Origin of the sequence: Catenovulum sp. SX2 (genome assembly GCF_052056295.1) — a bacterium.
Taxonomy (GTDB): domain Bacteria; phylum Pseudomonadota; class Gammaproteobacteria; order Enterobacterales; family Alteromonadaceae; genus Catenovulum.
Genome location: NZ_CP182493.1, coordinates 980,418 through 1,038,088, shown reverse-complemented (window position 1 = coordinate 1,038,088; position 57,671 = coordinate 980,418). Strand labels below are relative to the sequence as shown.

Annotated in this window: 42 protein-coding genes, 1 other RNA gene and 1 pseudogene (2 of these 44 cut by a window edge); 30 read left to right on the top strand and 14 right to left on the bottom strand. The window is 40.5% G+C overall.

Going from position 1 to position 57,671, the window contains the following annotated elements:
- Together ACMZOO_RS04285 and ACMZOO_RS04280 are read left to right on the top strand one after the other, a co-directional pair.
- On the top strand, positions 1-62 hold the 3' portion of the coding sequence (locus ACMZOO_RS04285; protein ID WP_440905549.1) for an ABC transporter ATP-binding protein. 1,072 nt of this gene lie to the left of the window's left edge; the window shows 62 of its 1,134 coding nt (coding positions 1,073-1,134); its start codon lies off the left edge, out of view; it ends in the stop codon at positions 60-62.
- A gap of 91 nt (positions 63-153) precedes the next feature.
- On the top strand, positions 154-1,557 hold the full coding sequence (locus tag ACMZOO_RS04280; protein WP_440905548.1) for a sugar porter family MFS transporter: 1,404 nt from the start codon (positions 154-156) through the stop codon (positions 1,555-1,557).
- Positions 1,558-1,567: 10 nt separating this feature from the next.
- On the opposite strand, the gene trmB is transcribed toward ACMZOO_RS04280, so the two are convergent.
- Complete coding sequence (gene trmB / locus ACMZOO_RS04275; protein WP_440905547.1) at positions 1,568-2,290, bottom strand: tRNA (guanosine(46)-N7)-methyltransferase TrmB; 723 nt, start codon at positions 2,288-2,290, stop codon at positions 1,568-1,570.
- Between the two features lie 192 nt (positions 2,291-2,482).
- Here trmB and ACMZOO_RS04270 point away from each other — a divergent pair, with 192 nt between their 5' ends.
- The 4 genes from ACMZOO_RS04270 (at position 2,483) to ACMZOO_RS04255 (ending at position 7,436) form a co-directional block, all read left to right on the top strand.
- A complete protein-coding gene (locus ACMZOO_RS04270) occupies positions 2,483-3,103 on the top strand; it encodes a MarC family protein (RefSeq protein ID WP_440905546.1) in 621 nt (206 codons plus the stop codon).
- An 8-nt stretch (positions 3,104-3,111) separates the two neighbouring features.
- Positions 3,112-4,815 carry a protein adenylyltransferase SelO gene (locus ACMZOO_RS04265; protein WP_440905545.1) on the top strand — a complete coding sequence of 568 codons (1,704 nt, stop codon included), beginning with the start codon at positions 3,112-3,114 and terminating at the stop codon, positions 4,813-4,815.
- A 108-nt stretch (positions 4,816-4,923) separates the two neighbouring features.
- Positions 4,924-6,399, top strand: coding sequence for a glutamate-cysteine ligase family protein (locus ACMZOO_RS04260; protein WP_440905544.1), 1,476 nt, complete (start codon positions 4,924-4,926; stop codon positions 6,397-6,399).
- Positions 6,390-7,436 carry a hypothetical protein gene (locus ACMZOO_RS04255; RefSeq protein ID WP_440905543.1) on the top strand — a complete coding sequence of 349 codons (1,047 nt, stop codon included), beginning with the start codon at positions 6,390-6,392 and terminating at the stop codon, positions 7,434-7,436. Before ACMZOO_RS04260 ends, ACMZOO_RS04255 begins: the two co-directional genes overlap by 10 nt.
- Here the strand turns inward: ACMZOO_RS04255 and ACMZOO_RS04250 are convergent.
- Genes ACMZOO_RS04250 through ACMZOO_RS04240 form a run of 3 tightly spaced genes read right to left on the bottom strand, consistent with a single transcriptional unit; the run spans position 7,407 to position 9,980 of the window.
- Complete coding sequence (locus ACMZOO_RS04250; RefSeq protein ID WP_440905542.1) at positions 7,407-7,835, bottom strand: hypothetical protein; 429 nt, start codon at positions 7,833-7,835, stop codon at positions 7,407-7,409. The genes ACMZOO_RS04255 and ACMZOO_RS04250 overlap by 30 nt on opposite strands.
- Complete coding sequence (locus ACMZOO_RS04245) at positions 7,832-8,611, bottom strand: hypothetical protein (protein WP_440905541.1); 780 nt, start codon at positions 8,609-8,611, stop codon at positions 7,832-7,834. The genes ACMZOO_RS04250 and ACMZOO_RS04245 overlap by 4 nt, the downstream gene beginning before the upstream one ends.
- Entirely contained in the window at positions 8,604-9,980 is a 1,377-nt protein-coding gene (locus tag ACMZOO_RS04240) for a deoxyguanosinetriphosphate triphosphohydrolase family protein (RefSeq protein ID WP_440905540.1), read from the bottom strand. The genes ACMZOO_RS04245 and ACMZOO_RS04240 overlap by 8 nt, the downstream gene beginning before the upstream one ends.
- 147 nt (positions 9,981-10,127) lie before the next feature.
- Between ACMZOO_RS04240 and ACMZOO_RS04235 the strand changes: the two genes are divergently transcribed.
- Positions 10,128-10,658, top strand: coding sequence for a hypothetical protein (locus ACMZOO_RS04235; protein ID WP_440905539.1), 531 nt, complete (start codon positions 10,128-10,130; stop codon positions 10,656-10,658).
- A 61-nt stretch (positions 10,659-10,719) separates the two neighbouring features.
- On the opposite strand, the gene ACMZOO_RS04230 is transcribed toward ACMZOO_RS04235, so the two are convergent.
- Together ACMZOO_RS04230 and fdhD are read right to left on the bottom strand one after the other, a co-directional pair.
- Complete coding sequence (locus ACMZOO_RS04230; protein ID WP_440905538.1) at positions 10,720-13,014, bottom strand: FdhF/YdeP family oxidoreductase; 2,295 nt, start codon at positions 13,012-13,014, stop codon at positions 10,720-10,722.
- Entirely contained in the window at positions 13,004-13,771 is a 768-nt protein-coding gene (gene fdhD, locus ACMZOO_RS04225; RefSeq protein WP_440905537.1) for a formate dehydrogenase accessory sulfurtransferase FdhD, read from the bottom strand. The genes ACMZOO_RS04230 and fdhD overlap by 11 nt, the downstream gene beginning before the upstream one ends.
- Before the next feature lie 158 nt (positions 13,772-13,929).
- On the opposite strand from fdhD, the gene ACMZOO_RS04220 reads away from it, so the two are divergent.
- Positions 13,930-14,808: a LysR substrate-binding domain-containing protein gene (locus ACMZOO_RS04220; RefSeq protein ID WP_440905536.1), complete on the top strand. Its 879-nt coding sequence runs from the start codon at positions 13,930-13,932 to the stop codon at positions 14,806-14,808.
- A gap of 68 nt (positions 14,809-14,876) precedes the next feature.
- Positions 14,877-15,719 (top strand): 5-dehydro-4-deoxy-D-glucuronate isomerase, encoded by an 843-nt coding sequence (gene kduI, locus ACMZOO_RS04215; protein ID WP_440905535.1) that lies wholly within the window; start codon positions 14,877-14,879, stop codon positions 15,717-15,719.
- 73 nt (positions 15,720-15,792) lie between these two features.
- Here the strand turns inward: kduI and ffs are convergent.
- Positions 15,793-15,889, bottom strand: an RNA gene (gene ffs, locus ACMZOO_RS04210) — signal recognition particle sRNA small type.
- 202 nt (positions 15,890-16,091) lie between these two features.
- On the opposite strand from ffs, the gene aroA reads away from it, so the two are divergent.
- Positions 16,092-17,378: a 3-phosphoshikimate 1-carboxyvinyltransferase gene (gene aroA / locus ACMZOO_RS04205; protein ID WP_440905534.1), complete on the top strand. Its 1,287-nt coding sequence runs from the start codon at positions 16,092-16,094 to the stop codon at positions 17,376-17,378.
- Between the two features lie 841 nt (positions 17,379-18,219).
- On the opposite strand, the gene ACMZOO_RS04200 is transcribed toward aroA, so the two are convergent.
- Together ACMZOO_RS04200 and ACMZOO_RS04195 are read right to left on the bottom strand one after the other, a co-directional pair.
- On the bottom strand, positions 18,220-20,376 hold the full coding sequence (locus ACMZOO_RS04200) for a di-heme-cytochrome C peroxidase (RefSeq protein ID WP_440905533.1): 2,157 nt from the start codon (positions 20,374-20,376) through the stop codon (positions 18,220-18,222).
- Positions 20,377-20,487: 111 nt separating this feature from the next.
- Entirely contained in the window at positions 20,488-21,093 is a 606-nt protein-coding gene (locus tag ACMZOO_RS04195) for an ANTAR domain-containing response regulator (RefSeq protein ID WP_440905532.1), read from the bottom strand.
- A gap of 332 nt (positions 21,094-21,425) precedes the next feature.
- On the opposite strand from ACMZOO_RS04195, the gene ACMZOO_RS04190 reads away from it, so the two are divergent.
- From ACMZOO_RS04190 to ACMZOO_RS04165, 6 genes are all read left to right on the top strand, one after another.
- Positions 21,426-21,578: a periplasmic nitrate reductase, NapE protein gene (locus ACMZOO_RS04190; protein ID WP_440905531.1), complete on the top strand. Its 153-nt coding sequence runs from the start codon at positions 21,426-21,428 to the stop codon at positions 21,576-21,578.
- A gap of 9 nt (positions 21,579-21,587) precedes the next feature.
- Positions 21,588-21,851: a chaperone NapD gene (locus ACMZOO_RS04185; protein WP_440905530.1), complete on the top strand. Its 264-nt coding sequence runs from the start codon at positions 21,588-21,590 to the stop codon at positions 21,849-21,851.
- Between the two features lie 10 nt (positions 21,852-21,861).
- Positions 21,862-24,357, top strand: coding sequence for a nitrate reductase catalytic subunit NapA (napA, locus tag ACMZOO_RS04180; RefSeq protein ID WP_440905529.1), 2,496 nt, complete (start codon positions 21,862-21,864; stop codon positions 24,355-24,357).
- Positions 24,358-24,367: 10 nt separating this feature from the next.
- Positions 24,368-24,829, top strand: coding sequence for a nitrate reductase cytochrome c-type subunit (locus tag ACMZOO_RS04175; protein ID WP_440905528.1), 462 nt, complete (start codon positions 24,368-24,370; stop codon positions 24,827-24,829).
- Between the two features lie 11 nt (positions 24,830-24,840).
- Positions 24,841-25,425 (top strand): cytochrome c3 family protein, encoded by a 585-nt coding sequence (locus ACMZOO_RS04170; RefSeq protein ID WP_440905527.1) that lies wholly within the window; start codon positions 24,841-24,843, stop codon positions 25,423-25,425.
- A 193-nt stretch (positions 25,426-25,618) separates the two neighbouring features.
- Positions 25,619-26,818, top strand: coding sequence for a GGDEF domain-containing protein (locus ACMZOO_RS04165; RefSeq protein WP_440905526.1), 1,200 nt, complete (start codon positions 25,619-25,621; stop codon positions 26,816-26,818).
- Between the two features lie 10 nt (positions 26,819-26,828).
- Here ACMZOO_RS04165 and ACMZOO_RS04160 read toward each other — a convergent pair whose 3' ends face one another.
- The 4 genes from ACMZOO_RS04160 to ACMZOO_RS04145 all read right to left on the bottom strand — a co-directional run bounded on the left by ACMZOO_RS04160 (position 26,829) and on the right by ACMZOO_RS04145 (position 32,685).
- Positions 26,829-27,704 carry a DUF481 domain-containing protein gene (locus ACMZOO_RS04160; protein WP_440905525.1) on the bottom strand — a complete coding sequence of 292 codons (876 nt, stop codon included), beginning with the start codon at positions 27,702-27,704 and terminating at the stop codon, positions 26,829-26,831.
- Between the two features lie 99 nt (positions 27,705-27,803).
- Complete coding sequence (locus ACMZOO_RS04155; RefSeq protein WP_440905524.1) at positions 27,804-28,811, bottom strand: NAD-dependent epimerase; 1,008 nt, start codon at positions 28,809-28,811, stop codon at positions 27,804-27,806.
- A gap of 30 nt (positions 28,812-28,841) precedes the next feature.
- On the bottom strand, positions 28,842-29,867 hold the full coding sequence (galE, locus tag ACMZOO_RS04150; RefSeq protein ID WP_440905523.1) for a UDP-glucose 4-epimerase GalE: 1,026 nt from the start codon (positions 29,865-29,867) through the stop codon (positions 28,842-28,844).
- Positions 29,868-30,492: 625 nt separating this feature from the next.
- Positions 30,493-32,685 (bottom strand): YHYH protein, encoded by a 2,193-nt coding sequence (locus ACMZOO_RS04145; RefSeq protein WP_440905522.1) that lies wholly within the window; start codon positions 32,683-32,685, stop codon positions 30,493-30,495.
- Between the two features lie 452 nt (positions 32,686-33,137).
- On the opposite strand from ACMZOO_RS04145, the gene ACMZOO_RS04140 reads away from it, so the two are divergent.
- The 13 genes and pseudogenes from ACMZOO_RS04140 to ACMZOO_RS04080 all read left to right on the top strand — a co-directional run bounded on the left by ACMZOO_RS04140 (position 33,138) and on the right by ACMZOO_RS04080 (position 53,515).
- Positions 33,138-34,526 carry a CmpA/NrtA family ABC transporter substrate-binding protein gene (locus tag ACMZOO_RS04140; protein WP_016955428.1) on the top strand — a complete coding sequence of 463 codons (1,389 nt, stop codon included), beginning with the start codon at positions 33,138-33,140 and terminating at the stop codon, positions 34,524-34,526.
- 159 nt (positions 34,527-34,685) lie between these two features.
- On the top strand, positions 34,686-35,597 hold the full coding sequence (locus ACMZOO_RS04135; RefSeq protein ID WP_440906334.1) for an ABC transporter permease: 912 nt from the start codon (positions 34,686-34,688) through the stop codon (positions 35,595-35,597).
- Between the two features lie 80 nt (positions 35,598-35,677).
- Complete coding sequence (locus ACMZOO_RS04130) at positions 35,678-36,529, top strand: ABC transporter ATP-binding protein (protein WP_440905521.1); 852 nt, start codon at positions 35,678-35,680, stop codon at positions 36,527-36,529.
- Positions 36,530-36,619: 90 nt separating this feature from the next.
- Positions 36,620-38,065 (top strand): annotated as a pseudogene (locus ACMZOO_RS04125) (FAD-dependent oxidoreductase); the annotation flags it as partial.
- 329 nt (positions 38,066-38,394) lie between these two features.
- Positions 38,395-41,052: a nitrate reductase gene (locus tag ACMZOO_RS04120; RefSeq protein ID WP_440905520.1), complete on the top strand. Its 2,658-nt coding sequence runs from the start codon at positions 38,395-38,397 to the stop codon at positions 41,050-41,052.
- Positions 41,053-42,005: 953 nt separating this feature from the next.
- Positions 42,006-42,995 carry a glycosyl transferase family protein gene (locus ACMZOO_RS04115; RefSeq protein WP_440905519.1) on the top strand — a complete coding sequence of 330 codons (990 nt, stop codon included), beginning with the start codon at positions 42,006-42,008 and terminating at the stop codon, positions 42,993-42,995.
- A 209-nt stretch (positions 42,996-43,204) separates the two neighbouring features.
- A complete protein-coding gene (locus tag ACMZOO_RS04110) occupies positions 43,205-44,401 on the top strand; it encodes an alginate export family protein (RefSeq protein WP_440905518.1) in 1,197 nt (398 codons plus the stop codon).
- A gap of 358 nt (positions 44,402-44,759) precedes the next feature.
- Positions 44,760-45,563 (top strand): uroporphyrinogen-III C-methyltransferase, encoded by an 804-nt coding sequence (gene cobA / locus ACMZOO_RS04105; RefSeq protein WP_440905517.1) that lies wholly within the window; start codon positions 44,760-44,762, stop codon positions 45,561-45,563.
- A gap of 13 nt (positions 45,564-45,576) precedes the next feature.
- Entirely contained in the window at positions 45,577-48,135 is a 2,559-nt protein-coding gene (gene nirB, locus ACMZOO_RS04100) for a nitrite reductase large subunit NirB (RefSeq protein WP_440905516.1), read from the top strand.
- A gap of 10 nt (positions 48,136-48,145) precedes the next feature.
- Positions 48,146-48,472 (top strand): nitrite reductase small subunit NirD, encoded by a 327-nt coding sequence (gene nirD, locus ACMZOO_RS04095; RefSeq protein WP_440905515.1) that lies wholly within the window; start codon positions 48,146-48,148, stop codon positions 48,470-48,472.
- Positions 48,473-48,613: 141 nt separating this feature from the next.
- Entirely contained in the window at positions 48,614-50,125 is a 1,512-nt protein-coding gene (locus ACMZOO_RS04090; RefSeq protein ID WP_440905514.1) for an MFS transporter, read from the top strand.
- Between the two features lie 42 nt (positions 50,126-50,167).
- The gene (locus tag ACMZOO_RS04085) at positions 50,168-51,637 is read left to right on the top strand and encodes a NarK family nitrate/nitrite MFS transporter (protein ID WP_440905513.1); all 1,470 of its coding nucleotides are present in this window, start codon (positions 50,168-50,170) and stop codon (positions 51,635-51,637) included.
- Positions 51,638-51,802: 165 nt separating this feature from the next.
- A complete protein-coding gene (locus tag ACMZOO_RS04080) occupies positions 51,803-53,515 on the top strand; it encodes a protein kinase domain-containing protein (RefSeq protein ID WP_440905512.1) in 1,713 nt (570 codons plus the stop codon).
- Between the two features lie 59 nt (positions 53,516-53,574).
- On the opposite strand, the gene ACMZOO_RS04075 is transcribed toward ACMZOO_RS04080, so the two are convergent.
- Positions 53,575-56,082, bottom strand: a complete 2,508-nt coding sequence (locus tag ACMZOO_RS04075) for a GGDEF/EAL domain-containing response regulator (RefSeq protein ID WP_440905511.1) — start codon at positions 56,080-56,082, stop codon at positions 53,575-53,577.
- A 411-nt stretch (positions 56,083-56,493) separates the two neighbouring features.
- Here ACMZOO_RS04075 and ACMZOO_RS04070 point away from each other — a divergent pair, with 411 nt between their 5' ends.
- Positions 56,494-57,671 carry the 5' portion of an Lcl domain-containing protein gene (locus ACMZOO_RS04070; RefSeq protein WP_440905510.1) on the top strand. It continues 592 nt past the right edge of the window, so the window shows 1,178 of its 1,770 coding nt (coding positions 1-1,178); the start codon lies at positions 56,494-56,496; its stop codon lies off the right edge, out of view.

The following is a 57,671-nucleotide window of genomic DNA, read 5'->3' as shown; positions in this document are numbered from 1 at the left end:
ATGTAGAAACTAAATATTGTCATGTGTTTGATAAGGTGACTGGGGCTAGGGTCTCACTTTAAGTTATCATTAGTTTAATTTTAAATATCTAACTTGTTAAATAAGACAACGTTGTTATAATGATTCGAGTATTAACAAATTGAGAGTATATGTATGCCAAAATTACTACTTTGGTCAATTACCGTAGCTGTAGCCGGATTTTTATTTGGTTTTGACACTGCGGTTATTTCTGGTGCCGAACAGAAGATTCAAATTTTATGGGATTTATCACCTATGGAGCATGGGTTGCTGATTGTTTCTTCGGCGCTCTGGGGTACCGTTATTGGTGCCTTATCTGGCAGTTATCCTTGTGATAAATTTGGTCGTAAACCAACACTGATATTTATCGGTATTTTGTACGCCTTGTCTGCTTTTGGCTCGGCAATCGCCCAAGACCCTTACACCTTTGCAATTTTACGTTTTATCGGTGGTATTGGAGTGGGTATTTCTTCTGTTGCTGTGCCTGCATATATTTCTGAAGTTGCACCGGCTAAACGACGTGGTCAGTTAGTTGCTTTGTATCAATTCCAAATTGTTTTCGGCATTTTGGTGGCTATGTTATCGAATTACTTTATCTCGGGTTTAGCTGACTGGGATTGGCGTTTAATGTTGGGTATCGAAACCTTACCAGCTTTGTTATACCTAATGTTTGTCAGTCGAGTACCAGAAAGCCCTCGTTGGTTGGCAATTCATCGTGACGATATTAGTCAATGCCGCAAAATTCTCAATGAAATAGGTGAAGAGAATGTTGAGCAGATCATCAGCGAGATAGAAGCATCAAAATCTACTAAAGCCGATTTAGCTAAAGCAAAAAGTGCGTTAACTGAGTTAGAGCAGCACAATGTTGAGCAGGAAGTTGAAGACATAGTTGAAGAAAAACAATCTGAGCCTAAAAAATTATTTAGCTCTGTCTATCAATTACCCATTTTGTTGGCGTTTTTAATTGCCTTTTTTAATCAATTATCTGGCATTAACTTTATTCTGTATTACGCGCCGCGCGTGTTTTCTATGGCGGGGTTAGACTCTAGCAGTGCGTTGCTTTCATCTGCTGGTATTGGTTTAGTTAATCTCATATTTACTATGGCGGGTTTATGGATAATTGATAGAGCAGGGCGTAAAAGCTTAATGTATATAGGCTCAGTTGGTTACATTATTTCGTTAGCTGTGGTGGCTTGGGCATTTGCCAACAACATAGGCGGCGCGGTTGTAGTATTTTTTGTCTTTATGTTTATTGCGTCGCACGCTATTGGTCAAGGTGCGGTTATTTGGGTGTTTATTTCAGAAATATTCCCGAATGCGGTACGGGCAAAAGGGCAGGCGCTTGGTTCAGGTACTCATTGGGTATTTGCTGCATTAATTAGTTTATTAATGCCAACAGCTCTGGCTGCATTTGAAGCTTCTACTGTGTTCTACTTCTTTGCATTTATGATGTTACTACAGCTAGTGTGGGTGAAATTTATGATGCCTGAAACTAAAGGTAAGTCGTTAGAAGATTTAGCGCTTGAGTTAAAGCGCTAAATCGATTCGATTAAATTTTCTCAAACATTAAGTCCCATACGCCATGTCCAAGTCTATGACCGCGCTGTTCAAATTTAGTTAGCGGTCTATGCTCTGGGCGTGGCATATAATCTCCAGTTGGTGATTGGTTTTTGTAGTTTGCTTGTGCCGACATCACTTCCAACATATGTTCTGCGTAATTTTCCCAGTCGGTCGCCATATGGAAAACTCCGCCCGTTGTCAGTTTTTGCGCTAACAGTTGGGCAAATTCTGTTTGAACTATACGGCGTTTGTGGTGGCGTTTTTTATGCCAAGGATCAGGGAAGAATAATTGCACACAGGCTAGTGAAGCATCGCTAATACAGTCTTTTAAAATTGCGACTGCATCATGGTTGATTAAACGCAAGTTTTTTACACCTTCTGTTGTGGCGTCTTTTAAACAGGCGCCAACACCTGGCAAGTGCACTTCAATACCAACAAAGTTTTTTTCAGGGGCATTTTTAGCCATTTCAACCAATGATGCACCCATACCAAAACCAATTTCTAAAACAACAGGGTTGTTATTGCCAAATATTACTTGCCAGTCAAACACACCTTGTTCGTGAGTTAAACCGTATTGATCCCAATATTCGTCTATTGCCGCTTGTTGGCCTTTGGTTAAACGCCCTTGGCGGGTTACAAAACTTTTAACTTCACGAATAAAACGGCCTTTTTCTTTGGCTTGTTCGAGTCTGTCTTGCGGCTGGTCGGTCATGGGATTCAGAACTTTTGTTGGTTTAAATATCAAACCGCACATTATTGTGATCCAGCAACTGAGTGCAAGTAGTTTATTAAATTGGCAGATAAAAACTTATAACAAGCTGTGAGGGTTTACTTGACTTAATACGGCTAGCTAAAGGTATTTTAAAGGTTTAAACTTGTTTTTTATGCTAAGTACGAGGTGTCAATGGATAGCATAATTCACAAATTTGTTCTGTTATGGGCTGTTATCGACCCGATAGGCACTATACCTGTTTTTATTGCTGTGACTGCCGCATTAAAAACGACTGCCGAGAAAAACAAAGTGGCAGTTAAAGCTATAGTGATTGCCGCTTTGGTTTTGGTGTTTTTTGTTGTACTTGGCGAAATATTGCTTGATGCGATGGAAATTCCTTTGCCAGCCTTTCAAGTTGCCGGTGGTGTTGTATTGTTTTTATTTGCACTGACGATGATTTTTGGCGACAGCAAACCAGAGCAAGAACTCGGCATGGTCGATAAAGCTGCAAACGCAGCAGTGTTCCCGCTGGCTATCCCTTCAATTGCTTCACCTGGTGCTATGATGGCAGCTGTATTGCTGACAGATAATCATAGATATTCTCTGGTCGAGCAAACCATCACAACAGGCATTATTCTGGTTATCTTATTTATAGCTTTGTTGTTAATGCTCGCCGCCAATCGGATTGTAAGTTTAATTGGCGAAACTGGTGCAAGTGTTGTTAGCCGAGTAATGGGACTTATATTGTCTGCCGTGGCTATGAATGCAGTGTTATCGGGATTATTCAGCTATTACAATTCAGTGAGTGGTTAGACTTTTTTATGAGTATTAAACAATCAGAAAAAACCGACAACAAAGTGACTAAGTTAACGCAAGTTGCAGAGTTGGCGGACTATTCCTTGTTAGATTTTTTAACTGCAGATCCTGAAGCGACAGAATCAGGTGATGATTATAATCCTCGCGAGGTCTTCTCTGGCCATTATGTGCCAGTTAAACCCACGCCATTAGCTGATGCTGAATATATAGCGCACAGCCAAACGTTATTTGCAGAATTAGCTTTTGACGATAGTTTGGCGCAAGATCCAGATTTTGTCCGCATGTTTTCTGGAGATCTGTCGCAATTACCACAGGCTATGTCACCAGTTGGTTGGGCGACTGGTTATGCGCTGTCAATTTACGGCACTGAATATACCCAACAATGCCCTTTTAGAACTGGCAATGGATATGGGGACGGCCGCGCTATTTCTGTATTGGAGTTAGTCAGTCAGGGCAAACGCTGGGAAATGCAGTTAAAAGGCGCGGGCAGAACACCTTATTGTCGCGGTGGTGATGGCAGAGCTGTTTTGCGCTCAAGCGTACGCGAATTCCTTGCACAAGAACATATGCATGCGTTAGGTATTGAAACTTCGCGTTCACTGAGTTTGTTTGTGTCTAAAACTGAAAGAGTTGATCGCCCTTGGTATTTTGAAGGTTCACATTCACACGATCCTGAAACTATGCTTGCTAATCCAGTCGCTATTTCTACCAGAGTTGCGCCGTCGTTTTTGCGTGTTGGTCAAATAGAGTTATTCGCTCGCCGCGCTCGTGTGAATGAACATGACAAAGCGTTAGAAGAACTTGAACTGATTATTCAACATTTAATTGATCGTGAATATAGTCAACAAATAGACCCGCAGCTTGATTTTGCCGACAAAGTTTTACTACTGGCCAGTGAATTTCGCGAGCGTTTAACCACATTGGTTGCCAACTGGATGCGCGTTGGGTTTTGCCAAGGTAATTTTAATGGGGATAACTGTGCTGCTGGTGGTTATACGCTAGATTATGGCCCCTTTGGTTTTTGTGAATTGTTTGAACCTATGTTCCAACCTTGGACAGGCGGTGGTCGCCATTTTGCTTTTTTTAATCAGCCGGTGGCGGCAGAAAAAAACTTTGCCATGTTCTGTTTAAGCTTAGAGCACGTATTGCAAAATCTGCCTGAAGCGCTCGAAAAGCTCGCGGATATTCAAGCAGGTTTTTCGCACATAATGCATCAAAAGTTGGAAGCCATGTGGGCTGCAAAACTTGGTTTGGCGCAATTTGACGAAGCACTTTTGGTTGAGCTGCTGCAACTTATGGTGAAAACACAGGTAGATTACAATATGTTTTTCCGTGAGCTTTCGCATGTGCCACAAGAGATAACTGGTTTACAAAAATCTTTTTATGCGCAAGCGTCAGGTGAGCTACAAGCCCAATGGCAACAGTGGTTGCAAAAATGGCGTTCGGCGGTTAAGGCTGATGAAAATACTGCAGCTTTGCGTGAAAAAATGTTAGCGGTCAATCCTAAATTCACTTGGCGAGAATGGCTAGTTGTGCCTGCTTATCAGGCGGCTGCCAACGGTGATTATTCCTTAATAGCTGAGCTTCAGCAGGTGTTGTCTAACCCATTTGCGGAACAATCAAATGATATTGAAGATAAATATTATAGCTTACGTCCAACAGCTTTGTTTGGCGTAGGTGGTATTAGTCATTATAGCTGCTCGTCATAAACTCATTTGGCTATAGCACAGCTTGTTACTGCGCTAAAGCAAACTTGCAAAAACGCTTTACTTGGCTAAATATTAAACAAGCTAAAGCAAGTATGGTTGCGCAAGTGCATGGGACAAAACGTCAACAAACAATGTTTTTCGCCAGAAGATTTTGTTCAGTTTAAACAAAGGCTGCACCAACAACTCGACGAACTTAAATTAATAATGGCGCGGCCTAATTTTGGCCAAGCCTCGTTAAAATTGGGTGCTGAGCTTGAACTTTACCTCACAGATTCTGAAGGCCACTGCCAACTGAGTAATCAGCAAGTTTTGGCCAAGTTGCACGACTCGGTTTTTCAACACGAAATTAATCAGTATAACCTCGAACTCAATGTTCCTCCCGTCCCGTTAGACGATAAAGCTTTTAGCCACATGGCGGAGCAAATGACGCAGAGGTTGAATCAGTTAAATGATTGTTGTCGTGATTTAGGTACCCACGCGACTGCTATAGGTATTTTGCCAACACTTAGGCCAAATGATTTACTCAAACAAAATATGACAGATTTAGAGCGCTATCATATTTTGGTTGATCAATTAAAAATTAACCGTGGTGCTCCTTTTCAAATAGATATTCATGGTGAAGAGGATGTACATATGCAAGTGGAGGATGTAACCGCCGAAGGGGCGAATACGTCTTTTCAAGTGCATATGATGGTACCGCCAGGTGCTTTTGTTGATGTGTATAACGCAGCTATGTTGAGCCAAGCTTTGGTCACGGCAGCTAGTGGCAATTCGCCAATTTTTTTAGGTAAAGTGGTTTGGGACGAAACACGTATTGCTTTGCTTAAACAGGTATTAGATTGCCGCGTACGTGATTTGGTCGCGCGCCAATTACCAGCGCGGGTCAATTTAGGTTTAGGTTGGTTAAAACAAAGTGCCTGGAGTTTATATGCCGAAGCAGTTGCGCTATACCCAGTGTTACTACCAAACTTATTCCCAGCACATCAAGGTGAAGGTTTACCCGAATTATCTGAGTTATGTTTGCATATGGGCACTGTATGGAATTGGCACAGACCTGTATATTGCCACCAAGCAACAGGGCATATCCGCATTGAATTTCGTGCATTACCCGCAGGGCCAACGGTTGAAGATATGGTCGCCAATGCAGCGTTTTCAGTTGGGTTAGCTTATGGTTTGAGCCAGCAAATGGAGGCATATTCGGCGATTATGCCGTTTGAAATAGTCGACAATAACTTTTACCGCGCAGCGCAACATGGTTTAAATGCATCCATTTATTGGCCAGACGTCGAACAATATCACGTGACTCATCAACCTATTAAACAAGTGGTGTTGAACTCGTTAGAAATTGCCAAAACAGGTTTGATTTTATTAGGTATTTGTAATGCAGAAGCTGAATACTATTTAGCGATTATTCAGCGAAGAGTAGAACAAAATGCAACAGGTGCAAATTGGCAAAAAGCCGCGCTGCATTATTTTGAGCAAACGCAGCATAGGCACTATGCTTGTATTGAGATGTTGAAGTTTTACCAGCAACAAAGTGTATCAGGTGCGCCAGTGCATCAATGGGAGCGACCATGGCAATAACATTAAAAAAATTACGCTATACCCATGCAGAGAATTTACATTTACCCGCAGACCCAACCGAATGGTTGTTGAGTTTACACGGCCCTACTGTGATTGACATGCAAGGGCATATCACCAATAGAACAAGGGTTGTTAGTGTGTTGGTGCATGGCAATGAGCCTTCGGGTTTTATTGCAGTGCATAGGTTTTTGCAAAGCAAAATTACCCCTATGACCAATGTGCGTTTTGTTATTTGTTCGGTTGAGGCAGCGCAGCAGCAACCCGTGTTTACCAACAGATATGTTGATGATGTACACGATTTAAATAGATGTTTTAATTTGAATAAAGATGATGCTGCTGTTACCCAAAGAGCAGGCAGTATTTTGCAAGCTATCAATGAAGTTAAAGCCGAAGCTGTGATTGATATGCACAATACTTCAGGTACGAGTCCGTCATTTTGTGTGGCAACTCGGATAGATATGCAAGTGCAAGCGCTAGCCTCGTTTTTTTGTCAAACCATGATGTATACACGTTTATCACTTGGCTCTTTAATGGAACAAAATTTTAATTGTCCGATAGTGACGGTTGAATGTGGTGGAGCGAAAGACCAACAAGCGCATGAGATGGCCTATCAAGGTGTGCATGAATTTCTAATGGCAGATAATTTATTTGCTGGTCATCATTATATGTTGGTGGATATTGTTGAACATCCACTGCGCTTGGAGCTAGATCCTAAAACCAAAATGGTTTTTGCCGACAAAAATGACCCTGATGCAGACGTCACTTTAGTTTCAGACATTGAACAGCACAATATGGGGATTACCCGTGCCGATTGTTTAATTGGTTGGTCAAATATAGGTTGTGCACCTTTTACCGTGAGAAATGAAGCAGGCGAGGTGCAGTCCGACAGCATTATTTATTGTAAAGATGGTCAGATATTAACTCGGCATAAATTGCGTATTTTTATGGCAACCACCAATCACAGAATTGCGTTAAATGATTGCCTGTTTTATGCCTTTTGTGAAGATTTACAAGCTGGTGTTAGTAGTGGCGCATAATTGTGGGATTTCATTAACTATATTGCTGCAATTGCCGTTACGCACTTTGGCTTTGCGGCACACAGACACAGACCAACTTACTTTTGCTAAGTAGTCGTGCAGCTCAGGTACACCTTCGCATAGCTGCTCGTTTGTCGCAGCATGCTGAATACAGTGGCTTAAAAACACTTTTAAGCCGACGGTGCAATTGGCTTCACGGCAGTTTTCACTTTGTTGAATCACTTGGCTTAAACAAGCCATTTGATCATTTTTTTTAGCAAATTCAATTGCTGCTTGTGTTTGCTGCGCTTCCACTTGAGCTAAAACTTGGTGGTTGTCTTGCCAATAAAAATAAAAAGAAAGTCCGGTTAATACCGCAAACAGTGGAATGCCAAGGGCAAAAATATATCTGAGCTTCATAATAAATCTAAGTTGCTTTGTTGCAGGCTATTCGCCAGTTGTGGAGCTGAGGGAGCAGCAAAAAATGCATGATAAATGTTTGGCTTTATCTCGGTCAAATAACATTGGCGATAATGAGCTGTTTCATATTCAATTACTTGTGCTTGATCAAACAATAGGTGTTGTTGCTGCAAATATTGGTGTAGCTCAGCGGTAATATGTTGCACGGGTTTATGCACAATACAGCGTAAAATTCGCACATAAGCACCGAGTGGATTAGGATTTTCTGCTAATTGTAAGTCCAACGTGCCAGTTTTAATCGCCGAAAAATAATCTTCATTATGAATCAGTTGCTGGGTTTGGGTGTTATAGACAATTGCATCCCAATTTAAAATAGTGGTTTTTAATAAACTCTCTACTGTTTGATACTTCACTAGCTGTTGCTGAAATGCCCAAGTGTGTTCAAGTGGCCACACATCTAAATACCATTTTTGGCAATACAGCCGATAGCCACCAAATTTATTAAAATGCACCTGCATATCTTGGGCAAAACCTTGCATCAAACTTTTGAGCTTTTGTGCATTGCAGTCAACAACAAAATCTAAGTCGCCATAAAAATTGCGTATGCCTTGCAAAGCTATATCGCGGATAGCGCCACCAAACAGATATACAGTACCCAGCTGGTTTAACCTATTGACGATTTGTTTAACCTGTTGTCGACCACTATTGTTGTGCTGGTCAAAAAAACGCTGCAAACGCTTTTTGAGGATAACATCTGATTGCGCAATTTTAGCCATGCAGGTTTTTTAACTCGTCGTGCAAATAAATCAGGTAACTGTCGGTCATGCCCGAAACTGCATCTGCTAATAATTGGGCTTTGCGGTAATTATCACTCATTTCCGATTCAGCATAAATTCGGCGGTAATTTTCGGATAAGCGCTGGTAGGCATATTGTGAAAACAAGTTATCTTGCCCTTCGTTGCTTATGCCTATCCATAACATATCCATTATGCCAGATATATAGTTATTGCCTTTGAGTTCAAGCTCTAACACTGATTTATGTCGATACCCGTGTACATAATCAAATTTACGCATGGCTTTACAAAATTGCGCGGCTTCACTGGTTTCTAACAAACTATAACTTGCAGGTGTTTGCCCCAACATAATATTGTTAATGTCGCTAACCAGCGTGTTGAGGATAGCTTTAACCATAGCGCTAATCGCATACACTCTAAACATTTGCATTGACACATCGTTAAGCTCTTTCGGGCTTAAACCCGCGTTTTTAAATTCTTTGTTTTTGCTTTTAGCCGCAGCTAGCACATTTTGAGTAACAACATCGTCTGGGTTCATATGCTGCAGGTGGTCCACTATGTCAGAAAACGATGCTATGTCTTTTTTCACTATGTCTTCTGCATCTAACACTATATAGGCGATATCGTCGCAGGCTTCCATGACAAAAGTGAAGGGGTGGCGTAAACCTTCGGCTAAACCTGTTTGTTGCCAAACGTCTTCAACAATTGCTTGTTCAGATGCGAAATATCCGGCTTTTTTCCATCCCAAAGGTTTTGCCGCTTTGTTTGATACTGGATATTTAAGCATAGATGCTAAAGTTGCATAGGTGAGGTTTAAACCAAAAGTGTCATTAAGAATTTGTAAGCGCGTGACTAATCTGAAGGTTTGCGCATTGCCGTCAAAGCCCAAAAAGTCATGGCTATCAGGATGTTTTAATTCACCAAATACTTTTGTTTCGTTGCGCTTAAACCAGTTTTGAATAGCCTTTTCGCCTTGATGACCAAAAGGTGGATTGCCTAAATCATGCGCAAGGCCAATTGCTGCAAGCAATGCAGGCACACAGCGTTCAATATCTTTGTCTGCGTCTTCGCCAAAAATCTGCTGTCTAAAATCAAACGCTAAACGAATGCCAATACTGCGGGCAAGACTAGACACTTCATGCGAATGGGTTAAGCGGTTGCGCACGCTGTCGTTGCGCTCTAACGGGAATACTTGGGTTTTATCCCCCATGCGGCGGGTAGGGGTTGCGAATAAGATACGATCATAATCTCGTTCTAACTCAACTCTGCCGTTGGCGGATAAAACTGTACTGCCGCTACCGTGCCTGTCTTTGCGGCGTTGGCCATTTAAAAGTAGATCCCAATTCAACATATTTTGCTTAACCCTGCACTTTATTGATTATTTAGAATACTACTCTTGTTGGCTAGATGCTATTTCATTAACAAATTAATTGGCGAGCTGTTTAGCTGTCTTCTATACTGAAAAAAATGCCCTAAATAGTATAAGTTAGGAGAGAATATGGAACAGCCTGATAAGGAACTGTCGACTGAATGTTTTCGTGCTGAAACCGCTAGGTTATTGTCTTTGTCTGTCGCACAAATTCATTTAGGCTTATCAGACGGTGATGTCTCAATTGGTAAAGTTATTGAGTTTTGTAGTGAAGTTTCTGCTCAATGCGAAGCACTGCAAAATAAAGTAGATAGCCAAGAAACAGCACAAGCAACTGAGGCAATGAATCAGCAAATTAAAAAAGCCATTATCGCGCTACAATTTTACGATAGGCTATCGCAGCGTTTAGCTCATGTATCTTCCGGTTTAGAAGAGCTTGCTGATTTGCTGGCGATGGAAGAAATGATTCGCAAAGCTTCTCCTTGGTCAGACTTACGTGAAAAGTTAGTGCAGCAATACTGTTTAGTTGATGAAAAAGAAGTTTATGACTACATAATGCAAGGTGCATCGGTTAGCCAAGCAATTGAACTTATGCTGCAGAAAAAAGGTCAACAAACGCCTGCCGACCAAGAAGATGAAAGTGATATTACGCTGTTTTAGGTTTCATTATGAAACGCTTGTATCAAATGATCTTGATACAAGCCTGTAGCACAGAATACGCTTAAACTTGCTTGATGTTTAATGCCTGTAAGGTCGTTGCTTTAATGGTGACCGGAATAGATTTACTCGTTGGAGTAAACGAAGCTCGGCCTACACTGTCTATTGCCAACAATGGATTGGTTTCTGGGTAATAAGCCGCTAGGTTTCCACGCGGGATATCGTAATAAACCAGTTTAAAAGCTTTAATTTCTCTGCTGATCCCTTGGTCACACACAGAGCTTATATCTACGTGCTCACCTTCGGCTAAATTAAGCTGTTTTGCATCGTCTTTATTTATAAATAACACATTACGTTCACCACTAATGCCTCTATATCTATCGTTTAATGCATAAATAGTTGTATTGTATTGGTCGTGTGAACGCATACTTTGCAGTACAAAAGTAATGTTTTTAGCATCGCCGATTGTTTGCTGCATATTTGAATAACAGTCGGCCAATATACTGTCAGGTAACTTAGCGGCATTAAAATTAGCCAGTTTGCTCGCTGTATTCCATCTAAGCTCTGCCGCTGAGTTAGTTAAATGAAAACCTGCAGGTTGTTCAATTTTTTGGTTAAATTGTTCAAAACCAACAATAGTTTGGGCAATGAGTTGCCTAATTTTACTGTAGTCATCTTTAAGTTCGAGCCAGTTAAATTTATCTGGGCAAGTCGCATGGGCAATGTGCGCAACTATCGCGGTTTCCGACATACAGTGCGGTGAAACTGGCTCTGTCATACCTTGTGACGCATGCACCATACTGAAAGTATCTTCCACCGTTATTTTTTGTAGGCCGCTTTGTTGTTGGTCTTTTTCGGTTCTGCCTAAACACGGCAATATCAATGCATCTTCACTGACTAATAAATGGCTTCGATTAAGTTTGGTGCTGATTTGTACATTCAACTGGGCATTTTTAATTGCTTGATGGGTAAATTGACTATCAGAAGCGGCTTGGGCTAAGTTGCCACCCAAGCAGATTAATACTTTACTTTGTTTTTGTTGAAGGGCATTTAGAGCGTGATAAACATTGTGTCCAGCTGCGTAGGGGAGTTGCACCTTGAGTGTTTGCTCTAAAGCTTGAAGAAAAGCAGCTGTTGGTTTTTCGTTAATGCCCATAGTGCGGTTGCCTTGCACATTACTATGGCCACGAACCGGGCAAATACCTGCGCCTTTTTTACCAATTTGTCCGGTTAACAAATGTAAATTAACCACTTCTCGAATGGTATCAACTGAATGGGCGTGTTGGGTTAAACCCATAGCCCAACAACTAATAACCTTGTCACTTTCAATAAATACCTTGGCTGCTTGGGCAATTTCATTTTGAGTTAAACCCGACTGTTGTTCTATTTGTTGCCATGAGGTGGTGTTAACAATAGCTAAGTAATCATCCAAACCTTTAGTATGTTGTTGCACAAAGGTTTGGTTGATTTTGCTCGGGTAACTTTCAACTAGGGTTTTTACCATACCCCGAATAGCTGCCATATCCCCACCTAATTTAGGTGACAGATATAGATGACTTATTTGTGTTGCAGCTGGGGTTAATAACTCTGTTGGGTCTTGTGGGCTAGCAAACTTTTTTAATGCAACTTCTTTTAAGTTGTTAAACGTGACGATATTGCAGCCTTGTTTTGATGCTTTTCGTAGTGCATTCATCATTCTTGGATGATTTGTTCCGGGGTTTTGCCCAAAAACAAAAATGGCATTGGCATGGTCAAAATCGTCTAACACCACAGTGCCTTTACCTATGCCAACTGATTGGGTTAGGGCAACACCGCTGGCTTCATGACACATATTTGAACAATCAGGGAAATTATTGGTGCCAAATAAACGCCCGAATAATTGATATAAATAAGCCGCTTCGTTGCTCGCTCGTCCTGAGGTATAAAGTTCAAGCTGGTTTGGGTCGGTTAAACTATTGAGTTTATCGCCAATTAACTTAAATGCATCTTGCCAGCTAATGCTTTGATAACGATCATTTTTTGCATTGTAGCGCATCGGCTCAGCTAGCCTGCCTTGGTATTCAAGCCAATAATCAGATTGTTTTAATAGTTGCGACACGCTATGGGTTTTAAAAAATTCAGCATCCACTAATTTGTCGGTAGATTCCCAAGCAATCGCTTTTGCGCCATTTTCACAAAATTGAAAAGTACCATGTTGGTTATCACCCCAAGCACAACCTGGGCAATCAAACCCATCGGTTTGATTAACACGTAATAAGTTTTTTATATTTTCACGTGTACGATGGCTTTGCAGCAAATGTTTAATGGTTGACTGAACCGATGGTAAACCACCTGCTTTTTTTGGTAATTTAGAGGTCATTTGTTGTTATTCTCTGGCTGATGGATGGCTGTTTTGCTGGGTAATAAATTAAGTCATCACGTTTGGGAATATGAATTAAATTCAATTTGTATTGTTCGGCCAAACGAATAGCAAGTGTGCTAGGGGATGCCAAACTAATTAAAGTTGGTACAGCTATTTTTACTGCTTTTTGAATAAGCTCTGCGCTGCAACGGCTGGTGACCAATAACGCATGTTGAGTCAGCTCTTTATTGCTGCATTTTTGTTTTTTAATCACGCCAATTATTTTATCCAGCGCATTGTGACGGCCAATGTCTTCACGACAAGCAAGTACTTGATTATTTTGGTCTAACCAAAAAGCGGCATGCAATGCACCCGACGCTTGTGCTTTTACCTGATGTCGTTTTAAAGCTTGTTTAAATTGTTGGGGTTGGGCAATTGTATAGGGTGTGCTGCTAGCAAGTTCGGCTATATCCGGAAAGGCATATTCCAATGCCTGACTACCACAAATACCACAACCAGATGTGCCTTTTAATGAACGTTGTTTTACCGCTAGCGTATGCATGCATCTATTCGATAGCTTTATATTGATGTTAAGCCCAAGCGGGTGGGGGGCAAATTCGATATCGTGCACATCATGGGCGTGGTCGATTAGGCTTTCACTAAATAAAAAACCGACAATAAAATCTTCAATGTTATCCGGCGTTATCATCATAACGGCGTAATTAACTTGATTGATGCTGATAGCTGCTGCAATTTCTTCAACTACTTGTGGCATATGCGCGTGCTTTAAATCGCTAAAAAATTAATCCTGTGGTTATGCTAATAGATCATGGCTTGTGCTGCCAATCAAACAAATTTATCTGTTAATAGCTAAATTCTATCAAAAGTGTTAGTTTTGATTTTATTCTGACGTTAGTTAATCCAGATGACTAAATGAATATTAAACATCTTGAATACTTTTGCACATTAGCGAAAACACGCCATTTTGCGAAAGCAGCACAAATTTGCCATGTCACTCAACCCACATTGTCAGCTGGCATTGCAAAATTAGAGAAGGAATTAGATGCAGAATTGGTTGTGCGTGGTCGCCAGTTTATTGCGTTAACTGAACAAGGCCAGTTGGTATTGCAGTATGCAGAGAATATTTTGTTGGAGCAGCAAAATATTAAACAAGAAATTAGTTTGTTGCAGTCTGGTTTAACAGGTCATTTAAAGCTGGGGATAGTGCCGCAATCGAATGTTGATATCATGCCGATAATCGCCAAGTTTAACCAAGGTTTTCCAGATGTTGCTGTGCAGTTGTCTGTGATGACCAATCAGCAAATAGTGAGTGCTTTGCTCGGTCATCAAATCGATATTGGCTTAGGTTTCTATGATGCTGAGATGGCTAGATTAGAAGGGCAATTTAATATTATTCATCAAGGCAGCAATCAGCTTGCAGTGTTGCTGGCCGCGAATAAAATTGAGCAATTTTCGAATTTTAAACAGCTTGCGTTGGCTGACGTGGCGCGGTTGAAATTATGTTTGCTCAATAAAAGCATGCAATTTAGACAAAATATTGATCGGCTGTTTAATAATGCTGAACTTGAAATGCAACTGGTGTTTGAAACGGATTCGCTATTTCATCTAATTAATGCGGTTAAACATAACTTAGGCAGCGCCATTGTAACCTTAGAAACAGCTAAAATGGCCGAAAAACTATTTACCATACCGTATATAAAGTTACACGGCAGCCAAACACCAGAAACCGTATTTTTGAGCCGAAAAAATCATCTGACTGTGGTAGCAAAAGCATTTATCAACTCAATTTAGTTATTTCATTTTGCTAACTTGTAAGATAACAGATATGATACTTGTTTTGTGAGTTACGCGAGATAGCTATGACAGTAGAATACACAACCCAATATGCGATTGGACCAAATGAAGCCCGCCAATTTGATACCAAACAGCTTAGAAGCTCATTTTTGGTCGAAGATCTTTTCCAGCAAGATAAAATCCAATTCGTTTATACGCATTATGATCGCCATATGGTAGGCAGTGCCGTGCCTGTTGAACAAACTTTGGAGCTCACATCAATTGACCCACTTAAAAGCGACTGGTTTTTATCGCGTCGTGAACTTGGCATTATCAATGTGGGTGGCGAAGGTTCAGTTACGGTTGATGGCCAAGTGTATCAATTGGCGAATAAAGAAGCTTTATATGTAGGCGCGGGTGATAAAAAAGTACTATTCAGCAGCACTGATGGACAAAACCCAGCAAAATTTTATTTAAATTCGGCAACTGCGCATCATGCTTACCCAGATAAAAAAGTAACCCGCAAAGAAGCTAATGTATTGCAGATGGGCAGCGCTGAAACTTCAAACGAGCGCGAAATTAACCAGATGCTGATTAATGGTGTGGTACAAACTTGCCAACTACAAATGGGCATCACCATCTTAAAATCAGGTAGCGTGTGGAATACCATGCCAGCGCATCAACACGACCGAAGAATGGAAGCCTACTTATACATTGATTTACCGCAAGACCAAGCGGTAGCGCATTTTATGGGTGAACCAACCGAAACTCGTGTGTTATGGGTTAAAAATAACCAAGTTGTTGTGTCGCCACCTTGGTCTATTCACAGTGGTGCTGGCACTTCAAACTATGCTTTTGTTTGGGGTATGTCAGGTGAAAACCTAGATTATGCTGATATGGACAAATACTCAGCGACAGAATTAAACTAATTTGATATTGGCAAACAACCAGGATGTTTGTCAGGGTATGGTTGTATCAACAGAAGGGAAATTTGGGTGGCAACCTTGCCAGCGACACCTCGGCACATGAGTTATTCGCTGTGGCTGCTACCTTCCGGTCCTGACCAGGTTCACGAACTATCATTGCGAGGGAACCAACAAGGTTACCATAATGAGACGCAGTGCATTATCCATATTCAAAGACCTTTCGCAAGCCTTGTGAGTTAATTTTAGCTTTTTGTCGTTTAATCGCTGTTTTATTCAACAAATTCATAGTTTTTAGTTGAGGGTTAAATCGCATTAATGCTGAATACTGGGTATAATCTTGGCAGTTTTTTAAGTTTATAGATAAGAGCAGAGTTGATGGAAAGCTTAACAGTTGCACCTATTACCGCAGTTGACGGTGAAGTGACCATTCCAGGTTCTAAAAGTTTGTCGAACCGAATTTTATTATTAGCTGCACTCGCGAAAGGCGAAACGCACATTACCAATTTATTAGACAGTGACGATATTCGCCACATGTTAACTGCACTTAAACAGTTAGGTGTGAGTTATGAATTATCTGCTGATAAAACTGAGTGTACAGTAACAGGTTTAGCAGGCCCAATTAACTTTGATGGTAGTGCTGAGTTATTTTTAGGTAATGCTGGTACAGCAATGCGTCCATTGGCAGCAGCTTTATGTTTAGGCCAAGGTGAGTTTGTTTTAACAGGCGAGCCACGTATGTTTGAGCGCCCAATCGGCCATTTGGTTGATGCTTTACGTCAAGTTGGTGCTGACATTGAATATTTAAAAGATACTGATTTCCCACCATTAAAAATTAATGCGACTGGTTTAAAAGGCGGCCGTGTTGAAATTAAAGGTAGTATTTCTAGCCAGTTTTTAACTGCATTATTAATGGCTGCACCTTTAGCCCAACAAGATTTAGAAATTGTTGTGATTGATGAGTTGGTTTCTAAACCTTACATTGAAATTACTTTAAGTTTAATGAAGCAGTTTGGTGTTGAAGTTGAAAACCAAAATTACCAGGTATTTAAAGTTAAAGCGGGTCAAACTTACCAGTCACCAGGTCGCATTTTGGTTGAAGGTGATGCGTCTTCGGCTTCTTACTTTTTAGCTGCTGCTGCTATTAAAGGTGGCACGGTTAAAGTAAATGGCGTTGGTACTAAGAGTGTGCAAGGTGATGCACGTTTTGCTGAAGTGTTAGAGCAAATGGGCGCTATTGTTGAGTGGGGCGAAGAGTACATTTCTGTAACTAAGAGTGGTCCATTACGTGCGGTTGATGTTGATTTAAACCATATCCCAGATGCGGCTATGACTATTGCAACGGCGGCTTTATTTGCTGAAGGTACTACAGCTATTCGCAATATTTACAACTGGCGTGTTAAAGAAACAGATCGTTTATCTGCTATGGCGACTGAGTTGCGTAAAGTTGGTGCTACGGTTGAAGAGGGTGAAGATTATATTATTGTAACCCCACCAGTTGAGGTACAAACTGCGGCAATTGATACTTATAACGATCACCGTATGGCGATGTGTTTTAGTTTAGCTGCTATGGGGAAAAACCCTATGATCATTAATGATCCTAAGTGTACTGCGAAAACTTTCCCGAATTATTTTGAGTTATTTGAGTCGGTTGTTAGTCACTAATTTTTAGATCTCATACCCCAGAATAAGCCCGCTAAAATAAAGATTTTAGTGGGCTTGCTTTTCCCACATCATTTCACATTTTTTTAATTGTATTGCGTCAAGTGTGCTGCAATATGTATGGAAATCACTAGAGCATAACTATCACAAAAACGCTGTTTCTAGATTCAAGCAAACTTTGAGTAGATTATTCGTCCCTGAAGGGCAGGCCCTGTCGCCGTCCTTGACTCCACCTCATCAGACTGCGAAGCGGTGCTTCGGTTCTGATTCGCCCCTGAAAAAGAGATATTGCTCTAAGTTATTGCTCTAGCACTTTCCTACATTTATATCGCTGTTGTTTATTCTAGATGCAATAAAAATGTGCGATAAAAGTCCAACTGAATGCTGATTTTCTAAAACTTCACAAGGCAGGGAAGCCTTGTGAGAGCGACCATGGAAGGTGTACAGCGCTTTTAGAAAATTATGCTTCAGTTGGGCTTGTTACCACTGAATCTATAGCGCTTCTTGATTTGTGGCAGAGGAGGTCAAAGGTAAATGGAGTATTCCTCGCAAAATCGCTTTGAACTCGTCCCTGAGCCGCTCGCAAAAGATATCCCTATCTTTTGAAGTTTTGCTCGCAACACATCCATTCACCTTTTCTGATATTTAGTCGCTTTACTGTTTTTCAATCGATGCTGTTGTTCATTGTATAAGCGATAAAAATGCTCGATAAAAGTCCAACTGAATGCTGATTTTCTAAAACTTCAAAAGGCAGGGAAGCCTTGTGAGAGCGACCATGGAAGGTGTACAGCGCTTTTAGAAAATTATGCTTCAGTTGGGCTTGGTTTCACCATGCCTGAAGCAATTAAATCGACTTCATATATTCAACAATTTGCCATCTTTGTTTATCGGTTAACGCCGGTAAAACCTGACCATTCGGCAATTGAATATCTTTAGTACCATATTCGTGGCCAGCATTGCTGTTACCTACTTTAGAAGTATCAAAAACAAACCCATCGTAGCCATCACTAACAAAACCAACTTTTACTGGGTCGAATAAACGACTACCAACTACAAACTGTTCTGGGCGACATTTTTCACCATCGCTGATTTGCTTTGCAGTACATTTAGGTAAAAGTAGGTCGTATAAAGTAGGTACTGATCCGTTATGTAGGTATGGTGCGGTTGCCCATACACCATTCATAGGTCTTGCTTTATAGGCTAATACAGATGCCCATGGGTTAGCTGTGGTATCTGGGTTGTAGTCACCACGTTTTATCGATTGTTTAATGTCGTTATCAAAAAAGGTTGCGGCTAGGTTGTATAACCAGTCGAACCAATTGGCTAACCAGCCTTTGTCTGGGTCTGGTGTTGCAACTACATTGCGGGTCGCGGCAGTCAGGATAGCTGCGACTGGTGCTTGTTCTTGCATTAAAATATCACCAACATCCGTACCTAAATAAATGCCTTCTAGGATACCTGTATGACCTGTGTAGTTAACACTATTAGCTGCCATTTTTTCATCTGTTTGAATGGCTTCAAGTTTGGCCATTTGTGCGACAACTTTACGCCTTGGATTGGTTGCTTCTATCGGTAAATGGCAGCTACCACAGTGTTGTTCAAATAGTGTTTGTCCGGCTTTAACATCTTGCCATTTTATTCGACCTAATATTTCTTCAGGCCACATTGGGCTAGTTAAATCTTTGAGCTGAGATTCAATTAAACGCAAATTGGTTAAATCGACCGATGACTTAAAGTGGGTATATTTACCATTGTCATTTTTGGGTTGACCGCCAATTAAAGTGGATAAAGTACTGTTTTTAGATTCGTACCAATCAAGTGTCGCAAATACGCCCATGACTTCGCCTGTATTCCGGCCAACAGCGCCTACGCCTGCGTTGGCGGCTATGCCGTTCCATTGTACATAATCATGTTGGGCTATATCCCACAAGAAGGGATACGACACAGGTGCGTCGGGCGCGTTAAATAAAATTTCTTTTAATTTGCGTAGTTGCGCCATGTTTTCGACTAAGTTGGCTGAGTCTGGGTCAAGATCAAACTGGCTGATTAGCCTATCAAATACTCGCGGCAAATCATCGTTGTCGACTAATCCATCATTTAAATCACGCAACAGCTCTGAAGCTGTGGCACCATCAAATGATTCAGCGATAGATTGCTGCAGCTGTTTTTTATTCAGAGTGTGTTGCAAAACACGGTTAAAAATACGCCCAAATGCATCTAAACGCGCATAACCATATTCTGTTGGGCTAAAGTTAATGTAGTTATATAAGGATACTTGCAGCATATATTTGTGCAAATCAGCTTCAATAGCTTGTTCGTTATCGTAGTTATGCTGGCCTAAAATACCTTGTTTTAAGTTGTAATTTAAAACATTGGTGATAAATCTATGTTTTTTATGTTTATCTTGCAGCGTTGCTGAGAGGGCTGCTTCAAGCTCGCGCATAAACATATCCATGTTTGCCATTGCTGGGCCACCATCAATACGAATAGCCGTCTTGTTATAGACTACTTGACTGGTATGGCAGGCCGCACAGGTTAAACCCACATATGTTTTACCCAAATATTCATCTTTAACAAAACCAAGCGGCAGGCCATCTGGGTTAGACTCTGTCGGTTTTTGCACTATATAGCGAAATTTATCGAAGTTTTTTTCGTCTCTAAATAGCTCGTTGGAGTTGTGTTGTTCTAAAAATAAAAAGAAGTCGTAAGGAATTAAATCAGAGCCTTGAGTGGTGTTGTAGTACCACATACTTTGGCTGGCATTCCAACCTTGCCATTTGCCGTTTATTTGTGAGTTTGGAAATTGGGGGCTTGGATAAAACTTGTCGAAGCCATCTAAAAATTGTTTGTTTTGAGTGTATTGAACACCTCGGTAGGGGCTGTCATCACTAAAGCGACTTTGGTGTTTCCAGTACACGCCTAAGCCGCTGATTATAATTAAAATAGCCAAACATAACAGTGCAAGCTTGCTTAGCAGTTTGACTTTTGTACTGAATATCATCCGTATGCTCCTTGTGTGCACATACGGAAGCGCTTGTTAACACAAATCCGTATGTGTTTTATAAAATCAATGTTTTATTTTTAAGGGGCATACTTTAACAGATATGGCTAATTAGCCAACAGCTTGCATAAATGAAATAACGTTTTTCGCAACTTCGTCGATGCGTTGAGAATTGTCCATCGCCATTTTGCGTAACGTTTGATAAGCCTGATCTTCGGTTAAACCTTTGCTGGTCATTAACAAACCTTTGGCTTTATCTATCCATTTTCGCCCTTCTAATTTACGTTTTGTTTCGGTTAACTCATTTTTTAATGATTGCACTTCACGAAAACGCGCGATGGCAATTTGAATGGTTGCACCAACGTGTTGGGGGAGTTTATCTCCAACTATGTAAGCGTTTATTTTTGACTTGAGTACGCGGTCTATCATCTCTTGATCCGAAAACTCGGTGAAAATAACCATAGGTTTAGGGTCAATTTCATTGAGAATGTGCAGGCTATGAATATTTTCAGTAGTCAACCTGTCTACATCCAAAATAATCACGTTTGGATCAACATTATCTACCACTTTTAATATATGACTAGATGTTAATGCCGGATACACATCATAACCGCATGTTAGTAGGGCATTTCTTAAATCACGGTCAAAATTCTCGGATTCTACGAGTAACAAAGCTCTTAATCCGATGCTACGGTGCGACTCATACTTACTTTGCATAGTGTCTTTCTATAACTGCTTTGTTGATGAAGAACAATTTGATTTAGCAAAATGTAGACCATTTTTCTTGGTTGATTTTATCTGTTTGATTTTAAAAGATTTAACTTTTTTGTTTTCGGTGGGGAAGCATTATTTAGGCAATATCAATGCACCTAGAAAGCGCATCCGCGCGCCGTTTCAAAGCATCTAACTTGTCATTCCATTTGTTGATCTAGCGCAATATTGCTTGCGCTTTGATGGCATAGCATAGCAATTATGGTGAACAGCGAGTTCAGTGATGCTGTGCTCAGACGCAAACTGTCCACCGCTATTTTTTAGAATCATCAACGAAGGTGAATCAAATGCAAACTGAGAAAAAGCGTGAGCTAAAAATCTTTCTGTTTATAACTGTTGTCTTGTTTCCCTTATTGAGCATAGCTCTGGTAGGTGCATACGGATTTTCAATTTGGATTTACCAATTGTTGTTCGCACCACGCATTTTTTAAGGGACCATCATGAATACCGAATGGCACATAGCCAGTTTTATTGTCAGAGTCCAACCGGATTTAATCGACAAAGCCATATCTGAACTTAATCAAATCGAATACTGCGAGCTACATGGTCAAGACGATGTTGGCCAACTGATAGTAACGCTTGAAGCGCCTAGTGCTAAAGCAATGGCGAATAGTAGTGAGCAATTCCAACAGGTTAGTGGACTACTCCATGCCGTACCTGTGTATCACGAATATTTAGAAAACGAATTAAATAAACAAAGTTAGTGGGGATATTATGAAACTTTCTAGGCGAGACTTTGTAAAAGCAAGTGCCGCTCAAGCTGCGGCAGGCGTTGCAGGTGTACCTTTAACCAGTTATGCCAGTAACTTAATTACTGAATCTTCAGCAACTCAATTACATTGGGATAAAGCGCCATGCCGTTTTTGTGGTACAGGTTGTAGCATTAATGTCGCAACCAAAAATGGCAAGGTAGTCGCGACCCATGGTGATATTAAATCACCGGTTAACCGTGGTTTAAACTGTGTTAAAGGCTACTTTTTGTCAAAAATTATGTATGGCAAAGATAGATTAACCCAACCCATGTTGCGCATGACCAACGGCCGTTATGACAAAAATGGTGAGTTTACCGCTATTTCTTGGCAGCAAGCGTTTGAAATTATGGCGGAGAAATATACCAGTGCAATCAAAGAGCACGGGCCAGAATCTATCGGTATGTTTGGCTCTGGCCAATGGACAGTCATGGAAGGTTATGCCGCGGTTAAATTAATGAAAGCGGGTTTGTTGTCTAACAATATTGAGCCGAATGCTCGGCATTGCATGGCTTCAGCCGTTGGTGGATTTATGCGTACCTTTGGCATTGATGAGCCTATGGGCTGTTATGACGATATCGAAGCTGCTGATGCTTTTGTTTTGTGGGGTTCTAATATGGCGGAAATGCATCCAATTTTATGGACGCGTTTAACCGACCGACGTTTAAGCCACCCGCATGTAAAAGTGGCTGTGTTATCAACTTATCAACACAGAAGTTATGATTTGGCCGATATGCCAATGATTTTCACCCCACAAACTGATTTAGCCATTTTAAACTTTATTGCCCACTATATTATTGAAAACGATAAAGTGAATTGGGAATTTGTTAAAAAGCATACCCGTTTTAAACAAGGCGAAACGGATATTGGTTATGGCTTGCGTGATGAACATCCGTTGCAGCAAAAAGCTAAAAATGCTGATAAAGCGGGTGCAGCTAAAGACATTGATTTTGCCGCATTCAGAGAGTTTGTCAGTGAATATACTGCTGAAAAAGTCAGTGAATTATCAGGCGTAAGTGTTAAAGACTTAAATGCTTTAGCTGAATTATATGCAGACCCTACTACCAAAGTAACTTCTTTCTGGACTATGGGTTTTAACCAGCATACGCGTGGTGTTTGGGCTAATAACCTCATTTACAATATTCATCTGTTAACTGGCAAAATTTCAACACCTGGCAACAGCCCATTTTCATTAACCGGTCAACCATCTGCCTGTGGTACAGCTCGTGAAGTAGGAACTTTTAGCCATAGATTACCAGCCGATATGGTGGTTAAAAATCCAAAACATCGAGCTTACGCTGAGAAAATTTGGAAGCTTCCAAAAGATACAATTCCGGCTAAACCAGGTTTGCATGCGGTACAGCACAACCGCGCATTAAAAGATGGCAAACTAAAAGTGTATTGGGTGCAGTGCAACAACAATATGCAAGCTGCGGCCAATATTAATGAAGAAGGATATCCGGGTTATCGTAACCCCGAGGCTTTTGTTATTGTTTCTGATGCTTACCCTACAGTGACAGCTCAATGTGCCGATTTAATTTTACCTGCCGCTATGTGGGTTGAAAAAGAAGGTGCTTATGGTAATGCAGAGCGCCGTACGCAAGCTTGGTATCAACAAGTTAAAGCGCCAGGCTCAGCTCAGTCTGATCTTTGGCAGCTAGTTGAGTTTAGCCGTTATCTCAAACTAACCGACATTTGGCCAGCTAAACTTGCTAAGCAAGTGCCACACGCCAATGAATTAACTTTATTTGATGTGTTATTTAAAAACGGCAATGTGGATAAATATCCTTTACGTGAAGTACCAGCTGAGCGTTTAAATGATGAAGCGCGCCATTTTGGTTTTTACATTCAAAAAGGTTTATTTGAAGAATACGCAGCTTTTGGTCGAGATCATGGCCATGACTTAGCGCCTTACGATGTTTACCATGAGGTGCGTGGTTTACGCTGGCCTGTGGTCGACGGCAAAGAAACTTTATGGCGTTATCGTGAAGGGGCTGATCCTTATGTGAAAGCGGGCAGTGGTTTTGAGTTTTATGGCAAACCAGATGGTAAAGCGGTTATTTTTGCTTTGCCATATGAGCCGCCCGCAGAATCTCCTGATGAAGAATATGACTTGTGGTTATCTACTGGGCGTGTTTTAGAGCACTGGCACAGTGGCTCTATGACCAATCGCGTTCCTGAGTTACATAGAGCTGTGCCTTATGCTTTGTGTTATATGCACCCAGATGATGCGACAAAGCGTGGTTTACGCCGTGGTGACGAAGTTAAATTAACCTCTCGTCGAGGTTCAATTCGTATTCGAGTAGAAACACGTGGACGTAACCAACCGCCAATTGGTTTGGTGTTTGTGCCTTGGTTTGATGCTGGCCGATTAATTAACAAAGTGACGTTGGATGCAACCGATCCTATTTCAAAACAGACAGACTTTAAAAAATGTGCTGTGAAAATAGAGAAAGTTTAGGAGAGTCACTATGAATAAGTTAATTAAAATTATCAGTATCGCTAGCGCCTTGGTATGTGTAATTACGGTAAACGCTATTCAGGCTAACGACGCTTTTAATCCAATACTCAAAGCTGAAATTACCGATGATGTTGCAGCGCCAGCAATCCCAAAAGAGATTAAAAACGACGTTAAACAAAAGCGTAATTATCCAATGCAGCCGCCAGTTATTCCACATAATACTCGTGGTTATGAGGTGAATACGCGGGTTAATAAGTGTATGTCTTGCCATAGCCGTGACAGGGTAGAAGAAAGCCAAGCACCTATGGTGTCTGTTACCCACTTTATGGATAGAGATGGCAACTTTTTAGCTGAAATATCACCGCGTCGATATTTTTGTAATCAGTGCCATGTAACCCAATCAGATGTGGAGCCTGTAGTTGAAAATACTTTTACCGACTCTAAACATTTGATGAAACTGAGCGATCAGTAAGGAAGGTTAATATGAAGTGGCTAAAGTTAGTTTGGCAGACCTTTTGCAAACCAAGTGTGCACTACAGCCTAGGGTTTTTAACCTTAGGCGGCTTCTTAGCCGGAGTGATTTTTTGGGGCGGATTTAACACCGCTCTCGAGGCAACCAATACCGAAGAGTTTTGTATTGGCTGCCACGAAATGGAAAACAATGTGTATGAAGAATTGAAAACCACGATTCACTATACAAATCGCTCTGGCGTACGTGCAACTTGTCCTGATTGCCATGTTCCACATGAATGGACAGACAAAATAGCGCGCAAAATGGCTGCGTCCAAAGAGGTATGGGGGAAAATTTTTGGCACTATTAATACGCGTGAGAAGTTTATGGAAAAACGTCGTCATTTGGCCGAAAACGAATGGGCAAGGTTAAAAGCCAACGACTCACTAGAATGTAGGAATTGCCATAATTTTGATTCTATGGACTTTACCCTACAAAACCCAAGAGCGGTTGAGATGCACAGTACAGCATTAGCAACAGGTGAAAAAACCTGTATTGATTGCCACAAAGGGATAGCACATCAATTACCTGATATGCATGGTGTGCCGGGTTGGTAAGTTAACTTTGCATTGTGCTGAAAACAAAACAAGCGGCTTAGCCGCTTGTTTGCCATTTAAACTTTGAAAAATAGCCAATTGGCAACAATACTTGTATGTAGTTTTGCTGACTTGGGGTTATTTGTTGCGGATTAAATTTTATATTGTGCTTGGGATAGCTTGCGTAATTGCTCTGCTTTGGCAATATTTTGGCATGGAACGAACATTAGTTATTCAAGCATCCAAAGATACAAAATATGCCATGTTCAACGACTTTGTTAATGGTGGTAGATCTGTCAGCAGAGCAATATATGAAGATGGTTTTTTAAAATTGGATTGTGATATTGTCGAATCACACACCTTCGGCTTTTGTAGTTTAGACATTCCCATTGATCAAACCCATTTTGAAGAAGTCGATTTATCGAGTTATTCTCGTTTAGAGATTGAACTAGCCTATCAGTCCGATTATAACGACACTTTGCTTATTTATTTAGACAATCAAGAGCGTAATCAGCACGGTGAATACAGTAGAGCTAACTTAAATGTTGTTAAGCCTCAGCAAGGTATGAAACTCTATCAATTATATTTAGATGAATTTTATGTTCCTTCATGGTGGTTTCTATCGCACGCACAAACCGCCTATGCAAAAACCAAATTTGATAACATTTCTAGCATCCGCCTCGCTTCGGGAGATAACGATAGAGCGCGACATGTGCAAATTTCGTTTCGACGGGTAAAATTCACCGGCAAACTAATTGACGAGACCTCACTTTATTTAACCATTATTTTGATTTGGCTATTTATTGGCTGTGTTGAAACTGTTCGATATGTGATCTTAGTGCAAAAAAACTTTGCTAAAACACGCAAGTTTGCTCGACGTTTGTCGGAAGTCAACCAAATGCTATTAGACGAAAAAGATAAGCTGGAAGATCAAGCAAATCATGACGAATTAACCAATTGTCTAAATCGGCATGGGTTAAATGGCGTATTGGGTAAACTGAATGATGTGTTGATGAATGAAAATGAGCCTGCATCAGTCATTGTACTTGATATCGATTTCTTTAAGAAAATCAATGACAAATATGGCCACGATGAAGGTGACCGAGTTCTAATCAAAGTGAGTCGAATTTTGTTGCAGAGTGTTCGTCGGTCTGATCATGTTGTGCGTTGGGGCGGTGAGGAGTTTGTTGTGTTGTGTATGCAGGCTTCAGTATCTGACGCTGAGCGCTTGGCTGAAAAACTAAGGTGTTTAATAGCTTCTAGCGAGCTATTAACAGGGCAGCCTGCTGTTAGCTGTTCTTTTGGTGTCGCGCAATTGAGCAAGGGAAATTTTGTCGAGGGTTTTACTAAAGCAGATGCTGCTTTGTATCAGGCAAAGCAGCAGGGGCGTAATCGAGTTATTGTGGCTGAATAATGTTGACGAGTTAAAAGTTGTAAACAAGGGTAATACGGTTTTGTTTATCGTCGCTGTTATCTGCCGAGTTTTTCTTATTTTTAATTGAAGCTTTCACCGCTAAAGAGCCATTTACTTGCATTGTGATGCTGGCTTCAAGTTCTGATTTTCGGTTAAAGTCGCCGTCTTCAATTGAATAAGCTGAACGAAACTTTATCTGTTCTGTGATTTTTCTTTGGTATGTTGCAGCTGCGCGCCAAATCAATTGATTACGGTTTTCTTGATCACCCATAATCGGGTTACCCTGAGCGTCTTTTAATACAACCTTAATTGCCTCGCCGTTTTCATCGACTCCATTAGTCACTCGCTGGTTTTGATCATTTACCTCGACAATTAGTGCATCAAAGCTATAACCCGGGCCGATTGATAAATCAAGAAATCCGGTTTTTGAATCAAGTAAACGAGTATTATAACCAGTAGCTATGGAAGCCTGATAATGAAAGGTTGAAAATCGATTGGTTTCGTACGAGGCGAACGCTAATATCGCATCACCTTCTTCATTTACCTTGTAGTTGGTTTGCGCTGAAGCTGAATATTTTTCTTCTTTAGTGACTGTTTTTTTTATCGGTTTGCCGTTGGCATCAACTTCCTTTGTATCTTCGTCTTGTTCTTTATATAGAGAATCAAATGAAAACTGATTACGGAAAGATTCGGTTTCGTTACCAATATCTGCTTTAAATACAATTGAGGTCGAATCAGTATTGCCTTCGGTCATGATATAACCAAGCTCAACTGATGCGACAAATTTACCAAACTTATCTTCGGGGTTTTTGCTTGCTGCTGCGCTATGGGTTGCTGCTGCAAGGCCGATTGCCATAATAGATGCGGATAAGTGGGTATATTTCATTAAACTAGAGCCAGATTTTAAGTTAACAATTAAAAGCGCGCCATTTTAAGTTGTTACACAGAAACTGCAATGTTAAAAATGGCGACTAGGTTTAATTTTTTAAACTTGATAGTAGTTGCGATACCAAGCTACAAATTTTTCGACTCCTTTCTGTACCGATACTTGCGGCTTGTGACCTGTGACTTTTTCTAAGTCTTCAGTGTCTGCCCAAGTTTTAAATACATCTCCTGGTTGCATTGGCATAAAGTTTTTCTTAGCTTCTATGCCGATTGCGTTTTCGATTGCTTTAACAAAGTCCATTAATTGCACTGGTGAGCCATTACCTATGTTGTAAACTCGGTAAGGCGCTGAGCTGTCTTTTGCTGAACCTTGTTCTGGTGTCCAATCTGAGTTTGCTTCAGGAATTTTATTGGCTACACGCAAAATACCTTCGACTATATCGTCGATATAAGTGAAGTCACGCGCCAAGTCACCATTGTTATATATGTCAATTGGTTCGCCGTTAATAATGGCTTTGGTGAATTTAAATAACGCCATATCAGGACGACCCCAAGGGCCGTACACAGTAAAAAAGCGTAATCCCGACGTTGGAATTTGATATAGATGCGAGTAGGTGTGACTCATCAACTCATTGGCTTTTTTTGTTGCTGCGTATAAAGAAACTGGATGGTCGACTGAATCTTCTGTGGCAAATGGCATTTTGCTGTTTAAGCCATACACTGAACTTGAAGATGCATAAACCAAATGTTTAACCTTGTTATGACGGCACCCTTCTAAAATAGATAAGTGACCAACAAGATTTGAGTCTGCATAAGCAAAAGGGTTGTCTAACGAATAACGAACACCAGCTTGAGCGGCTAAATGAATAACCACATCAAAGCCGTGCTCTTTGAATAATTGTGCCATACCGTCACGGTCAGCTAAGTCTATTTTTACAAAACTAAAGTGTTCGAAAGGCTCTAACTCTTTTAGTCTGTCTTCTTTTAGCTTGACTTCGTAGTAGCTATTTAAGTTGTCGATACCTACAACTTGATGGCCTGCTTTTAATAACTTTTGTGCTGTAAAAAATCCGATAAAACCGGCTGCACCAGTGACTAAATATTTCACGTTTTATCCTTTACCTTGTGAGCTTATGCTCTAACTATTTTTATACCCATTTGGGTTTTGGCTTTGCCAGCGCCAGCTGTCTTGACACATGCGGTCTAAACCAAAATTCGCTTCCCAATTAAGGTCTGTTTTGGCTGCAGTTGCATCTGCATAACATGCTGCAACATCACCAGGACGGCGGTCTACAAGTTGGTATTTTATGGTTTTATCTGACGCTTTTTCAAACGCTTTTACCATATCTAATACGGAATAACCTGTACCTGTGCCGAGATTATACGTGAAAACACCTGAATCTTTTTGAATTTTTTCTAACGCACGTAAGTGACCTAAAGCCAAATCAACTACGTGAATATAATCTCGCACTCCAGTACCGTCGTGCGTGTCGTAATCATTACCAAATACTGCAAGTTGTTCACGACGACCTACTGCTACTTGGGTGATAAATGGCATTAAGTTATTTGGAATACCGTTAGGGTCTTCACCGATACGGCCTGACTCGTGAGCACCGATTGGGTTGAAGTAACGCAATAATACAATGCGCCACTCTGGATCTGACTCTGATAAATCACGCAAAATTTCTTCAATCATTAATTTTGAGTGACCATATGCATTAGTTGGAATGCCAGTAGGCATGCTTTCAACTAATGGTAATGCTTGTGGATCGCCATATACAGTTGCAGATGAGCTAAATACGATTGATTTAACCCCGTGTTTTGCCATTACTTGGCAAAGGTTAATCGTGCCTGTAACGTTGTTGTGGTAGTAGGTTAGTGGGATTTGAGTACTTTCACCTACTGCTTTTAAGCCTGCGAAGTGGATAACTGCATCAACTTGGTGCTTGGCGAATATTTCATCTAATGCAGCTGTGTCTAGGATATCTGCTTTATAGAAAGTGACGTCTTTGCCTGTGATGTCTTTTACGCGAGCAAGTGATTCTTCTGATGCGTTGGCTAGGTTATCAACCACTATTACTTGGTCGTCTTGGTTTAATAGTTCTAATACAGTGTGGCTGCCGATGTAACCCGCGCCACCAGTTACTAAGATTGTAGAGCTCATAGTCTAGTACCGTTTTTCCGTTAGTCTTTGTTTACTTCCACTGGATTTTGCCAGTGTAACGAATTTGTTTGCAGATAGCGATGTGATCTTAGCTGTTTTTGTTAATTAAGTAAAACGTTTTCCCTGTTGGTTTTTTGTTCAGCTTGGTTCTTTGTTTGAATCTAGATACGGGGTTGATGAGGTTCGCGCTGCAAGTTTGGTGCAACATAGCCAAGCTAGTGAATGGAGAGTTGCTCGCAAAAGCGCTAGACCTAGTGTGCAATATGCTCAAAGCACTAGAGCATAACTATCGCAAAACCGCTGTAAATACTTCCATGTACGCTTCGCTTTTTCATCCCTGAAAAAGAAATTTTGCTCTTAGTTATTGCTCTAGTGCTTTTAGGAATGGAGCTGCTGCTGATATTGTGAATGACTGCCAATGTCCAAAGCGATCAAGTGCTGAAAGATAGTGTATGGATGGGTTGCGAACAAAACTTCACAAAACAGGGACGTTTTGTGCGAGCGCTACAAGGATGTACTTGCAGCGCTTTTGTGAGCAATTCTCCATAGACTATCTTGGACATAAAGCACTAAACCAGCAGCGGCTATATTGCACCAAACTAACCGCAATATAGCCGACCGGACATCACTTATAAAAACTCTGGTCAGGTGTGCCTTTGAAACAGGCGAGCACATATGGGTAATTATCGGTAATGTAATAACCGTATACACCATTAATTGTCATGCCATTGCACTCATCTAAATCACCAGCGCCTTGCACAAACTCATAGTCATCTCTAAAGGCACCATCATAATCGCCACCTGGGTTAGCATCACCAGTGGGGCGGCTGCCTTGTTTTAGTTGATAACTTGATAAAGCTTTGCGAATTACCCCATTGTCGTCAAAGTAAGAACCGAAAATTGGAAAGCCATCAGCAGCAAAACCAATCACAGGTGAGGCGACATCTCCTTTTTCATCAAATAGGGCAAAAGGTGAGCCATGGTAATGATAGGTGCCATCAGGTTGTGCATGAGCATTATGGCTGTCTACCTGAAAGCCATTTGCAATATGCATAGGGTCATAGCGCCAAGGCTGGCTGTCATCATTACAGCCAATTTTGCCATTGCCTATGCCATAACAACCCGCAGCAAGTAAATCGACTTTAACACCGTTTAATAAAATAGCGTTATCAATTTGCAGGCTTAACGCGGTTGTTTCTGCTGCAAAAGTCGGCGATGTAGTCACGCTGAATTGGTCATTTTGTTCTGATACGTCGTTTGGAAAACTATTGCCACCGTCGTTAAAGTCATGGTTTGGTATTGCATTGGTGGCAAAAATACAAGTGTTGCCCGATACAGTTATGGTTAGGTCACCCGCGAAATTTTTGTTGTTATTAATGTCAGTAACGTTTGAAGTGTAACCAGCAACATAATCAGCGCAGTTGGCGGTTTGCTTAGTTAAAATCGCATCTGTGATATCAATAACTGAACTATCATCACCTAACATTTGATTGGCGTAATTTTGCAACTGGGTTAGCGCCGCTTGGTCATCTGCACTTGGGTTGTCAATGAGGTTGTTCGTTTCTTTAAAGTTGTCGGTAAGGCTAAATAGCTGTTGGCTACCATCTTCAAGTTGCACCAATTTGTGCGTTTGGTTGCGCACAGTCCAACCTGTCACATCGTCTGATTCAAATTCTGAAAAAGCATACGCATCTTGCGCTGTATCACTATGGCTTAATAAAGCAGCAAAACTTGTACTGTCATTTATTTGTGTTGCTGTATTGCCTGCAAGCTCTGCTATGGTGGCAAACAAATCTACACCTTCTATTAATGCATCTTCCCGTTCACCTTGGCGTGTTACCGCTGCACCGGAAACTACCATAGGTACGGCAATACCACCTTGATATAAAGTGCCTTTAGCATGGCTTACTCTATAATAGTCTTGGTCAATGACAGCTTTAGGCGAACCGTTGTCACCAATAAATATAATTGTGGTGTTGGCTTTAGTTTGTTCATCCATTGAATTTATCAAGCGACCAATTTCGCTGTCCATTGCTTCTATCGCGGCAAGAAAATAATCACGTTTATTATTGTCGATATCATCCTGGGTGCCAGTCAAATCTGTACGATTGTGCAAGTTGGTGGGTGGTAAATGAAAAGGAGAGTGCGGCGCAGAATAAGCGACCCAAGCAAACCAAGGATTAGTTTGTCCATTAATCCAGTCTATGGCTAAATCGGTAATTTTACTTGTATGGTATTCGGTTGATTGTGACTGCACACCGTTAATGGTTAGGGTCCAGTTATAATAATCTTCTGGGTTAGATAAATTGCCTGCATAATAATTGATACCCATATCGTTAGGGTGATTTGCATCTGGGTTACCACCGCCTAAATGCCATTTGCCAAATACGCCGGATACATAATTTATGGACGCTGTTGAATTGGCCAAATGTTGTTGAATGCTGGTGTGTGCACTAGAAAGAGGCGCTGGCACATAAGTAACGCCTGAGTTATGCCCGTGTTTACCGGTAATAATGGCGGCACGCGTTGTGGTACAAGCGGGTGTCACCCAAGCATTATCAAAGGTCAAGCCCTTGTCTGCTAGTGCATCGAGCGTCGGTGTGGCCGGTAAATCTGTTGAATAGTCGTATTGTGTTGAGGCGTCTAAACCTTGATCGTCTGATATTATTAATAAAATATTTTGTTGCGCATTGTTAGTGAGCTCTTCATCTTTAGGCTGCTCATCTGTGTCTATATCAATTTGCACATCTTGCCCGCCACAAGCGCCAAGTTGTAGCGCTGTCATTATAGTAGTTGCTAATAACCAATTGCTCTTCATGCCACGCCTCATTTTTTCATACATATTTTAATTCATTTGGCCATTAAACTTTAGACCATTAATCACTCAGTAACGAACAAAAGGGCTAAAAGGTTGCATCTATTTACAAATAAAAATTGATTTAAGTTAATTTGGTAAAAATGGCACTAAACGGTGCACCGTTTTAGGGATAGTCAGTGATTTTGAAATACCATAAATACTGATTTTTGTTTTAGTGGTCTGATTTTAAATGTTTTTTTATTTTTGGCACAGCAATTGTATTTATAGGTTCGTGTTTGATTAAAACTGAATTTGCACAACAGCAAATTCACTAGTTAAGCTAAACCATACACAAAGTCGTGTTTATGTTTACTTAGCTAACAATTTGATTTGGCGATGAAGCCCACTCCCGCGAAGCTTTTTTAAGGCTGAGCAGGAGTGGGTTTTTTTTTGGGAAATTTTTGGAGATATACATGAAATTTAATACGTCTGTTATTAAAGCTAGTATCAAAACTTTGGCAGCATCAGTGTCGATTGCTGCAACTTTATTCAGTGCACAAGCAAATGCAGCTGATGTGGGTTGGCCAGAGAAAGAAGAATTAAAATTCGGTTTCATTAAATTAACCGATATGGCGCCTTTAGCGATTGCTTATGAAAAAGGTTACTTCGAAGACGAAGGTTTGTATGTAACTCTAGAAGCTCAAGCAAACTGGAAAGTTTTATTAGACCGTGTAATTGACGGTCAGTTAGATGGTGCACATATGTTGGCGGGTCAGCCTCTAGGTGCAACTATAGGTTTTGGTACTAAAGCAGACATCATTACCGCGTTCAGCATGGACTTAAATGGTAACGGTATTACAGTATCTAACGATATCTGGAAAGAGATGAAGAAAAACATTCCTCATGAGAATGGCAAACCAGTTCATCCAATCAAAGCTGACTACTTAAAACCAGTTGTTGATAAATACCGTTCACAAGGTAAACCATTCAACATGGGTATGGTATTCCCAGTATCTACCCATAACTACGAGTTACGTTATTGGTTAGCAGCTGGTGGTATTCACCCGGGTTATTATGCACCACACAAAGGTGACACAAGCGGTAACATTCAAGCTGAAGCACTATTAAGTGTAACACCACCACCTCAAATGCCAGCTACTTTAGAAGCGGGTACTATTTATGGTTACTGTGTAGGTGAGCCATGGAACCAACAAGCTGTATTTAAAGGTATCGGTGTACCAGTTATTACCGACTACGAAATTTGGAAAGACAACCCTGAAAAAGTATTTGGTGTATCAAAAACTTGGGCTGAAAAAAATCCGAACACTCATGTACGTGTAGTAAAAGCTATGATCCGTGCAGCAATGTGGTTAGATGCAAACAACAATGCTAACCGTCCTGAAGCGGTAAAAATCTTGTCTAAGAGCCAATATGTTGGTGCTGATTACGACGTAATTGCTAACTCTATGACAGGTACTTTTGAATACGAGAAAGGTGACAAACGTGATGTTCCTGACTTCAACGTATTCTTCCGTTACAACGCAACTTATCCTTACTACTCAGATGCAATTTGGTACTTAACGCAAATGCGTCGTTGGGGTCAAATCGAAGATGCTAAATCTGATAGCTGGTACATGGATATCGCGAAAAAAGTTTACCGTCCTGACATTTATTCAATCGCTGCTCAAGCATTGATTAAAGAAGGTAAAGCAAATGCGAAAGACTTCCCTAACTTTAAAACTGAAACAGGCTTCAAACCACCACAAAAAGAATTTATCGACAATGTTGTGTATGACGGTACTAAACCAAATGCATATCTTGAGAAATTCAAAATTGGTTTGAAAGGCGACACTAAACTTTAATCGCTCTCTAGATTAGGCGGTGGCAGAGTTGTCGCCGCCAACCAAACAGCGTAGTTAGTAGGAGACATTATGAAAGAAGCAACCATGAACAAAGTAAGCGTGCTAGAGCTTAAAAAGACCATTAGCAGTTTTGGTAATGAAAAAAGCAAACAAATCGTCATGGCGATGTTATTACCTTTTATCGGTTTGATTGTATTTTTACTATTATGGAGTGCAACGGCTAAAAACATCGACACTTCATTAGGTCAATTTCCTGGCCCTGCTCAAGTATACGAGCAAACAACCACTTTAGTTGGCGAGCACTTTACTGAACGTGAAAAAGCTGAAAAATTCTACGAGCGTCAACATGAAAGAAACGAAGCTCGCATGAAAGTGGATCCTAACTACGAGCCAAAAATTCGCCCTTATACAGGCAAACCAACTTTCTTTGACCAAATATGGACCAGTTTATATACGGTTATGATAGGTTTCTTAATTGCTTCAGTTATCGCAGTGCCAATTGGTATCTTGTGTGGTTTAAGCGAAAAAGCTTACGCAGCAATTAACCCTTTAATCCAGATTTTTAAACCTGTATCACCATTAGCATGGTTGCCGCTTGTAACTATGGTGGTGAGTGCAGTTTATGTAACTGACGACCCAATGTTTTCAAAATCGTTTTTAACTTCAGCGTTCACAGTTACATTATGTTGTTTATGGCCAACTCTTATTAATACGGCTGTTGGTGTATCAAACATCAGCTCTGACTTAGTTAACGTTAGCCGCGTATTACGCCTAAACAAGTTAGACCATGTATTTAAAATTGTTTTACCTTCATCTATTCCAATGATCTTCACAGGTTTGCGTTTATCACTCGGTATAGGTTGGATGGTATTAATCGCAGCAGAAATGCTGGCGCAAAACCCAGGCTTAGGGAAATTCGTTTGGGATGAATTCCAAAATGGTAGCTCTGATTCGTTAGCTCGAATTATGGTTGCGGTATTAGTGATAGGTGTAATTGGCTTCTTGCTCGACCGCATTATGTTGATGGTTCAAAAGTTTGTTAGTTGGGATAAGAACGCAGTTCTTAGATAAACATTAGAAATGCGGTTCTTAGATAAACACTAACAACACAGATATTGAATTTTATAAAAACAGATTTTGGAGCAAGAACAATGATTGATTTAGATGCAAAACACTTAGAACTAACAAAAGTCGGTATCGAATTTCCAACACCAAAAGGGCCATTTTGTGCTCTACAAGAAGTCGACCTCAAAATTGCCAAAGGTGAATTTGTTTCACTGATTGGTCACTCAGGTTGTGGTAAATCAACTGTACTTAACATTGTCGCAGGTTTATACCAAGCAACCACTGGCGGTGTATTACTAGACAACAAAGAAGTAAATGAACCAGGCCCAGAGCGTGCAGTTGTATTCCAAAACCACTCTTTATTACCTTGGTTATCTGCATATGAAAATGTTGAATTAGCCGTTAAACAGGTATTCAAAGGAAAAATGAGCAAACAAGAGATGAAAGATTGGGTAAACCATAATCTTGAACTTGTTCATATGACTCACGCTGCGCACAAACGCCCTGATGAAATTTCTGGTGGTATGAAACAGCGCGTTGGTATTGCCCGCGCGTTAGCTATGCAACCTAAAGTATTGTTAATGGATGAGCCGTTTGGTGCATTGGACGCATTGACTCGCGCTCACTTACAAGATTCATTGATGGAGATTCATCAAGAGTTAGGCAATACAGTTATCATGATCACTCATGATGTCGACGAAGCAGTATTGTTATCAGATCGCATTGTGATGATGACTAATGGTCCGGCTGCAACAGTTGGGGAAATTCTAAAAATTGACTTAGAAAGACCACGTGAGCGTTTAGCTTTAGCTGATAATCCACAATACAACCATTATCGCCATGAAGTATTAACTTTCTTATATGAAAAACAAAAGAAAGTTGAAAGTGTTGCAACTAAAAAAGCCACTACAGAGAAAAAAGGTAAAGAAGTGGCATAGTTCCTGCTAAACTTCTCCTATCACTGTGGGTAATAAAAAGCCGCTTTGTCGGCTTTTTTGCTTTTTATAAGCAGGTTGGAGGAGAGTATTTTGACAACTCAACAAACTTCTAAACAACGTGTCGTTATTGTTGGTAACGGCATGGTTGGTCATCATTTTGTCGATCAATTAGTTAATCAAACTGAACAAGAATATGAAATTTTCGTATTGTCAGCTGAGCCAAGATTAGCGTACGACCGAGTGCATTTATCTGAGTATTTTGCCGGTAAAAGTGCCGAAGATTTATCTTTAACATCAGAAGCTTACTACAAATCTGTCGGTGTGAATTTTTTCACAAACAGTAAAGTAACCAATATAGATAAAAGCAATAAAAAGGTTACTACCGAACAAGGTATGGTGCTTGAATACGACAAATTAATTTTAGCCACTGGCTCTTTCCCTTTTGTTCCTCCAATTCCGGGTAAAGAGCGCGAAAACTGTTTTGTTTACCGCACAATTGAAGATTTAGATGACATTAAAGCCGCAGCGGAAAAATGCAAAGTCGGTTTAGTTGTTGGTGGTGGTTTGCTCGGTTTAGAAGCAGCTAATGCACTAAAACAGTTAGGCTTAAAAACCCACGTAATAGAATTTGCACCTCAGTTAATGCCAACCCAAATAGATATTGGTGGTGGCCGTGCACTTAAAGCTAAAATTGAAGAGCTAGGTGTAGAAGTACACACTGAAAAAGCTACCAAACAAATCGTTGATGGTGATACTTGTGTGCATAAACTTGAATTTGCCGACGGCTCTATTTTAGAAACTGACTTAGTATTGTTTTCTGCTGGTATTCGCCCGCAAGACCAACTAGCACGTGACTTTGACATTCAAATTGGTGAGCGTGGTGGTATTGTTATCAATGACAATTGTCAAACGTCAGAGCCAGACATTTACGCAATTGGTGAATGTGCTTTATGGCAAAACCGTATTTTTGGTTTAGTTTCACCTGGTTATACTATGGCGCGAGCGGCAGTATCACATATTATCGGCGGCGATTTCACTTTTGCCGGTGCGGATATGAGCACCAAATTGAAATTAATGGGTGTTGCCGTTGGCTCAATTGGTGATGCACATGCGCGTACGCCAAATTCAGTGACCTTCTGTTATGAAAACCCTGCAGAGGGCATATATAAGAAAGTGGTAACGGATGCTGAGCAGAAGCACCTTATTGGTGCAGTGTTAATTGGCGATACTTCTGAATATGACAATTTACTCCAATATCACCTGCAACAGCTAGAGCTGGAAGACACCCCAGAATCGCTTATTGTACCTATGTTGCAAGGCGAGCCGGTTAACCCTGCACTCAATATGGCTGATTCTAGCTTCGTCTGTTTATGTAACATGGTTACTAAAGGCACAATTGCGGAAGCTGTGCGCGACGGTTGTGATACAGTTGAGGCGATTAAAGCTAAAACACGTGCAAGTTCAAGCTGTGGTACCTGTGTGGGCATGGTACAAAACGTAATTGACCTCGAACTCGCCAACCTAGCAGTTGAGGTATAAGGTTTTGGCCTTTATTTGAGGCTGATGCTAATAATGAGCAATGGACGCAGCCTAGGCTGCGTTTTTATTTGGTAAAAACAGTTAAGATTAGCGTCTCTTTTTGGTGCACGCGCATTTTAAAACACCATATTACAAATACCAGTTTAATGCTCATAAAAGTGAATTTGAATTAAAATCCTTTTAAATCATGTAGTTATTAAAGTTGGTATAGGTGTTGCATTTTATAACTTGTTCCCGAAGGCGGGCAGTCATGAAGAACCTATTCTTGAGTGTTTATGTTAAGAATTCCAATGGCGGAATCTTAACCAAATTTAGGTAAGAATTTGATGAACGAAACAGCAGTAAGATTGAAACAAACCACTTGTCCGTATTGTGGTGTTGGATGCGGCATCGACGTTAAAGTTGATGGGCAGACGCTAACTCAAGTGACAGGTTCTTCAGAACATCCCGCCAATTATGGGCGTTTATGTGTTAAAGGCTCATCCGTATTAGAAACGAATGATGTATCAGGGCGATTACTGCAGCCTATGATAGGGGATTCACAAGTTTCTTGGGATGAAGCAATTAACCATGTTGCGAGTGGCTTCAATAAAGTTATTGAAGAATTCGGTCCACAAGCAGTCGCGTTTTATGTGTCTGGTCAATTATTGACTGAAGACTATTATGTCGCGAACAAATTGATGAAAGGTTATATCGGCAGTGCCAATATAGATACTAACTCTCGTTTATGTATGTCGTCAGCTGTAGCTGGTTATAAACGTGCGTTCGGCTCAGATACTGTTCCGTGTAACTATGAAGATTTAGAAGATACAGATTTATTGGTTTTAACAGGCTCCAACGCCGCTTGGACACACCCAGCGCTGTTCCAACGTATGGAAAGAGCCAAAATGTTAAACCCAGATATGAAAGTTGTGGTGATTGATCCTCGCCAAAGTGCAACCACAGAGTTGGCTGACTTACATATCGCAATTAAACCAGGTAGCGATGTTGCCTTGTTTAACGGTTTATTAAACTACTTACATCAACACGATTGTATTGATCAAAATTATGTAAATAGTTTTACCGAAGGTTTTGATACAGCACTAGCTAATAGCCAACAATGGACTATTGAGCGTGTGGCTGAATATTGTGATTTGCCAATTGAGCAAGTGACAACTTATTACCAGTGGTTTGCGAAAAGCCCAACTGCAATTACTTTTTATTGCATGGGGGTGAATCAATCATCACAAGGTACAGATAAATGTAACGCTATTATTAACTGTCATTTAGCCACTGGTAAAGTCGGTAAAAAAGGCAGTGGTCCATTCTCTATTACGGGGCAACCTAATGCTATGGGTGGCCGTGAAGTAGGTGGTTTAGCTAATATGCTAGCTGCTCATATGGACATTGAAAATCCACAACACCGTGAGTATGTGCAAACATTCTGGCGTTCTCCACGCATTGCAGATCAAACTGGCGCTAAAGCGGTTGATATGTTTGCTAAAGTGAAAAGTGGCGAAATTAAAGCCATTTGGATTATGGCGACTAACCCAGCTGTAAGTTTGCCAAACGGTAATGAAGTGGCACAAGCGTTAAAAGACTGTCCATTAGTTGTGGTTTCTGATTGTAATGAAAATACTGATACCTCTGAATGGGCGAATGTACGTTTACCAGCAACAGGTTGGTCAGAGAAAAACGGTACAGTAACCAATTCTGAGCGTCGAATTTCACGCCAACGTGGCATTATGCCACCATCTGGCCAAGCTAAACACGATTGGCAAATTATCAGTGAAGTGGCGCGAGCTATGGGTTTTGCTTCTGGCTTTAAATATACTCATCCAGCGGAAATTTTTGATGAACATGCGCGTTTATCTGGTTATGAAAATAACGGTAGCCGTGATTTTGATATCACAGGTTTAGCGGGTTTATCCGAAGCTGAATATGACAAATTACGTCCTGTTCAATGGCCGGTAAACCGTGAAAACCCGAATGGCTGTGCGCGTATGTTTGAAAACGGCCGTTTTTATACTAAATCGGGTAAAGCTCAGTTTATTACAACTGAAGCAAAAGCACCTGTTCAGCAAACTTGTAACGATTATCCATTTGTATGTAACTCAGGTCGAGTACGTGACCAATGGCATACTATGACACGTACAGGTAAAGCGGCTAAATTAACTGCGCACGTTTCTGAAGCATTTGTAGCAATTCACCCAAATGATGCAGAAAAACTTAACTTAGTTGATGGTCAAATCGCTCAGTTAACTTCTAAATTTGGACAAGCGTTATTGCGTGTTCAATTTGATCAAGGTCAGCGCCAAGGCGAAGTATTTGTGCCTATGCACTGGAATAAACAGTTTGCATCACAAGCGAATATTAACCGCTTATTTGCACCTGTTGTTGACCCTATTTCAGGTCAGCCTGAGCTTAAACATGCAGCAATCGCTATTGAAGCTTATCAAGCTGATTTTTATGCAGTTGCTTATAGTCGCCATGCAATGCAGGCAAATACTGAATACTGGTCGAAAGCGCCAAACCAAGCGGGTGAACAGTTATTGTTCGCCGGCCAAGGTGAGGTTAATGACTGGTTAGATTGGTGTCAAAAACATACAGCTGCTCAAGGTGAGTGGTTACGGGTTGAAAACAACAATGATAAGTCATTTAAAGTTGTTTGTTATACCCAAGGTCAGTTAGAGTTTGTTTGTTATATTCAAGCTACGCCATTTACTGAAGACATGAGCTGGTTAAGTGAAATGTTTATGTTGCAGGTATTTGACCGCGAAGAGGTTAAAGCACTTGTTTCTGGCATTCCTACTCCTGAAGTGGCTAAAGGTCGTCAAATTTGTAGTTGTTTTAAAGTGGGCGAGAAACAAATTATCGAAGCTATTGTTGATTATGGTGACGATACTGTTGAGAAGTTGGGTGATCGCCTACAATGCGGCACTAACTGTGGTTCATGTAAAACTGATTTAAGTGGTTTAATTAAAAGCCATTGTAAAAGCTGCTAATTAACGGCAGTGATAGAGCGCGATATTGTTCTGGATATTGCGCTTTAATATCCTTTCTCTTTCGATTTTCCCTGCAGGTTTTGAGTTATAAGGCTGGTTGCTGCAAGTTAGGGCACTTATGCTCAATAAGGTAAATGGGGAATCTCTCACAAAAACGCTTCAAGGCCGTCCGTGGCTCGCTCGCACAAAACATCCCTGTTTTGTGAAGTTTTGCTCGAGACACACCCATCCACCTTATTTCTGATTGTTGTTGCTGTACTACCGTTGTCTTATATACCTAGAAAAACAAGGTGACCGTGAACATATTTTTGAGGAACCGTAAAATAATATGAGATTCCGAACTTATCCTTAATTCTTTTTGTAGAGTGTATCCAAGCAGAGCTGAATACGTGATATGAACAAGAGTTAGATTCAGCATTACGTATCAAATTTAACGTATCTAGACAAAAATTGTCGGAGTCGGGGACTAACAATCAGTGCTTTACTAACGCGCAAACTAAGCTTGCGTTAGTGAACAATCGAAAGAATTCAACTAAAAAACTTTGAGTACCGCTCATTCATCAGAAAACTGCATAAATTTAGCTGACGTTGCACCGATAAGTTTTAGCCGCAACACCAAATGCGAATAAGGCGGATGGATGTGTTGCGGACAAAACTTCAAAAGATAGGGATATCTTTTGGGAGCGGCTCAGGGATGAGTTTAAAGCGATTTTGGACGTAATACTCCATCGACCTTATGGTTTGTTTTGCACATACTTTCAGCAACGCGACACGTTTTTGTGAGAGATTCCCCATTTACCTTATGAGCATAGTTGCACCTACATTGAAGCAGTAGGGATTGCGGACAGGCTATCAAAAGGCCGTTAACTAAAAAACTCACATAGAAGCTCTACTTTTGCACGCCCATTGACGTAAAATACCCAACAAACGCACAGACTTAATTGAGGTTAGCTATGCAAACAGAATTTAAACAATACATAAAAATGGTTGGCCGCGGGCAAAGAGCTGGAGAGCTGCTCAACAAAGAACAAGCATTTGATGCCATGCAACAAATGCTAGAAGATAAAGTGAGCCCAGAGCAACTTGGCGCATTTTTAATGCTAATGCGCGTGCGTGAAGAAACAGCCGAAGAACTTGCAGGTTTTGTAGAAGCATGTCGCACAACAGTGCAAAGCGAATTTACTGAACTAAATATTGATTTGGACTTAGGCTGTTACGCAGGTAAACGCCGCCATTTACCCTGGTTTTTATTGGCCGTTATAGCATTTGCACAATCAGGGCGCAGAGTATTTATTCACGGCACGGCTGAACCTGAATCACAGCGCTTATATGTAAAAGAAGCACTCCAGTTTTTTGGCATTGAACCCGCCACAAACAAACAAAATGCAGAACAACAGCTAAATAAGTTTGGTTTTTGTTATGTAGAGTTGGCTGATTTAAACAAACCACTGGATAAACTCATTCAATTACGCGCTTTATTTGGTTTACGCTCGGCTGCTAACACGTTGGCACGAATGTTGAATCCTAGTAAAGCAAAACACAGTTTGCATGGTGTACATCACAGAAACTTTGATATACGTCATGTTGATGCAGCACAAATGTGCAATGATGCAAGTGTAGTGTGCTTTCGTGGGGAAGGCGGTGAAACTGAGTTTAACCCAGAGCGAGAAGTCACATTACATTATTTTAAGCAAGGTCAAAAAGGCGAGCTTAAAATGCCTGCTTTGTTGGAAAACTGGCAAATCAAACCAAGAGAGTTAGATTTGGCACAGTTACAACAAGTCTGGTTGAATCAAGTTGATAACAACTATGCACAGCAAGCTGTAATTGGCACATTAGCGATATTTTTATTAACAACCGATGCCGTAGCCACGGTTGAAGAGGCGATACAACAAGCTGAAGACATTTGGCAGCACAGAAGTGCAACTTGGCCACTAGGCTAAAACATTAGCAAATTCATTCCTACCAAGCGCTGGTCAGTTGGCCAGTGCTTCTTATCTTTTTTTGTTTATAAGTCTTTGAAAAATAAAATAAATTATCTAAAATATGTGTTGACAGGCTAAACCTAAATCACTTAATCTAGCCCTGCGTCTGAGCATCCAGCATCACTTTCAAGAAACGAATTTTTTATATTGTTATTTGGGAGTGACCTATGGAACTTAAAAAATCTAAACTAGCATTAACTCTAGCATCTGTATTAAGCGCTGGATTTATGTCTACCTCTGCAATGGCTGCAGATTCATTAGCAACAGCTTTCAAAGAAGGTACTGCTTTTGGCGATTTTCGTTTACGTTACGAAGATGCTGAAATTGGTGCAACTGATGGAAGTGCGTTGACTTTCCGTACGCGCCTTGGTTTTAAAACCGCTGCTGTGTCTGGTTTTTCAGCTCTAGTTGAGTTTGAAGATAACCGTCAAGTATTAGGTGAAGATGATTACAACACTGCACTTGCTGGTGTTGATAAAGGCAAAGCTGAAATATCAGATCCAGAATTTACCGAATTGGAGCAAGCATATATTGCCTATGCTAATGGTGGCTTTTCAGCAAAATTAGGTCGTCAAGTTATTACTTTAGATGGTCATCGTCATGTTGGTCATGTTGGTTGGAGACAAGATAGACAAACCTTCGATGCGTTGAATGTTGGTTTCAAATCAGGCGACTTCAATGCGACTCTTGCATATGTATACAAGCACAACCGTATCTTTGGTGAAGTGAGAGATGTTGATGCAGATACTATCTTAGTTAATTTATCTTACGATACTGGTTTTGGTAAAGCTGTAGCTTACGGTTATCAAATTGCCCCAGAAGCAACTCAAGAAGTGGATACTTACGGTGTTAGTTTTACAGGCGCGACAGGCGGTGATGTTAAGTTTTCTTACTCGGCTGAATACGCAGTTCAAGACAACAAAACACTAGATATAGACACTAGCTACTTAGCGTTAGAATTAGGTGCTACCTTCTCAGGCTTTACCGTAAAAGTTGGTCAAGAAACTTTGGGTTCAGATGATGGTAATGGGCATTTTATAACTCCATTAGCAACTTTGCATAAGTTTAATGGCTTTGCCGATGTGTTCTTGGGTCATACCTTTAACTCTCCAGCAACAGGTATGGGTTTAGTAGACACATATGCTTTTGTTGGGACTAAAGTTGGAGGTGTTGCACTAAAAGCTTTTTACCATACTTTTGATTCAGATGAAGGTTCATTAGATTACGGTGATGAAATTGACTTTGTTGCCGCAACTAAATTTGGATCTTACACCACAGGTCTGAAATATGCGACTTATAGTGCTAAAGATGGTTCTTACGCAGACACTGACCGTTTATGGGTTTGGGTTGAAACCAGCTTCTAAGATGCATAATTACTAAATGTTTAAACATTTTAAATAAAAACAGCAGCTTAGGCTGCTGTTTTTCGTTATTTATTTTGGGTTGCACTAATAGTGTGCATCGCCTGGTACTATTTATGGTATTGATTTGGTCTATTTGGGTGCACTCTTGGTGCGACATGCTTCTTAAAAGTGAAATAGTCTGATAAAAGCAAGGGATATACATTATATGCCCTGGTCAGTTAAGGTGTCTTAAATTCTTATTTTTTAATAAAAACCCTTTTAAATCATAGTGAAAGAACCTGTTTTTATAGGGTGTTTTATTGTTGGCATTGCTTTTGCTTTGTTAGGTTATCGATTTAGTTACTTAGCTTGTGCAAAGATGTTTAAGTTAGTAAAACAAGACAGCAGTGTTGGTAAGGTTTCTCTTGTGGGAGCTGGTCCGGGTGATGCAGATTTGCTCACTATTAAGGCGCTCAGATGTATTCAAACAGCTGATATTATTTTATACGATCGTTTGGTCAGTGAAGATATACGCAGCTTGTTTCCTGCCTCTACTCCAGCTTTTTATGTTGGTAAAGCAATGGGCAATCATTGCATTCCACAGGATAAGCTAAACGAACTTCTCGTCGAAAAAGCACAAAAAGGCTTTAACATTTGTCGTTTAAAAGGCGGTGACCCGTTTGTATTTGGTCGCGGTGGCGAAGAAATGTTAGTGCTCAAGCAAGCTGGAATTGAAGTTGAAGTTGTGCCAGGTGTTACTTCAGGTATTGGTGCAGCAAGTTACTCAGGTATTCCAGTTACGCATCGTGGTCTATCACAAGCTTGTACTTTCGTAACTGCACATGCAGAAAAAACGTTGAACATTGATTGGCAAGCTTTAGCTCGTCTTAATCACACTTTGGTATTTTATATGGGATTAAGCAAGTTGCCGGAAATTCACCAGCAGCTTGTTGCTCACGGTTTGGCAGCTGACACACCAGCAGCGCTGATTGAAAATGGTTGCCGCAAAGAGCAAAGAGTATTTACAGGGACAGTGTCTAATTTAGAGCAATTGGCTAAGCAACATAAGTTGCAAACTCCTACGTTAGTGGTTGTTGGTCAAGTGGTTGAATTAGCAGAATCACTTCATTGGTTTGGACAACTGACCAGTGAAAATTCTGAATGGACGCAGTTGTCAGCTTAATAGAGGGTAAATAATGAGCAAGCAAAAAATTATTGTTGTTGGTAATGGTATGGTGGGTCACAAGTTCATCGAAAATATGATTGAACACCCGGATTACGACCAATACGAAGTAGTTACTTTTTCCGAAGAGCCGCGTCTAGCATATGACCGTGTACAGCTTTCATATTACTTTGCTGGTAAAACAGTAGATGAGTTAATGCTGACGTCTCCTGATTATTATGATGAAAACGGCGTCCGTTTTATTGTAAGTGACAAGGTCGTTAACATTGACCACGCTAACAAAAAAGTCGTCACAGCAAGTGGTCGTGAAGAATCTTACGATAAACTAATCTTAGCAACTGGTTCATATCCATTTGTCCCACCAATCCCAGGTAAAGACCAAGAGCATTGTTTGGTTTACCGTACCATCGAAGACTTAGAAGGCATGACTGCTTCTGCTAAAGTTAGTAAAGTGGGTGTTGTTGTTGGTGGTGGTTTATTAGGTTTAGAAGCTGCAAACGCACTTAAAAACTTAGGTTTAGAAACTCACGTTGTTGAATTTGCGCCTCGCTTGATGGCTGTTCAATTGGATGAAGGTGGCGGTCAGTTACTTCGTTCAAAAATTGAAGCTTTAGGTGTAAGTGTTCACACTGAAAAAAATACCACTGAGATTGTAGCTGGTGAAACTTGCCGTTACCGCATGAATTTTGCTGACGGTAGCCACATTGAAACAGATGTAATTTTATTCTCTGCTGGTATTCGTCCACAAGACGAGTTAGCACGTCAATTTGATATCGAAATTGGTCCTCGTGGCGGTATCGTTATCGACAACAACTGTTTAACTTCTGCTAAAGATGTTTACGCAATTGGTGAATGTGCTTTATGGGACGGCAAAATCTTTGGTCTAGTAGCTCCTGGTTACAACATGGCTAAAGTTGCAGTTTCGCACATCACAGGTGGTGATCTAGCGTTTGAAGGCGCAGACATGAGTACTAAACTTAAATTATTAGGTGTTGATGTTGCAAGTATCGGTGATGCTCAAGCACGTACCCCTGGTTGTTTAAGCTATACATATTCAGATGGCCACGCAGGTGTTTACAAACGTTTAGTTGTATCTGCTGACAACAAAAAAGTAATTGGCGCTGTATTGGTAGGTGATGTAGAAGCCTACGGTAACTTATTGCAAATGATGTTAGGTGACATCGAAATCCCTGGTTCGCCAGAAGCCTTAATTCTACCGTCTATCGATGGTGCGGCTCCGGCTCTAGGTGTAGATGCATTACCTGACAGTGCGCAAATTTGTTCGTGTCATGACGTAACAAAAGGCGATATTTTTGAAGCAGTTAAAGGCGGTTGCACTGATTTATCTGGTATTAAATCATGCACTAAAGCGGTAACTGGTTGTGGTGGTTGTGCCGCTATGACAACACAAGTTATGAACGCTGCTTTAACTGAAATGGGTGTTGAGGTTGATGACAGCCTTTGTGAGCATTTCTCTTATACACGTCAAGAAATCTTCGACATTATCCGTGTTAAAGACATCAAGTCTTTTGATGAATTATTAGAATCACACGGTCAAGGTCATGGTTGTGAAATCTGTAAACCAGCTATAGGTTCAATGTTAGCAACACATTGGAACGAATATGTATTGGACGACAAGCATATTGGTTTACAAGACACTAACGACATTTTCTTAGCTAACATGCAACGTGACGGAACTTACTCTGTTGTTCCTCGTATTGCTGGTGGTGAAATTACCCCTGAGCAATTAATTGTTTTAGGTGAAGTAGGCCGTGACTTTGGTTTATATACCAAAATTACTGGTGGTCAACGTATCGACTTCTTCGGTGCTCAACTACATGAACTTCCACCAATTTGGGAACGTTTAGTTGAAGCTGGCTTCGAAACTGGTCACGCTTACGGCAAATCATTACGTACAGTTAAGTCTTGTGTTGGTTCTACTTGGTGTCGTTACGGTATGTTGGATTCAGTTTCAATGGCCGTTAACTTAGAGATGCGTTACAAAGGTTTACGCTCTCCACACAAATTAAAAATGGCTGTTTCAGGCTGTACCCGTGAATGTGCTGAAGCACAAGGTAAAGACGTAGGTGTAATTGCAACTGATAAAGGTTGGAACTTATATCTATGTGGTAACGGTGGTATGAAACCGCGTCATGCAGACTTATTCGCGCAAGATCTCGACGATGAAACATTGATTAAGTATATCGACCGCTTCTTTATGTTCTATTGCCGCACAGCAGACAAGTTACAACGTACTTCTGTATGGATGGATAACTTAGAAGGTGGTATCGAGTATTTACATGAAGTTATCGTTGAAGACAAATTAGGTATCTGTGAAGAATTAGAAGCAGATATGGCACGTGTAATCGACACTTACGAATGTGAGTGGAAGAAAACATTAAATAGCCCAGAGCGCTTAAAACGATTCGCTCACTTTATTAACTCAGACTTAACCGATGACAACTTAGCTTACGTTGAAATGCGTGGTCAGGCCAAAGGCCGCATCGCAACTGACGAAGAGCGTCAAAAGTTGGCCAAAGGTGTAGAAATAGAAACAGTTGAAGTAGTTTAAGGTGACGAACATGAGCGAATGGAAAGATATTTGTAAATTTAGCGATTTGGCAGCCAATACAGGTGTATGTGCTTTGCACAATAACGAGCAAGTAGCAATTTTCCGCGTTGGAAAAGAGCAAAAAGTATATGCCATTTCAAATTACGACCCGATTGGTAAAGCAAACGTTTTATCACGCGGTATTATTGGCGACATTAAAGGCAAGTTAGTTGTAGCTTCGCCTTTATATAAACAACACTTCTGTTTAGAAACAGGTGAATGTTTAGAAGAACCTGAAAACTCAGTAAAAGCCTATCAAGTTAGAGTTGAGGGTGAGTCAGTTCAGTTAATTGGCTAAATTCAACATGTCTACTAGGAGAAAACAACATTTTGTTGTTTTCTCCTTTTTCTTATTATTCCTATAAAAATCAAACCTAACACACTGTCAACCTTTATAAGGCTGAGGTGCTTTTGTGTTATTTGAATGTGGTATCTAACAATGAATACTGGATCTATAAAACAAAACTTCTTATCGCTAAAAGGGCGCGCAAAAATCTTACATAGCACTTGGTTAGCGTTTTTTATCACCTTTTTGGTGTGGTTTAACCATGTACCGTTAATGTCGACAATCAAATCCAGTATGGGATTATCTGATCTGGAAGCGAAAATTCTCTTAATATTAAATGTCGCTTTAACCATTCCTGCTCGTATAGTGACCGGGATGTTAGTCGATAAATACGGCCCACGTTTAACTTACTCTGCGTTATTAGCCGTTAGTGCTGGACTGTGTTTCTTTTTCGCTTTTGCTCAATCTTTCGAAACCTTGGCGTTGGCCAAGTTTTTAATGGGGTTTGTTGGTGCAGGTTTTGTCATCGGTATTCGTATGATAAGCGAATGGTATCCTTCAAATCAATTAGGTTTGGCTGAAGGTTTATATAAAGGTTTAGGTAATGTAGGCTCGGCTGTTGCTGCTGGCACGCTTGTATATGTAGCCAGTTTATTTGGTGGTGAAGATAATTGGCGATATGCAATTGCGACAACCGGGGTGATTGCTCTTGTATATTCAGTTTTTTACTACAATGCAGTTACTGATACGCCCGCAGGTTCTACTTATTTCAAACCAAATAAATCGGGTGGACTGGAGTTAACAAGTAAATTCGATTTTGTTTTCTGTATTTTATTCAATATTCCGATGTTGTTAGCATTAGGCGTGTTAACTTGGCGTGTTACCGACTCGGGTATTGTTGCTGGAACGGGACAAGCAGTTGTAAGTGGTGCGGGTTTAATTAGTGATGAAGTGTCTTACGCCATTTACGCACTATTATTGGGCTTATTTGCATTACAAACGTATAAATTGTTCCAAGTTAATAACGAAATGTTGCAGTCAAAACCAATAAATCCACTGCTACGCTACAAGTTTAAACAAGTTGCAATTTTAAGCATCGGATATGCGGTCACTTTTGGTGCAGAATTATCAGTAATTTCTATGCTAGCTCAATACTTTGAGAATCAATTCTTAGTTAGTGCTGCGGCTGCGGGCATTTTTGGTGCATGTTTTGCTGCTGTAGACGTTTTATCTTGTCCATCAGGTGGTTTAATTAGTGATAAATTTGGACGCAAAAAGCCGCTGATTATATTGCTGACAGGAGCTGCTATAGGTTTCTTCACTATGTCGATGATTACGCCTGAATGGCCTTTGCCTACGGTAGTTGCGACTATGATGTTATGTTCATTTTTCTTAGGTTCTGCCGCAGGATGTGTGTTTGCTGTGGTTCCTTTAGTTAAAAGAAAACTAACTGGGCAAATAGCTGGCACGGTTGGTGCATATGGCAACGTAGGTGCCGTTGGCTTTCTGTTAGTATTTTCATTTGTCACACCATCAATATTTTTTGTGACAATTGCAGTTAGCATTGCATTTGCTGCTTTATGCTCAGTGTTCTTAGATGAGCCAAGCAATAAAATGGCAGAAGTATTACCAGATGGTTCGGTTCAACTAATTGAAGTGCACTAAGCACACGAAAGAATTATTAACTTAGACGAGGTTTTATTCACAATGGATAACAACACAAAATTCAATATTTTCTCAATGCAAGGGAAGATGAAAGTGCTCCATATGTCTTGGATAGCATTTTTCATCACGTTTGTAGTTTGGTTTAACCACGCCCCATTATTAGGCGCAATTAAAGAATCTTTAGGTTTAACCGCAGCTCAAGCAAAAACACTTTTGATTTTAAATGTTGCTTTAACTATCCCTGCTCGAATTATTATTGGTATGTTGACCGACAAGTTTGGCCCTCGTCGTGTTTATTCTGCGTTGTTATTCATTTGTGCTTTTCCATGTTTTATGTTCGCCTTCTCGACAACCTTCGAAATGGCGGCATTATCACGTTTATTATTAGGTTTCATCGGTGCTGGTTTCGTAATTGGTATTCGTATGGTGAGTGAGTGGTTCCCACACAATGAATTAGGTACTGCTGAAGGTATTTATGGTGGTTGGGGTAACTTCGGTTCTGCTGCTGCTTCTTTCACTTTACCTGTATTAGCTTTATGGATTGGTGGTGACGACGGTTGGAGATACGCAATTGCATCTACCGGTGTTTTGTGTATTTTCTGGTCGTTTGTTTACTACAACACAGTAAGTGATACACCTAAAGGTTCTACTTATTTCCGTCCGAAAAACATTGGTGGTATGGAAGTAACAAGTAAAGGTGACTTTGCATTCTTAGTTGTAATGAAACTTCCTATGTATTTTGCACTTGCATTGTTAACTTGGAAATTATCGCCAGAGGGAGTGTCGTTAATTTCTGAAACTGCTGCAGTATTAGCTTACGTTGGTTTAGTTTTACTATTTGTTATCGACTGTTACAAAGCATACGATGTTAACCGTGAAATTTTTGTTAAACCAGTTCCTGAAATTCAACGTTACAAATTTAAACAAGTAGCTGTTTTAAATATCTTGTATTTTGCAACTTTTGGTTCTGAATTAGCAGTAGTTTCTATGTTACCTTTATTCTTCGCTGAAACTTTCGGTTTATCAGCTATTGTTGCGGGTATGGTTGCTTCTGCTTACGCATTCATGAATTTAATGTCTCGTCCGGGCGGTGGTTTAATCTCTGATAAATTTGGTCGTAAGAAAACATTACTTATCCTAACTGCTGGTTTAGCCGTTGGTTATTTCGTAATGAGCTTAATTGATGCAACATGGCCTGTATGGGTAGCGGTTGTTGCTGCTATGGCTTGTTCATTCTTCGTTCAAGCGGGTGAAGGTGCAGTATTTGCGGTAGTACCACTAATCAAGCGTCGTTTAACTGGTCAAATCGCGGGTATGACTGGTGCTTACGGTAATGTTGGTGCGGTAACTTACTTAACTATCTTCTCTATGGTTGAGCCTTCAACTTTCTTCTTGGTGATAGCTGCAACAGCTGTACTTGGTTTTGCAACTCTATTATTGATGGAAGAGCCTTCTGGCCACATGGCTGAAGTACGTGAAGATGGTTCAGTTGAACTAATTAAAGTTAGTTAATTTAATAATACTTAATTCACTTTTTGGATTTACCCTCAGGTGGAGTTCTGTTTTATACAGGCTCCACCTTCTCGCATCTATAGGACGATGAATTTTTAAGATTTACTTTATTTTGATGATTTTGTACTGTGCGAAGTTAACCTACACCCTTTAGAGAGAACAACAATGAAAAAACAATTAAAGGTCGAGATTGGTGGTGCAACTAAAGCTGGGGTGAAACCAGTCAATCAAGATGCATTTGCAGCTAAAACCCCAAAGGGTCAAGCACTCGAGTTTAAAGGGGTGGTCGCTTCTGTTGCCGATGGCATTAGCAGTAGTAAACGTTCGCAAGAAGCTGCGCAACTGTCTGTGACTCAATTTATAAGTGATTATTACGAAACACCCGATACTTGGAATGTCAACAAATCTGCTGCACGTATTTTAACCGCGCTTAATTCTTGGTTATATAACAAAAACAGTTATGCAGAAGATGATTCACTTGTATGTACTTTTTCTACTTTAGTTATCAAGTCTTGTACGGCGCACATTCTGCATGTTGGTGATAGCCGCATTTATAGATACCATCAAGGTGAATATTCGTGTGTTACCCGCGATCACGTGCACGGCAGTCGCTCGAATAATTTTTTGACTCGTGCTATGGGGATAGATAGTCACTTAGAAGTCGATTATCAAATGCTGTCGGATTTGGAAGAGGGCGACATATTTGTCATTTCAACCGATGGTTTCCATGAGTTTGTTGATGACAAAACTGTGGTTGAATATATTCACGCTTCAGAAAATCTAGAAAAGACAGCAGAAAGTTTAGTTGATATTGCACTAAAAAATGGCAGTCATGACAATGTAACTTGCGTGATTGTTCGAGTTGCCGAATTACCGCTAGAAGATGTGGAAGAGGCGCATAGGCGCTTAAGTAAATTAGTTATTCCACCTGTGCTGGATATAGGTCAGAGCATTGATGGTTTTACAGTTTGCCGAGTGTTATTTAGTGGCACACGTAGTCATGTGTTTTTAGTTGAAGATAAAGACAATAAGCAATATGCGCTTAAAATGCCATCACATAGTTTTAGGGAAGAGCCGGAGTACTTAGATGGATTTTTACGCGAGGAATGGATAGGCACAAGGCTAAATCATAGAAACGTGATGCGTATTCATGCAAGGCCAGAAAATAGCCCATTTATGTACCACTTGTGTGAATACTTGGGTGGACAAAATTTACGTCAGTGGATTGCCGATAATCCTAAACCGCATATAGATGAAGTACGTAAGATTATCACTGAAGTTGTCCATGCAATGCGCTATTTTCAACGTAATGGTATGGTGCATAGGGACTTAAAGCCAGAGAATGTCATCATTGATAAGTTTGGCCAAATTAAGGTTATCGACTTTGGTACAGTGTCTGTTGAAGGTTTAGAAGATATTAAAAATCCGATTCAAGAGACTTGCCCGGTAGGTTCAGTTGATTATATAGCGCCTGAATATCTAATGGGTGAAAAGGGCACGTTTCAAGCTGATTTATATTCTATTGCTGTGATGTTTTATGAAATGTACGTTGGTAAATTGCCGTTCGAAATTGGCAACTTACGCAATAAAATACCAGACAGTTATGAGTATTGGATATATAAGAGCGCTAGTTTACATCGCCCAGAAGTTCCTAAGTGGTTAGATGTAGCATTAGAAAAGGCGACATCGCCTAATCCTACTTATCGCCATCAAGCATTTTCTGAATTTTTGGCTGACATCAGCAAACCAAACCAAAACTTAATGTATCAACATGAAGCCCGTCCGTTAGTTGAACGAGATCCTGTGATGTTTTGGCAACTTAGTTGTGCGATCCTTTTGGTTACCAACCTACTGACCATTTACTGGATGTTTAAATAAACCTAGATGTCCTAAGAGTCGAAATAACCCAAGTTTTAGCCTTGGGTTATTCAGCTTATTTAAATCGGGGTAAATAATCGGCTAGTATCAATTGCTTGAGAGTGCTGTATGAAGGTTTCAATCGCCGCTGGTTTGGCGATATGGTAACCCTGAGCATAATCTATACCCAATTCTACAAGCAGGTCTAAGGTGTCTTGGTCTTCAACAAACTCGGCAACGGATACTTTGTTCAGCGATTTTGCAATATCATGAATTGCACGTACTAAAGCTAAATCAATTGGATCTGTTGTCATGTCTTTAACGAACGAACCATCTATTTTTACACTGTTAGCAGGTAATTGTTTTAGATAGGTAAAGGTGCTAAAACCAGTACCAAAATCATCAATTGAGAAATCACAGCCAATTTGTGTCAATCTTTCAATCATACGAACTGTACCTGCTAAATTGGTTAAACTGGCACTTTCGGTTAACTCAAAAATAATCCGTTTCGGATTTACTTTATATTGGCGGATTTTTTGCTCAATAAGTGGCGCTAATTTTTCGTCGCTAAATGCATGTGCAGATAGGTTAATCGCCATACGGGGAATTTGCGGATAATCAGCTAGATATTTGATTGCTTTGCCAACAACTTGGTGGTCTAACAGTTTAATATCGTCCGCTCTTTCTAAAGCTGGAATAAAGCTACCAGGGTAGATAAGTTTGTTATCTATATTCAACCTAACCAAAGCTTCATAATAGGCAACTTGGCCGGTTTTACACTGGATCACTGGCTGAAAGTGCAAGACAATTTGGTCGTTTATAATGGCTTGTTGCAGTTGGTGGATCCACTCAATGGTATCACGTAAATTTTCGCTATCCTGATCATTTTCTGAATAGACGTGAACTAGATCGCGACCACGACGTTTTGCAACATATAAAGCAATATCAGCTTGTTTTAAATATTCATGGCCATCTTTGGCGCTACCATTGATGCTAGCAACACCAACACTACAACTTAATTTATACACTTGGCCTTCAAATTGATAGTGACCCGATTTGACCGTTTCACATATTTGTTCAGCGAGTTCGTGAGCATCCAACATGCTTGAATGTGATAATAATAAAGCGAACTCGTCACCGCCAATTCGACACAATAAATCAGATTTACGAATTTTAGATTTGATTGCGTTAGCAACCTCTTTTAGCACCATATCGCCTTGATGATGGCCTTGTGAGTCGTTAATCACTTTAAAGTGATCTAAATCTATATAGAGTAGCGCATGCGGCCCTTCGCCTTTAGATGCTAATACGCTCAAACGGTTTAATTCGTTGTCAAAATAATAACGATTGTGTAAGTTGGTCAGCGTATCGTGTAGCGCTAAATGTTCTAATTTAAATTCGGCTTTTTTACGCTTGGTGATGTCGTCGATTGTCGCTGTTACCAGCCAGTTTTCTTCATCATCTTGAGTGGCGGAAAATCTACCTTCAACCCAGATATCAATCGAATCTAGGTGTTTAAGCTTAAACTCCAAAGTACAGTACTGTACTTTACCTGAAAAAATATCAGTTAAAGTATCTTCAACTATAGCTTCTTCGGCTTCAAACTTAGGACATACATATTCTATAAAGGGCTGGTTTAAGGTTGAATCAATTGTATGGCCTGTTAACTCACTCCAAGCTTTATTCAAGAAGTTAATTTCGCCTTTATGGCTAATTTCAATGACCACAGTGGTCATATTGTCGAGTAATTGCTGGTGAGCATTGGAAATTTCGCGATAAGCTTTTTCACGCTCGCGTAATTCTTGCACTTTGTCAGCGAATTGACGATTACTGATCATAAAGTCTTCACGACGTGAAGCGATTTCACAGACTCGTCTAAGTTGTTCTGCTCGAAAAGGTTTAGTGATAAAGTCTGCCGCACCTTGAATTATCATGGCTTCAGCCATGTCTATAGTGCCATGCGCTGTCATGATTATGACTGCCTGAGATGGATTTTTCGCCATGATATAATCCAGTACTTTTTCACCGGACAAACCAGGCAGCATAACGTCTAGCAGAACAATTTCGTAATTATTTCTATCCCAAAGTTCAATGCCACGTTCACCGGTTTCGGCTATGGTGACGTCAAATCTATGTTGCAGTATACGTTCAACGATTTCTTGGATTGACTCGTTATCTTCGACAACCAACATCGAAACTTTATCTGAAGTAGTGCGAGCGCCTGCTAGGGCATGGGTCAAAACTTGGTTGATTTGCTCAACTTCTTCATAAGGAAGAAGTTTATTGATACCGAATTCTCGTGCTGTTGTTTCGGCAATGTGTTCGCACCAAGTAGCAGCGAAGACGACAATAGGTATATCGGCTGCGCAGCGGAAAATCCCCGAGCGAACCATGCGCGATAATCGCCAGCCGTCGAGTCCTTCAATTTCTACATCAGAAACTAAGGCGTGAATTGTTTGACGGCGTAAACATTGAATCGCTTCTGTGCCACTTGTTGCACAAATAACATCGAACGTGCCTGTTGATTCGATAGTTTGTTGAATTTCTCTGCATTTTGCAGGATTGCTATTAACAAGTAGCAACTTCATTATATTGCTCTTCCTGATTTATTATCTTTTTCATATTTCGCGAGAACTTTAATCCAATTTGTCGGTAACTGAAAACCACTCATTTACTCCACTGACCTGTTTAGATTATTAAATGAGTATACGACACCGAGTCATATAGCCCCGCTCCATCTAGCTAGAAATAGCAAATTTATTGGTCAGATTAGCAAAAAAATATTCTAGGGGCGACACATTTTTGCCCTTGCTAAAAATTAATTTAGCTGAATATTGGTGAATTTGTAAATTTGTATAAAAGATTAAACGAATCAGAAAATACTCACTAGTTGGTACAGTCTTTGCGTTATTGGCACTATCTAAGAATTTTTTGAAAATTTGCACTTAAACGTCAGTTTTTTGACTTTGAGTGAGTTATGGCAGAGTAATGGGTCAAATATGTATATAGTTAATACGCTATTTAAAGCCTTAAAACTGGCATCAGGTTGCTTGCTAATCTTGGTGATTGTTGGCTGCTCTGGATCTTTGGGTACAAGTGACAAAGATGAAGACACAGAGCAAGTTTTAACCGTAGATATAGGTAGCGATTTTGAGGTATCTATTGGTACAGAAGCTTTTACTATTAATAGTGTGGTTAAAGGCGACAGTGGACCATTTGTTTATACTTGGCGCACCCAACCAGCCATTTTTGCCGAAGAAGCTTTGTCAGCGACTGATGCGCCATCTGTGCAATTTGAAATTCCAGAAGATTTGAATACCTTTACTGAAATTTTATTGTCTTTGACCGTCAATGATGCTGCGGGTAATGCAGCTTCAGACCAAATTATCATCACGTTAAGACCAGTTAATACTTTGCCGATCATTAACTTAACCTTAGACGATGCAGACAAAGTGGTAGATTCAGGCCAAGGTTTTAATTTTGTTGCCTCTTGGGTGGATGCCGAAGATGGTGAAAACGTCGCAAGTGCCAAACTTATGGTTGAACAACTATCCGGTATTGCATTAGAGAATTTGCCGGTTGACGGCATTTTAGCAACTTTTCCATTGTCAGATGATGCTTCGCCTGTTGCCGCGGCTGTGGCGGATGGTCAGTTTGTTAACGCATCAAGTCAAACTGTGACTTTGCGTTTTACGTTGGAGATCATAGACACCACAGGTGGTGTGCAAACCAAGTCGATTGACCTCGAAATTTTATCGGCAGCTGAGTCTGCGCCTGTGGTCAATGCTGGTAATAATCAAGTTGTTTACGAAGGACAACAAGTTACTTTAGCCGCTTCAACTGCCTCTACAGGCAATACTCAATATAGTTGGAAGCAGGTGGATGGAGAGCAACCTATTACGTTAACTGCGAGTCAAAACCCAATTGTGCAATTTGACGCACCAGATGTTGATGTCAGCACTGTGTTTGAGTTCCAAGTTGTCGTGACTAATACAGTGACAAACAGGCGAAATTCTGATTTTGTCCGTGTGACTGTTTTACCTATTTCTGCTTTTGATGGGCTAAATGATACTGGCATAACAACTTGCGCAGATGGCACAACTAATGAAGTGAATTGTGGGTTGACCAGCTATCCGCGACAAGATGCGCAATATGGTCGTGATCCAGCCGAACTTAG

What these genes read in the sequence shown, in the direction of transcription:
- ACMZOO_RS04280 (WP_440905548.1), top strand. Translation starts at nt 154, where the DNA reads ATGCCAAAATTACTACTTTGGTCAATTACCGTAGCTGTAGCCGGATTT.
- trmB (WP_440905547.1), bottom strand. Translation starts at nt 2,290, where the DNA reads ATGACCGACCAGCCGCAAGACAGACTCGAACAAGCCAAAGAAAAAGGC.
- ACMZOO_RS04270 (WP_440905546.1), top strand. Translation starts at nt 2,483, where the DNA reads ATGGATAGCATAATTCACAAATTTGTTCTGTTATGGGCTGTTATCGAC.
- ACMZOO_RS04265 (WP_440905545.1), top strand. Translation starts at nt 3,112, where the DNA reads ATGAGTATTAAACAATCAGAAAAAACCGACAACAAAGTGACTAAGTTA.
- ACMZOO_RS04260 (WP_440905544.1), top strand. Translation starts at nt 4,924, where the DNA reads ATGGGACAAAACGTCAACAAACAATGTTTTTCGCCAGAAGATTTTGTT.
- ACMZOO_RS04255 (WP_440905543.1), top strand. Translation starts at nt 6,390, where the DNA reads ATGGCAATAACATTAAAAAAATTACGCTATACCCATGCAGAGAATTTA.
- ACMZOO_RS04250 (WP_440905542.1), bottom strand. Translation starts at nt 7,835, where the DNA reads ATGAAGCTCAGATATATTTTTGCCCTTGGCATTCCACTGTTTGCGGTA.
- ACMZOO_RS04245 (WP_440905541.1), bottom strand. Translation starts at nt 8,611, where the DNA reads ATGGCTAAAATTGCGCAATCAGATGTTATCCTCAAAAAGCGTTTGCAG.
- ACMZOO_RS04240 (WP_440905540.1), bottom strand. Translation starts at nt 9,980, where the DNA reads ATGTTGAATTGGGATCTACTTTTAAATGGCCAACGCCGCAAAGACAGG.
- ACMZOO_RS04235 (WP_440905539.1), top strand. Translation starts at nt 10,128, where the DNA reads ATGGAACAGCCTGATAAGGAACTGTCGACTGAATGTTTTCGTGCTGAA.
- ACMZOO_RS04230 (WP_440905538.1), bottom strand. Translation starts at nt 13,014, where the DNA reads ATGACCTCTAAATTACCAAAAAAAGCAGGTGGTTTACCATCGGTTCAG.
- fdhD (WP_440905537.1), bottom strand. Translation starts at nt 13,771, where the DNA reads ATGCCACAAGTAGTTGAAGAAATTGCAGCAGCTATCAGCATCAATCAA.
- ACMZOO_RS04220 (WP_440905536.1), top strand. Translation starts at nt 13,930, where the DNA reads ATGAATATTAAACATCTTGAATACTTTTGCACATTAGCGAAAACACGC.
- kduI (WP_440905535.1), top strand. Translation starts at nt 14,877, where the DNA reads ATGACAGTAGAATACACAACCCAATATGCGATTGGACCAAATGAAGCC.
- aroA (WP_440905534.1), top strand. Translation starts at nt 16,092, where the DNA reads ATGGAAAGCTTAACAGTTGCACCTATTACCGCAGTTGACGGTGAAGTG.
- ACMZOO_RS04200 (WP_440905533.1), bottom strand. Translation starts at nt 20,376, where the DNA reads ATGATATTCAGTACAAAAGTCAAACTGCTAAGCAAGCTTGCACTGTTA.
- ACMZOO_RS04195 (WP_440905532.1), bottom strand. Translation starts at nt 21,093, where the DNA reads ATGCAAAGTAAGTATGAGTCGCACCGTAGCATCGGATTAAGAGCTTTG.
- ACMZOO_RS04185 (WP_440905530.1), top strand. Translation starts at nt 21,588, where the DNA reads ATGAATACCGAATGGCACATAGCCAGTTTTATTGTCAGAGTCCAACCG.
- napA (WP_440905529.1), top strand. Translation starts at nt 21,862, where the DNA reads ATGAAACTTTCTAGGCGAGACTTTGTAAAAGCAAGTGCCGCTCAAGCT.
- ACMZOO_RS04175 (WP_440905528.1), top strand. Translation starts at nt 24,368, where the DNA reads ATGAATAAGTTAATTAAAATTATCAGTATCGCTAGCGCCTTGGTATGT.
- ACMZOO_RS04170 (WP_440905527.1), top strand. Translation starts at nt 24,841, where the DNA reads ATGAAGTGGCTAAAGTTAGTTTGGCAGACCTTTTGCAAACCAAGTGTG.
- ACMZOO_RS04165 (WP_440905526.1), top strand. Translation starts at nt 25,619, where the DNA reads ATGGAACGAACATTAGTTATTCAAGCATCCAAAGATACAAAATATGCC.
- ACMZOO_RS04160 (WP_440905525.1), bottom strand. Translation starts at nt 27,704, where the DNA reads ATGAAATATACCCACTTATCCGCATCTATTATGGCAATCGGCCTTGCA.
- galE (WP_440905523.1), bottom strand. Translation starts at nt 29,867, where the DNA reads ATGAGCTCTACAATCTTAGTAACTGGTGGCGCGGGTTACATCGGCAGC.
- ACMZOO_RS04145 (WP_440905522.1), bottom strand. Translation starts at nt 32,685, where the DNA reads ATGAAGAGCAATTGGTTATTAGCAACTACTATAATGACAGCGCTACAA.
- ACMZOO_RS04140 (WP_016955428.1), top strand. Translation starts at nt 33,138, where the DNA reads ATGAAATTTAATACGTCTGTTATTAAAGCTAGTATCAAAACTTTGGCA.
- ACMZOO_RS04135 (WP_440906334.1), top strand. Translation starts at nt 34,686, where the DNA reads ATGGCGATGTTATTACCTTTTATCGGTTTGATTGTATTTTTACTATTA.
- ACMZOO_RS04130 (WP_440905521.1), top strand. Translation starts at nt 35,678, where the DNA reads ATGATTGATTTAGATGCAAAACACTTAGAACTAACAAAAGTCGGTATC.
- ACMZOO_RS04120 (WP_440905520.1), top strand. Translation starts at nt 38,395, where the DNA reads ATGAACGAAACAGCAGTAAGATTGAAACAAACCACTTGTCCGTATTGT.
- ACMZOO_RS04115 (WP_440905519.1), top strand. Translation starts at nt 42,006, where the DNA reads ATGCAAACAGAATTTAAACAATACATAAAAATGGTTGGCCGCGGGCAA.
- ACMZOO_RS04110 (WP_440905518.1), top strand. Translation starts at nt 43,205, where the DNA reads ATGGAACTTAAAAAATCTAAACTAGCATTAACTCTAGCATCTGTATTA.
- cobA (WP_440905517.1), top strand. Translation starts at nt 44,760, where the DNA reads ATGTTTAAGTTAGTAAAACAAGACAGCAGTGTTGGTAAGGTTTCTCTT.
- nirB (WP_440905516.1), top strand. Translation starts at nt 45,577, where the DNA reads ATGAGCAAGCAAAAAATTATTGTTGTTGGTAATGGTATGGTGGGTCAC.
- nirD (WP_440905515.1), top strand. Translation starts at nt 48,146, where the DNA reads ATGAGCGAATGGAAAGATATTTGTAAATTTAGCGATTTGGCAGCCAAT.
- ACMZOO_RS04090 (WP_440905514.1), top strand. Translation starts at nt 48,614, where the DNA reads ATGAATACTGGATCTATAAAACAAAACTTCTTATCGCTAAAAGGGCGC.
- ACMZOO_RS04085 (WP_440905513.1), top strand. Translation starts at nt 50,168, where the DNA reads ATGGATAACAACACAAAATTCAATATTTTCTCAATGCAAGGGAAGATG.
- ACMZOO_RS04080 (WP_440905512.1), top strand. Translation starts at nt 51,803, where the DNA reads ATGAAAAAACAATTAAAGGTCGAGATTGGTGGTGCAACTAAAGCTGGG.
- ACMZOO_RS04075 (WP_440905511.1), bottom strand. Translation starts at nt 56,082, where the DNA reads ATGAAGTTGCTACTTGTTAATAGCAATCCTGCAAAATGCAGAGAAATT.